This is a genomic window from Sphingomonas sp. Leaf33, from assembly GCF_001421785.1.
In the GTDB taxonomy this organism is placed as follows: Bacteria; Pseudomonadota; Alphaproteobacteria; order Sphingomonadales; family Sphingomonadaceae; genus Sphingomonas.
The window spans coordinates 2,172,281-2,225,680 of record NZ_LMLB01000001.1 but is presented as its reverse complement, the minus strand read 5'-3'; the positions used below and the strand labels follow the sequence as shown (position 1 = coordinate 2,225,680).

Here is a 53,400-nt window from a genome sequence, read left to right as displayed (position 1 = left end):
CAGGGCATAAAGCAGTTCAGCGACTGGCCGACGATCCCGCAGCTTTACGTGAAGGGCGAATTCGTCGGCGGTTCGGACATCATGATGGAGATGTACGAGAGCGGCGAGCTGAAGGGGCTGCTCGAAGACAAGGGCGTCGCGCACGCCGCGTAAGTCGGCGCGAATCGTAGCGTTTCGGGCGGGCTCGGCATCTTTCCGGATGTCGGGCCCGCTGTCGTTTCCGGGGGCCTTCACCTGTTTGCCCTTAAGCTGGTCGAACGGCTGCCATTCTTCGTACGGAACGGTTCGCGGTTCGAAGAAAGACAGTGCTTCGACAAGCTCGGCACGTATGGGTGGCGCGGGGGGATTTGAAGAGCCGGGTGCGGGCGGGTCGTCGCGGTGGAGACCGTGGGGGAAGATGACGAACCCGCCCTGCTGAAGCGTCGAACGCTCGGCTGTCTTCCATGATGCAGAGCGTGTGCCAGAACGCCGCAACCCGGCTTTTCAGCGCCGCGCGATGGTTGGCAGCTCTTAACCACCTGTGCGGGCTGTAAGAAAAACCGACGCATTCAGAACTGATCGAGCTCTTTTCGCCTCGCCGACCATTCATCCGCCGTTCAGCCCCTTGACTACAGACGTAATCAAATCGATTACAGGCGTAGTCGGTTGAGGGAGCGACAGGTCGTGACAGAACGTATCAGCGATGCCGAACATGCCGTGATGGAAGTCCTGTGGGACGAATCGCCGCTCAGCGCTCAGGATGTCGCCGAACGCGTCGCGCCCGATCGCGGGTGGAGCGCGAATACGGTCAAGACCTTGCTCGGCCGCCTGCTCGCGAAGAACGTCGTCAGCCACCAGGAAGACGGCCGCCGCTACCTCTACCGCCCTGAAGTCGCGCGCGACGTCTACGTCACCGGCGAGTCGCGCCGGCTGATGGACCGGCTGTTCGGCGGCAAGCTGACCCCGCTGGTCGCGCATCTCGCCGACCAGGACGAACTGACCGCGCAGGACATCGCCGAGATCGAGGCTCTGCTGAAGGAGCTGAAGGCGTGATCGTCTGGGCCGTGGAGACGCTGGTCGCGACAACGCTCCTGATGGTGCTGGTTCTCGCAATCCGCACACCTGTGCGCCGCAGCGTCGGTCCGCAAGTGGCTTATGCGCTGTGGGCGATCCCCGTTTTGCGCATGATCCTGCCGCCACTGCCCGAAGCCTGGCGCGGCAGTGCGTTGCCGACGATGCCGGTGCCGGAGGATATCATCCTCTATCTCGGTACGCCCGTGGCGACGTTGCCGGCGGAACCGGCGAGCGGGATCGGCTGGCCGACAGTGATGCTCGGTCTGTGGATCGCCGGTGCGATCGGCTTCGCACTCTACCACCTGATCGCGCACAGCCGGTTTTGTGCCCGCGTGCAGCGAACCGCGCGCCGCAGCGCAATCGTCGCGGCAGGCAACGTCCGTGTGATCGAAACCGACGCTGCTGCGGGCCCGCTCGCGTTCGGGGTGTTGCGCAAGTTCGTCGCCTTCCCGCGTGATTTCGCCGAACGCTACGACCCGCTGGAGCGCGACCTCGCCCTGGCGCACGAGCTGGGCCATCACGCCCGCGGCGACCTGATCGCCAACTGGGTCGCGCTCGCCATGCTGGCGCTCCACTGGTTCAATCCGGTCGCCTGGCGGGCGTTCCGCGCCTTTCGCGCCGACCAGGAAATGGCGTGCGACGCGCTCGTCCTCGCCGGTCGCGCCCGCGAACTGCGCGCCGCCTATGGCCGCGCCATCGTCAAGTCCGCGCATGGCGGAGCGGTATCGGCCGCCTGCCACCTGCACACGATCAACGAACTCAAAGGGAGGTTGAAGATGTTGACCAGGCACGAGAAGATCACTGCCCGCAAGCGGCTGGCCGGGGGCAGCGCGATCGGCGCGATCCTGCTGACGGGGATGGCGATGACCGCATCGGGTACGCACGCGACCGAGACGGTGCGCACGAAGGTGGAGGATGCGACCGGCGTCGACCTCGCCAGCATCGAACTGCCGCCGCTGCCGGCACTGCCGACCCAGGCCGCTTCCCAGACGTCACCCGCACCGCAGGCTCTGCCGACGCCGCCGCTGCCGCCGGAAAAGCTCGACGGGACGAGCAGGAAGCGTGTCCACATCGTGACCCGCGACAAGGACGGCGCCGTGCGCGAATATAGCGGCGAGGGTGACGACGCGTCGCTGCTCGCCGATCGTGGCGAACCGCGGGGCGTTTTCACGATCCGCACCAAGGACGGCAAGCCGTTCGTGTGGACCGGCAAGGACGGCGACATGCCGCCCGAGATGCGCGCGCAGATGGAACGGATGCGCGCCGAGCTGAAGAATATGCCTCAGGTCACCTCGCGCAATTGTAGCGACGGCGAAGGGCCGGGCTCGACCGTCATCAACCGCAAGGACGGCGACAAGCAGGTCACGATCATCTGCACCAATCGGATCGAGCGCATGGCCAGCGTCGCCCAGAGCGGCGCGATGAAGGCGCAGCGCGAGGCGATGGCGGCCAACCGTGCCGCGATGCGCGCCAATGGCGAGGCGATGCGCATCCACGGCAATACGCTCTTCATCCAGCGCTCGGCCGAGGCGTCGGCACTCGCCAGTCTGCAGATGGCGAAGCGCACTATCGAAGGTAACGCGTCGATGTCCCCCGATGCGAAGGCCAAGGCGCTCGACGGAATCAACGACGCGATCCGCGAACTCGACGCCAAGAAGGACTGACCGCGAGCACACGCTGCCGTCGGGCTGGATCAGGCCCCTGATCGGGACACGCAGCTTGGGAGGGTTGCTCCCGGCGGTAGCTACGCGGACAGGGCGGGGCCGGCGTATCGCGTACGTCGGCCCCGTTTTCGCATCCATTACGCATCGCGCCGATTGCCAGAGCTTGCCCCGACCGCCGGCAACCGCCATCTGCACCGGCATGACCGCAGCGCCCGACGAGCTCGAATCCGGCATCGTGCGCCTGACCGCGAACAATCCATCGGCGTTCACCAAGGACGGCACGCAGAGCTACATCGTCGGCACGACCGACGTCGCTGTGATCGACCCCGGCTCGGCGGGCGACGGCGAGCACCTGGCGTCGCTGCTGGCCGCGATCGGTGCGCGACCGCTCCGGGCGATCCTGGTCACCCACACCCACCGCGACCACAGCCCGCTTGCGCGCGACCTGAAGGCGGCGACCGGTGCGCCGATCGTCGGCTGCGCGCCGCTGGCGCTTGCCGACGACGGCGCCCCGCGCGCGGATGCGTCGTTCGACCACGACTATGTCCCCGACCGCGTGCTGGCGGACGGAGAGGATGTGTCGGGCGACGGCTGGACGCTTCGCGCGGTTGCGACGCCGGGCCACACTTCCAACCACCTCTGCTTCGCGCTGGCTGAAACGAAGGCGCTGTTCAGCGGCGATCATGTGATGGGCTGGTCGACCAGCATCGTCTCGCCGCCCGATGGCGACATGGGCGATTACATGGCGAGCCTCGACAAACTGCTCGGTCGCGACGATCGGATCTACTACCCCGGCCACGGCGATCCGGTGACGAACCCGCAGCGGCTGGTCCGCGGGATGATGGGCCACCGCAAGAGCCGCGAGGGCGCGATCCTGCGGCTGCTGGGGCGTGCGCCGAGCGACACGGTCGCGATGGTTCAGGCGATGTATTCGGGCATCGATCCGCGCTTGCATCCGGCCGCCGAGCGATCGGTGCTCGCGCATCTGTTCGACCTGCGCCGCCGCGGGCTCGTGACCGGCAAGGAGGGCGGCCGATGGGCGATCGCCTGAGCCCGAAGCAATTGATCGGGGCCGTGCTTGCGCTGGCCTTGATGATCGTTGCGGCGTTCGTCGGCAAGGCACTCTACGACCGGGTGTCCGACAGCTATGTCGTCGAGCGCAAGGACGACGGCAGTGCCGTGACGAAGGTCGTTCGCGCGACCTTTACCCCTGCGTCGAGCCTGAAGGTCGGGGCGCTGAGCGGCAACGTCCAGGCGACTGCATCCGATACGCGGCTGGCCGGGGTCCTGACCAGCGACCGGGTGGTGAAAGCGCCGTTCTCGGTCGATTATTTTGTCGACGTGTCGCGCCTGCGCGAGCGCGATTATCGCTACGATCCCGACACGCGCACGCTGGTGATCGACGCGCCCGACATCACGCTGGGTGCGGTGAACGTCGATGAGGCGCGCCGGACGCTCAGCGAGACGCGCGGCCTGTTCGTGACGCGCGGGGCGATGGACAAGCTCGACCAGCGCGTGTCCGCCGCCGCCCAGGCATCGGCCGAGGCGGAGGCGAAGAAGCCCGAACGCATCGCCCAGGCCCGCGACAACGCCCGCCGCGCACTGGCGCAATTGCTGACCGGCCCCCTGGAGGCAGCCGGCGTCGCCGATCCGCGGATCGTGGTGACGTTTCCCCATGAGCGTGTCGGTGCCCAGGACTGGGACCGCACGCGGACGGTCGAGCAGGTATTGGGCAACGCGCGCTGATCGTGATACCTTCCCCTCGTCAGTCATTCGGGGGGATGATCCATGGCCACGGTAGCTGAACGACCTGCGCGGAGGATGTCCGCGGACGATCGTTTTTTCCTCATCAGCGCGATCTTGATGTGCGCCGTCGTGTACGGCGGCTTTTCCTTCCAATTGGCGATGGGGCGATCCAGCTTCGCGGTGCCGCCGCTGGTCCATGCGCACGCGATCGTGTTCATGGGCTGGGTTACGATCTATCTGCTTCAGGCGGCGCTGGCGACCGTCGGGCCGATGCGGTGGCATCGCCTGCTGGGCTGGTTCGCGGCCGCCTGGATGGTGCCGATGATCGTGCTCGGCCCCTGGCTGACCGCCGAGCGCGTGCAGGCGGGGCGGACGCCGTTCTTCTTCGAGCCACAGTATTTCCTGATCGCCAATCCGGTGGGCGTCCTGACCTTTGCCGGCCTGACGATCGCGGCGATCGTGCTGCGCCGTCGATCCGACTGGCATCGCCGGCTGCATATGTGTGGCATGGCGGCACTGCTGGGGCCGGGATTCGGCCGGTTGCTGCCGATGCCGTTCATGATCCCGGTCGCGTTCCAGGCGGCGGTGATCGCCGGGCTGATCTTCCCTGCGGCCGGGATCGTCTATGATCTTCGCAAGCGCGGACGAGTACATCCGGCATGGTGGTGGGGTGTCGGCGCGATCGTGGCGACGTTGTTCCTGGCCGAAGTCATCGCGCGGTCGCCTGTGGGCGACGCCATCTACCGCGCGGTGACGGCGGGCACGCCGGGTGCCGATGTCGCCCCGATGGCGTTCGGAAAGCCGCCCTGGGCTTGATCCGCGTGCCCCATGCGTCCATCTGGCGGCCATGGACGCACGTAACGGCATCGGCGGCTCGCTCACGGGCCTGGACCTCCGCGCAGAGATCGATCGGCTGCGCAAGGAGCGCAACGCGGTCATCCTGGCGCATTATTACCAGAAGCCCGAGATTCAGGACATTGCGGACTTCGTCGGCGACAGTCTGGATCTGAGCCGCAAGGCCGCGGCAACGGATGCCGACGTCATCGCGTTTTGCGGCGTCAAGTTCATGGCCGAAACCGCCAAGATCCTGTCGCCGGACAAGATCGTCGTGCTGCCCGATCTGGCCGCCGGGTGCAGCCTGGAGGACAGCTGCCCGCCCGACCGCTTCGCCGCGTTTCGCGCCGAACACCCCGATCACATCGCGCTGACATACATAAACTGCTCGACCGAGGTGAAGGCGCTGAGCGACGTCATCGTCACGTCGTCGTCGGCGGAAAAAATTCTCGCGCAAATCCCGGCCGACCAGAAGATCATCTTCGGTCCCGACAAGCATCTGGGCGGCTACCTCAGCCGCAAGACCGGACGCGAAATGCTGCTATGGCCGGGCGTCTGCATCGTGCACGAGGCATTCAGCGAGACCGAGTTGCTGAAGCTGAAGGCCCAGCATCCGGACGCCCCCGTCGCCGCGCACCCGGAATGCCCGCCGCACGTTCTGGATCACGCCGACTACGTCGGTTCGACCAGCGGCATCCTGGAATTTGCCAAGACCTTTCCGGGCAACACGCTGATCGTGGCGACCGAACCGCACATCATCCACCAGATGGAAAAGGCGGTGCCGGAGAAAACCTTCATCGGCGCGCCGGGCGCGGACGGCAACTGCAACTGCAATATCTGTCCGTACATGGCACTGAACACGATGGAGAAGCTCTACATCGCGCTACGCGACTTGGAACCGAGGATCGAGATCGAGGAAGGGCTGCGGCTGCGTGCCAAAAAGAGCCTGGACGCGATGCTGTCGATGGCCGGCGCGACGGTCGGGCAGGGCGACCTGGGTCCGGCGGTGAAGGGGGACTGAGCGCTCAAATCGTCATCCCCGCAAAGGCGGGAATCAATTCTGGCTGACCTATCGGTTCCAGCCACACATTCAGCGACTATTGATCCCCGCCTGCGCGGGGATGACGGAGGATAGCATTGTGACGATCCCCGACTTCGACCTCGACGCCTTCGTCGCCGCCACCCTCGCCGAGGACCTCAGTGATGCCGGCGATATCACGTCCACCGCGGTCATCCCCGAAGGCGCCCGCTTCGAAGGCGTCATGGACAGCCGCGACGCGATCACCGTCGCGGGGCTGGAGATCGCCGAGGCGTTCTTCCGTCGCCTCGATGCCGATGTGCAGATCGAGCGCCTGGTCGAGGACGGCGCGCAGGTGTCCGCCGGCACCGACCTGATGCGGCTGTCGGGGAACGCCCGCGGGATGCTGACCGCCGAGCGGTCGGCACTCAACACCGCCCAGCATCTGTCGGGCATCGCTACCCTCACGCGCCAGTATGTCGACAAGATTGCCGGAACCAGCGCGACGTTGCTCGACACGCGCAAAACCATCCCGGGCCTGCGGGTGCTGGAGAAGTACGCGACCCGCATGGGCGGCGCGACCAACCACCGGATGGGGTTGTGGGACGCGGCGATGATCAAGGATAACCACGTCGCGGTCGCCGGGTCGATCGGGGCGGCGGTCGGTCGCGCGGTCGCAGCCGGCATCGCGCGGATCATCGTCGAGGTCGATCGCGTCGATCAGATCGAACCCGCCATCGCCGCGGGTGCGACGCACCTCTTGCTCGACAACATGGACGTGCCGACCCTGCGTGGTGCAGTGACGCTGGTCGGTGGACGCGTGCCGACCGAAGCCTCCGGGGGCGTCCGGCTCGACACCATCCGCGCGATCGCGGAAACCGGCGTGACCTATGTCAGCGTCGGGCGGCTGACCCAGTCGGCACCGGCGGCCGACATCGGCCTGGACTTCACGCCCCTCGACTGAAGCGGGATTGCGGCGCCGGAACGATCCGCTACGCTGACCGGCGAAATTGGGGAAGGGGACGGGGATGATCCGGCCGAAGTCGATTCAGCAGTTCGAGATTCTGTATCTGGTGGCGTTCCTGCTCGGCCTGGTGTCGACGTGGCAGAGTTGGTCGGCGCAGTCGACGATGCTGGCCAACAGCGTCGGTCGCGACAGTGGTCCGATGCTGTCCTACGCCGCGATCGCGTTGCGTGCGGCGGTCGCGCTCGCGCTGTGGTATTTCGTTGCGCGCAAACGCAGCGTGATCGCCAAGTGGATCGTCGCGGCCTGCGCGCTGTGGGGGGCGATCCTGCTCGTGATGGTCGTGCTGGGCCTGCTGAGCGGCGCCACCGCTCCGGCGATCGGCGTCGTCGCCATCCTCCAGAACCTGCTCTACATCGCTGCCGCCGGGATGCTGTTCCGCCCGGACGCCAGGGGCTGGTTCGGCGAGACCACGCGTGTGGAAATCGGCGAATGATCGGGCGCATCCTGCTGACGCTGGCCGCCGTCGCCGCACCCAGCGTCGCTGCCGCCCAGGCCTATGTCTGTCGGGTACCCGAACGGATCGAGGCGCCGCGCGCCGACCTGCCGACTTTGCAGCAGCCGCGCCGCGTGCTGCCGATCGGCGGCTATACGCTCGCCGTCACCTGGGCACCGCAATATTGCCGCGACAGTGGCGACCGGGCATCCTCGCAATTCCAGTGCGGCAGCGGCAACCGCTTCGGCTTCACGCTCCACGGCCTGTGGCCCGACGGCAAGGGCAAGGATTGGCCGCAATATTGCACGTCGGCGCCGATCCTCGATGCAGGCGAGATCCGCCGCAACCTGTGCGCGACGCCATCGGCGCAGCTGCTCCAGCACGAATACGCCAAGCACGGCACCTGCATGGGCGTGGCACCGCGCGAGTATTTCGGTCGGGCGACCGCGCTCTATGGACGCGTGCGCTATCCCGACATGATGGCGCTGTCGCGTCGACCGGGGCTGACCGCGGGGCAGCTCGCCACCGCGATCGCACGCGCGAACCGCGGCATGACCGCAAACATGATGCGGATCACCGCGACGCGGCAGGGCTGGCTGGACGAAGTGTGGATCTGCCTCAACACGCGCTTCGCCTATGCGCCATGCCCCGCGCACCAGGGCGGCCTAAAACCGTCGCAGCGGGTCAGGATCTGGCGCGGCGGGCGCGGATAGCGGAACGCGCGCCTATCCCTGCAGGGTCGCGCCGGCGGGGTGGTGCTTGTCGAGGTGCTTGCGGATTATCCGCAAGTTGCGGGTGTTCGAGCGGAAGAAGAAATCGGCCGCGTCGCCGACCAGCGGCACCGCGCCCAGCACAGTGTCGAAGCCGACGTTCGCGGCCATCCGCGCGAGTTGCCACTTGGACATACCGAGATTGCGGGCTTCCCACACGATCCACGCGCCCATCGCGGTCGCGACCAGATCGCCGGCGACCGGGATCAGCCCCAGGATGGCGTCGAGCCCGACGTGGCGGTTGATGCCCGGCACGACGAAACTGCGCTCCAGCAGCCGCTCCATTGCTTCGATCCGGGTACGCACGGCGGCGATGTCGGTGCCGAGCGACAGGCGGGGTGTGGCGGTCATCGGGGTGGGGCGGGTCATGCCCTTCACTTGGGATCGGTGCGCAGCCGGTTCAACGGGTGGAACGCGCGGGCGTTCGGTGTCCACTGGCGCAGTCGGGGCGCGACCAGCGACCAGCGCAGCGGCCGGGCGAGCGGGATGAAGGCGACATCGGCGGTCAGCGCCGAGTCGGCCTGCGCCAGCATCCGCGCCCGTGTCGCCACGTCCGGCGCCAGCCGGATTTCGGCGATCAGCCGCGCGATCGGCAACGCGCAGGGTTGGCACGCCGCGCGGAGATACCAGCGCGCGCTGTCGTAGGGCGCGACGCGGTCGATCAGGCGCAAGTGTGCGGTGGCATCGTCGATAGCCACACGTTCGGTGGTGATTCCCAGCCGTGCGATGGCGGCGGCGATCTGGCCATACAACAGCGTCGCGCCGGGTCCTTCGGGCAGGGCGATGCGCAGGACCAGCGGATCGGGACTGGTCCGGCGATAGGTGACGACCCGCGCCTGCGCCATCGCCAGCCGCTCGCTGTCGGGCACGCTCGACCAGTCCGGTTGCGCCGGTGGCGATGTGGAATCGAGCGCTTCGGGAAGGATGGTGTCGGTCGGTGCCCATCCGTCCGAGAACGCCGCGGTCAGCGCCGCGCGGTCGATCGCCAAGGCGATCGCGGAGCGATTGTCGCGCGTCGAGAGGAACCCGTCGCGGCGTGCAACCAGCAGGCCGAACAGGCCGGCCGCGGGATCGAGCCGGACGTTGGCGGGCGCGACATCGCTCAGGTCGATCATCGGCCAGTCGAGGAAGGTCCCGCCTTCGACCAAGTCCGATCGGCGCTGGGCGAAGCGCAGGATGGCAGTGGAGGCACGTTCGGCACGCAGCCGGACCAGATCCTGCGGCTTGGGTGCATCCGGGCGATCGTCCGCGACCTCGGTCGGGTCATCGATCGGGCGCAGCAGGACGCTTGCCGCGGATGCCTCGGCGATGCGGAACGGCCCGCTGCCCTCGCCGCCATCGGGCGCGGTGATGCCGAGTTCGGGCTGCGCGAACAGCTTCAGCAGGTCGGGGCGGGGGCGCGACAGGCGGACTTCGATGACCTGCGGCGTCATCGCGACGATCTCGTCGATCGCGGTGAGGTAGGGGAGCAGCGTGTTGCGCGACCCGCTGCCAAGCGCGCGCTTGAGCTGACGGACGACGTCGTCGGCGACGACCGGGCGGCCGTCGCTCCACGTCGCCTCCTTCAGGCGGAAGATGATGCTGCGGCCGTCGTCAATGACGATCCAGCGTTCGGCCAGCCCCGGTTCGATCCCGCCGGCCGCATCGAAGCGGACCAGCCCTTGCGCCACTGAATCGCGCAGGACACGGGCGCCGGTGGGCATCGGGCCGCGGCGCGGATCGGCGGCCAGCCGGTTAGCGCCGATGACGCTGACATCGACCGGAATGTCGTCGGGTCGCTTTTCGCACGCCGTCAGGGCAAGCGTGGCGGCCAGCCCCAGGATAATGGTGCGGACGGCGGGACTCGAACCCGCACACCCGTACGGGCGAGGGATTTTAAGTCCCGTGCGTCTACCAATTTCGCCACGTCCGCGCGCTGATCGAGCGAGGGACAAGCGCAGCTTGTTCCAGACTCGATCGAGCCGGCCGGCAGGCGACAGCCTGTCCGACGTCATGCGATTTAGCGCTGACGGAGCCAGACACAAGCGAAGCTTGTTCAGGACTTCGTCGAGCCGGCCGGCGGGCAACAGCCCGTCCGACGTCATGCGATTTACTCGCATGACGGCTCTGCGCGCTTTGATGTTCATTCAGGAACTCTTGGCTGAAATTCGCGCCGCGGCAAAGCCGCGTCGTTACGTCGGACGTCGCTAGGCGCGACGCCGGCCGGTGCTCGACGAGTCGGCAAGTAACTCCGTTACATGCCGCCGCCTCTCACACATTCAGCCTTCCCCGCATGTCCTTGCCGGGCTTGAAATACGGCACCCGCTTGGCGCCGACATCGACCGACTCGCCGGTGCGCGGGTTGCGGCCGGTGCGGGCGTCGCGGGCGCGGGTGGAGAAGGCGCCGAAGCCACGCAATTCCACGCGGCCGTCGGCGATCAGCCGCGACACGATCTGTTCGAAGAAGACCTCGACGATCTTTTCGATATCGCGCGTCGTCAGATCGGAATGATCGCGCGCTAGTAACTGGACCAATTCTGACCGGATCATTCCGCCCCCCCAAGAGCGTCCCCGTACGACGACAGCCACGATCGGCCCGCCTTGCGTGCACTCTCTTACGCCTTCGTTATGATCCTCATCAATCCTCAGGCACAAAAAAAGGCGGTGGATCGCTCCACCGCCCCGTTTTGATCCAATGACTTGGATTACTTCGTCTCGGAGTTCCGCGCCTTCAGCGCCTCGCCGAGGATGTCGCCCAGCGACGCACCCGAATCGGACGAGCCATACTGCTGCACGGCCTGCTTCTCTTCGGCGATCTGCATCGCCTTGATCGAGAAGGTCGGCTTCTTCGAACGATCGAAGCCGGTGACCATCGCGTCGAACTTCTGGCCGACCTGGAACCGCTCCGGACGCTGCTCGTCGCGGTCGCGGCCGAGGTCGGTGCGCTTGATGAAGCCGGTCGCGCCATCGTCGCCCTGCTGCACTTCGAGGCCCGCATCGCGGACTTCGAGCACGGTCACGGTCACGATCGCATTCTTGTTCAGCTTGTCGCCGGCGCCGGCCTGGACCGGACCACCACGCTCGAGCTGCTTCATGCCGAGCGAGATACGCTCCTTGTCCGGCTCGATCGCGAGCACGACGGCCTGAACCGTCTCGCCCTTGCGGTGCAGGTTGAGCGCGTCTTCACCCGAGATGCCCCAGGCGATGTCCGACATGTGGACCATGCCGTCGACATCGTTGTCCAGGCCGATGAACAGACCGAATTCGGTCGCGTTCTTGACTTCGCCCTCGACGGTCGAACCGACCGGGTGCGCTGCCTCGAAGGCTTCCCACGGGTTGTTCTGCGCCTGCTTGAGGCCGAGCGAGATGCGACGCTTCTCGGCATCGACTTCCAGGACGACGACTTCGACTTCCTGGCTGGTCGACACGATCTTGCCCGGATGGACGTTCTTCTTGGTCCAGGACATTTCGCTGACGTGGACCAGGCCCTCGATGCCGGCTTCCAGCTCGACGAACGCACCATATTCGGTGATGTTCGTGACGCGGCCCGACAGCTTGGCGCCGACCGGATACTTGGCGCTCGCGCCATCCCACGGATCGCTCTCGAGCTGCTTCATACCGAGCGAGATGCGCTGCGTGTCCTTGTTGATGCGGATGATCTGCACCTTCACGGTGTCGCCGATGTTCAGCACCTCGTTCGGGTGGCCGACACGCTTGTACGACAGGTCGGTGACGTGCAGCAGGCCATCGATGCCGCCCAGGTCGACGAACGCACCGTAATCGGTGATGTTCTTGACGACGCCGTCGATGATCTGACCTTCATGCAGCGACTGGATCAGGCCCGAACGCTGCTCGGCGCGGGTCTCTTCCAGCACCGCGCGGCGGCTGACGACGATGTTGCCACGCTTGCGGTCCATCTTCAGGATCTGGAACGGCTGCGGGATGTCCATCAGCGGGGTCACGTCGCGGACCGGGCGGATATCGACCTGCGAGCCCGGCAGGAACGCAACAGCGCCCGACAGGTCGACGGTGAAGCCACCCTTCACCCGGCCGAAGATCACGCCCTCGACGCGGTTGTTCTGGGCAAATTCGCCTTCCAGCTTGTCCCAGGCGGCTTCGCGGCGTGCGCGGTCGCGCGACAGCATCGCTTCGCCGTTCGCGTTCTCGACGCGGTCGACATAGACATGGACTTCGTCACCGACCTTCAGCTCGGCCTTCTGGCCCGGTGCGGCGAATTCGCGCAGCGGCACGCGGCCTTCGCTCTTCAGGCCGACGTCGATCACGGCCAGGTCGTTCTCGATCGCAGTGACGGTACCGACGACGACACGGCCTTCGAAGCTGTCGGCGGCGCCGAACGTCTCGTCGAGCAGCGCGGCGAAATCGTCGCGGGTGGGGTTGGCGGCAGTTGCCATATAAGGGTCAGTCCTCAGTCGTTTTTCCGGCCGGCCGGTTGTCTCCGGCGGTCTTCTAGCCGATCCGCCGCGGCGACCGAACGTCGAACGCGGCATCCGCGCAGGCGGCGCACTCGCGGGGGACAACTCAACGCGGGTAGCGAAAAGGGCGCGTCGGCCGGGACCGGCGCCGTCCTCCGCGAGCGCGGGACGCTCGTCGGACCGTGGCGCCCTTAGCGGGCAGGGAGCAAATTGGCAAGATGCGCAGGGGGCGGCCCGTCGCACAGGCACCGGGCGATCGGCCGATGTGATCCGGTGGTCGCGCCGTGCGTGGAAGATGTCGCACGACTGAGTGAGGTGCCGCGACCGAATTCGTTAGCGTAGCATGATATTGCTGGCGAAACAGCGCAAGACATAGTGCAAAGATACCAGGAAACTCGCAACCCCTCGCGAGTTTCGACGTACCTGATGATGGGAAGGTACGTAATCATGGCATTTCATGCGAAAACCGCAGGTCTGACGATCGTCTTCGGTGCAGCCGCATTGCTTGGCGGCTGCGTCAATCCGTCTGCCAAGATCGCAAGTTCGCTGGAGGGCTATGGTTTTCAGCCCGACCAGTCGCAGTGCGTCGGCGATCGGCTGGAGGCCAATCTGTCGATCGGTCAGTTGCAGCAGCTGGGCCGTGCGGCGCGCGCGTCGCGCGAGGGCGACACGACGCCGGGCCGCCTGACCATCGATGACTTCATCCGCGTGTCGACACAGGTCAAGGATCCGAAGGTTCCCCTGGAGGTCGCAAAGGCTGCCGCCGGCTGCGGCATCATCACCAATCCATCGGCTGCGATGTAGTCGGCGGCGTGACCGCGGGGCCGGCCACGCATCACCTGACATTTACAAGAAAACGACAGGGTTCGAACACTCATGAATGACGTCAATCTTGCGGGGGGCACGGTCGTGTCCAGTACCCGCGAATTCGGGGCGCAGCTGCTGCTGTATGTCGAGGAATGGGCGCCGCGGATCATCGCGGCGCTCGTCATCCTGCTAATCGGCTGGGGTATCGCGCGCGCGGCGAAATGGGGCGTTGCGCGGCTGGTCAACCGGACACCGCTCGGGCGCCACGCGAACGAACCCGGCATCGATGCGCGTCACCCCTCGAGCATCGGCGCACAAGTCGGCGATGCCGTCTATTGGGTCGTGCTGCTGATCGCGCTGTTTCTGGCGACCCAGCCGCTGGGGCTGACCGGGGCGACCGGGCCACTGGGCGATATGCTCCGCGGGTTCGGCCAGGCCGTGCCGCACATCATCGGCGCCGGCCTGATCTTCTTCCTGGGCTATGTCCTGGCGAAGGTCGCGCGCAAGGCCGTCGAAGCGGTGGTGACCGCCAGCAACCTCGAGCGGCTGTCGTCGCGGCTGGGTGGCGATACGCCGACCGACCCGACGATGCTGTCGCGCACGCTGGGCGCGATCGTCTTTGCGCTGATCATCATTCCCGTGGCGATCGCGGCGCTGGACACGCTGAACATCGCGGCCATCTCGCAGCCGGCGACCGCCATGCTGCGGATCATCCTCGACGCCATCCCGCACGTCATCGCTGCCGGCCTGATCCTGGCCGTTGCCTATGCCATCGGCCGCTTCGCATCGCGCCTGCTGACGCAGTTCCTGGCCACGACCGCCTTCGACCGGTCGGTCGGCGCGATCGGCATCCTGCGTCAGGACTCGCCGGTATCCGCTGCCAGCGACGGCAGTGTCACCGACAGCGACGGGTTCCGCCCATCGCGTCTGGCCGGGCAGGGCGTGTTCATCGCCGTGCTGATCTTCGGCCTGATGGAAGCGTTCCGCCAGCTGAACTTCACCTATGGCTCACGGATCATGGCCGAAATGCTGACGCTGTTCGGGCAGGTCGTATTCGGCGCGGTCATCATCTTTGCCGCGGTCGTCATCGCCCGTTTGATCGCGCAGGCGATCGAGCGTCATGGTGACGGCGGGACGCAGGTTGCGGCACCGGTCGTACGCGTCGCGATCATCATCCTGGGCACCGCGATCGGCCTGCGTTTCATGGGCCTGGCCGACGACATCATCAACATGGCGTTCGGCCTGCTGCTGGGTGCGGTCGCCGTCGCGTTCGCTCTCGCCTTTGGTCTCGGCGGTCGCGAGCCTGCCCGCCGTGCGGTCACCCGGATGCTGAACCGGGGCGAGGACCAGCCAGTCGCCCAGATGATGCAGCCATCTGACGCCTCGGCACGTTCCGACACCCCAACACACACCAACGACGGAGACTTCCGATGAATAGCGATACCCTGACCGGCACGGCAAACACCCTGGGGGGCAAGATCAAGGAAGGCGTCGGCGCGGCGCTTGGCGACAAGCAGATCGAGGCGGAAGGTCGCGCCGACCAGGCGACCGGAACGGTCCAGCAGACGATCGGCGACGCCCGCGATGCGGTCGAGGACACCATCCGTCCGGTGGTCGACTATGCCCGCCAGTTCATGCGCGAGCGTCCGTTCACGGCAGCGGCCCTTGGCGGAGTGCTCGGCATCGCCATAATCAACACCCTGCGCGGCAAGTAATCCGCGCGACGACGTGGGGCCGTCGCACGTGTGACGGGCCCACGTCGCTCTCCTCATCCGGAGCGAGCGACACCATGGCAATCCAACCAGTATCACGGCCGCGGCCGATTGCAGCGGCGCGGCGTCTGGCGGCAGAGGCGTTCGGCACCTTCTGGCTCGTGCTGGGCGGCTGCGGTGCCGCTGTCCTGGCCGCGGGTACGGCAGTCCCGGGATCGATCGGCCTGCTCGGCGTGTCGCTCGCCTTCGGCCTGACCGTCTTCACGATGGCATTTGCCGTCGGCTTCATTTCCGGCGGGCATTTCAACCCTGCGGTAAGCATCGGGCTGACCGTCGCCGGCCGCTTCTCGGCCCGCGACCTGCCCGGCTACATCGTTGCCCAACTCGTCGGCGCGATCCTTGCTGCCGCGATCCTTGCCACGCTCACTGGCGGCGTTCCCGGGTTTGATCTCGTCGCGAGCGGTTTCGCCGCGAACGGCTACGGCGCGCATTCGCCGGGCGGCTATTCGATGGCTGCCGCTTTCACTGCCGAGGCGGTGCTGACCGCCGGCTTCCTGATCGTCATCATCGGCGCAACCGACGAACGCTCGCCCGCGCCGTTTGCGCCGCTGGCGATCGGCCTTGCGCTGACGCTCATCCACCTCGTCTCGATCCCGATCGACAATACTTCGGTCAATCCCGCGCGCAGCACGGGCCAGGCGCTGTTCGTCGGCGGATGGGCGTTGTCGCAGTTGTGGCTGTTCTGGCTCGCCCCGATCGCGGGTGCCGCCGCGGCTGGTCTGATCGGCCGCTGGTTGTTCGCGCATAACGAGACTGACCAGTCGCCCGGACCGATCGGCGACACGCCCGTCGAGCTGATGGTCGAGAGCGGTCAGCCGCAGGACAATTCACGCTGACCTTCAAGTCGCCCGGCACCTGGTGCCGGGCGACCTACAGCCGGTGCCGCGCCACTGCCGTATCCACGATCGCCACCGCGCGCTGGATCGATGCCTCGATCGACAGAAAGCTGGTGTCGAGGACCACGGCATCCACAGCAGCCTTCAGCGGCGCCTGGCTGCGCGAGCTGTCGCGTTCGTCGCGGGCGCGGATATCTGCGAGCACGCGGTCGAGGCTGGCGTTGGACCCACGACTGCGCAGTTCGGCATGGCGACGCTGGGCACGGATCATCGGGGTCGCCTTCACGAACAGCTTGGCGACGGCATTCGGCGCAATGACGGTTCCGATGTCGCGGCCATCCAGCACGGCACCGCCGGGTTGCGCGGCAAAGCGCTTCTGCCGCTGGAGCAGTGCGGCACGGACCAGCGGATGCGCGGACACGACCGAGGCGGTCTTGCCGATCGCATCGTCCTTCAGCCGAACGTCGCCCAGCAACGCCTCGTCGAAGTCGCAACTGGCGACGGCGTCCGCCTCGATTTCCGGATCGAGCGCGTGGTCGAGCACCGTCGCGGCGACCGCGCGGTACAGCAGGCCGGTGTCAAGGTGCGGCAGCTTGTAATGCCGGGCCAGCGCCTTCGAAATCGTACCCTTGCCCGAGGCGGCGGGGCCATCAACCGCGATGATCATGCCGCCTGCTCGACCGGCGCCAGCGCGTCGAGCGTGGCGAAGAAGGTGGGATAGCTGGTCGCGACCGGGCCGGCATCGTCCAGCGTGATCGGCGCCCGCGCGTTCAGCGCTGCGACCGCCATGCTCATCGCGATGCGGTGGTCCAGATGCGTTTCGACGCGCCCGCCGCCCGGAACCGGATCACCACCGGTGCCGGTGACGGCCAGGCCGTCTTCATATTCGCGGCACGCGACCCCGCATGCCGTCAACGCGGTCGCCATCGCGGTGATGCGATCGGATTCCTTGACGCGCAGCTCCTCGGCTCCGCGCGCGATCGTCGTGCCCTGTGCATAGGCCGCCGCGGCGAACAGCGCGGGATATTCGTCGATCATGCTGGGCGCGAGGTCTGCGGGCACCTCGATAGCGGTCAGCGCGGCGTGGCGGACGCGCAGGTCGGCGACCGGCTCACCACCGACGATGCGGGCGTCCTGCTCGACGATGTCTGCCCCCATCATCCTCAACGCGGAGACAAGCCCTGCGCGGGTCGGGTTCAGCCCGACATTCTCGATGACGATGTCGGACCCCGGCACGATCGATGCGGCGACCATCCAGAAGGCGGCGGACGACGGGTCGCCAGGAACGGTGATCGCCTGCGGCTTCAGCTCCGCTTCGCCGTGGATCGAGATGACGCGGCCTTCGCCGCTGTCCTCGACCGTCAATTGCGCGCCGAACCCGGCCAGCATCCGCTCGCTATGGTCTCGGGTCGGGACGGGCTCGATCACGCGCGTGATGCCCGGCGTGTTGAGGCCGGCGAGCAGGATCGCCGACTTCACCTGCGCCGAGGCGACGGGCAGCGTGTAGGTGATCGGCACCGCCGGCACGATCCCGCGCACCATCAGCGGCAGGCGGCCGCCGGGACTCGCGGTAACGTCCGCGCCCATCGTCGACAGCGGGTCTATGACGCGTCCCATCGGCCGCTTGCTGAGCGAGGCGTCGCCGATGAAGGTCGCGGTGATCGCGTGGGAGGCGACCAGGCCCATCAGCAGCCGCGTCGACGTCCCCGAATTGCCCATGTCGAGCGCCGTGGCCGGCTGCAGCAGCCCGCCGACACCGACGCCGTCGATATGCCACACACCGTCCGCATCGCGCTCGATCGTCGCGCCCATCGCGCGCATCGCCGCGGCGGTGGCGAGCACGTCCTCACCCTCCAGCAGGCCTTCGACCCGGCTTGTCCCCACCGCCAGGGCCGAGAGCATCAGCGAACGGTGACTGATCGACTTGTCGCCGGGTACGCGGACGCGGCCGGTCAGGGCACCGCGCGGCGCCATCGTGCGCGGGGAGGGAGTGGCATGGCTCATTGCGGCGGGTCTTTGACAGTGCGCTTGCGCTATGGCAAGGCGCGCCCCACTTTGCGGCTCTTCGGTCGCCAAGACCCCTTTTCCCTATCCGCAAGAGTGCGAGAGCAGCCATGATCAAGCCCGAATGGGGCACGAAGCGTACGTGCCCGAAGTGCGGTACGCGTTTCTACGACCTCGGTAACGACGAGCCCGTCACCTGCATCGCGTGCGGCGTGAACTGGGAGCCGGAGCCGATCCTGAAGTCGAAGCAGCCGCTGCCGTTCGAACAGGTCAAGACCGAGAAGAAGGAAGAGGCCGACAGCGATCTGGGCGGCGACGATCTGGAACTGGACGTCGACGAGGAGGAAGAGCCCTCGGCCGACGACGACGTCGATCTGGGTGGTGACGACGATCTGGGCGTCAAGACCGCGGACGAAGACGACGAGAATTGATGCTTTCAGCGACCGGGTTTCGGGCTTTCGACAAAAACGCCAAGAACCCGGTTGCAATCGGCGCGCCACCCCTTTAGAGGCGCGCTTCCCACAGGGTTCGGGGCCGTAGCTCAGCTGGGAGAGCGCTGCAATGGCATTGCAGAGGTCAGGGGTTCGATCCCCCTCGGCTCCACCACCCCTGACAAAAAGCCCGCAGCGATGCGGGCTTTTTTGTTTTCGATCTTCACGTTTTTGGACCGCACCATCGGCTTGACGCGCTCCGGTGCCGCTTCTAGCGCCGCGCCGGTTTTCGGTGGCGTCGGTACGCCCGGGTAACGAGGGGCGGAACATGCGGGGCAAGATAATGGCGGGCGTCGCCGCGGCGGTGATGCCGCTGTTGGCGCAGGCGCAGGAAACGGTCGACGACGTCGTCGTGACCGCACAGCGTCGCGAGGAACGCGTGCAGACGGTACCGATCGCGATCACGGCGGTGTCCGGCGAGCGGATCGTCGAGGAGTCGATCGCGAACCTCGATCGCATCGGCGTGGACGTCCCCAATCTGTATCTCGCACGCAATTTCGGCACGAGTTCAGGCGCGCTCGTGTTCCTGCGCGGAGTGGGCGAAGGTGATTCGATCTTCACCAACGACCCGCCGGTCGGCATCTACATCGACGATGTCATCCTGCCGCGCTCGACCGGCGCTCTCGTTGACCTGATCGACATCGAACGGATCGAGGTGCTTCGCGGGCCGCAGGGGACGCTGTACGGCCGCAACACCAGCGGCGGAGCGATCAAGCTGGTAACGCAGCGCCCGACGTTCGACCGGGTGAGCGGGGCGGCGGATCTCGCGGTCGGCAGTTATCGTCGGATCGACACGCGGGGTACGATCAACCTGCCGTTGTCCCGGACGCTCGCGCTCAGGGTGTCTGGCCTGTCGCGCAACCAGCGCGGGTGGGGGCGCAACCTGACCGATGGCGCGTACGTCAACGGTCAGGGCGTTCAGGCTGGGCGGGTGGCGCTGCTGTGGGAGCCGGACGCACGCCTGAGCGTCTTTGCGACCGCCGACCTGACCCTCGACCGTTCGGGCCCACGGTTTCCGCAGCGGTTCCGCGCCGACCCGGATCGCGCCGGACGGTACCTCAACCGCTTCGTGCCACCGCAGGGGAGCATCGACCGGTTCGATTCCGCGGACACGATGCCGCTCGGGACGACCGATACGGGGGGCGCGTCGCTGCGCATCGATTATCGGCTGGGCGGCGGCACGACCCTGTCGTCGATCACCGGGTATCGCGCGTTGCGGTCGCGCATCGGCTTCGACCAGACCGCCAACCCGCCGGGCGTGGGCGCGAACATCATCCTGTTGCAGGATCAGCGCCAGCACAGCGTCAGCCAGGAACTGCAGCTTGCCGGGTCGGCGCTCAGCGGGCGACTCGACTGGCTGGCCGGCGGCTACGCCTTTTTCGAACATAACGACCAGTTGACCGCGGTCAGCTTCGCCACGCCGACCGGTACGAATGCGGCGCGGTTCCACACTGCGGATTTCTTCAACGCGCCCTCGCGCGCCGCGAGCATCGGCGGAAACTGGTCGCCGTACGAACCGGGGCTCGATACGCAAAGCTACTCGGCGTTCGGATCGGCGACCGCGGTGCTGGGGGCGCGGACCCGGCTGACCGCGGGGCTGCGCTACACCGACGAACGCAAGCGTTACGACGTCCGCTTCCTGACCGCGCCCGACACCGTCCTGGTCCTGCCCGATGGTCGCGTGGCACAGCGTCGCATCCGTGGGCGCTGGACCGATGTGTCGCCGCGGATCGCGCTCGATTACCGGGTGAGCGACGACGTGATGCTCTACGCCTCGCGCGCCAAGGGCTTCCGCAGCGGCAGCTTCGACGGGCGCGCACGAAACATCGGCTTCGCGCTCGACCGCCAGGGGGCGATCGCGCCGGAGACGGTGTGGAGCAGCGAGGCGGGGATCAAGTCCGAATGGCTCAGCCGACGGTTGCAGGTGAATGCCGACTACTTCGTCAATCGCTACACCGACATCGCGTTCTCCGCCGCGCGCGCCAATTCGACACCGCCCGAAATCTTCCGCCAGAACGTGGGCGACGCACGCATCCAAGGGCTGGAGGTCGAATGGACCGCACGGCCGGTGGCGGGCGTCGAAGTCGGCGGCTGGCTGGCGACGCTGGCCGATCGCTTCACGCGCCTGGCCTCCAGCCCCGGCTGCACGATCGTGCCGGAAGCCCAGCTCGACCTGCGCTTCACGCCTGCGCTGCGCTACCAGCTGCGCGGCAGCTATTCCCGGACCGTGCGCGGTGGCCGCGTGCGCATCGGCGGCGATTACAGCGCGGCGTCGCCCTACAACATCGCGCTGTGCAACGAACCCCAGCACCGCGTGACGAACAACGCCGCGATCAATGCGCAGTTAGGGTGGGAGCGCGGCGACTGGGCGGTGACGCTGGCTGCCACCAATCTCGCCGATCGGCGATACAACAGCGGCAGCGTGGGCACGATCGGCTACCCGGTCGCCCCGCGTGAGGTGACGCTGCGGCTGCGGCGGACGTTCTGACAGGGGATGGTGCCGGCTGCAGGAATCGAACCCGCGACATCCAGTTTACAAAACTGGCGCTCTACCAACTGAGCTAAGCCGGCATCCGTTGCCCCCATGCGTCAGACGACGCCGAAGGTCCAGCCTTCGGTGCGGGCAATTTGCTCCGTCAAGCCAAGCGGATGCCAGAAATTCGGCCGGTCCGCGACGATTCGCATCCAGGCGGCGGTCAGGATCGCGTCGCTGGCGTGGTCGCTGATCGGGCCGTCACCACCACCGGCCCGGCTGCCGAGCGCGACCAGCGCGGCGTCGAGCTCGGCGTGGCTGCGCATCTTGCTGCGCGACGGCGTGCGGCCGGCGGCGATGGCGGCGAGGGTGGTGTAGAGTTCGACCAGCACCGCACCGGTCTCCGGTACCGGATCGAACGGCCAGACCGCGACCTGCCCGTCCAGTCTGTGCAGCAGGCGCATCCCCGTCAGGCTGGACTTGCCGACCTGCGCCGCGCCAACGAGGTTGAGGTTGCTATAGGGGCTGAGCCCCATGCGCTGCTGCGCGCGCTCGGTTTCGCGCAGCCGCCCGCGGCCAGGCTCGAACAGGTCGCCGGTGCGCCCGCCATGACGGCGAAAGTGTCGCGCCGCTTCGGGGTGGTCGATAAAGCTCGATGCCGCAAAATGCGCGTCGTCGGTGCAGAGCTGTTCGACCAGTGCCCACAGGCCGCGGGCATCGGTGGGGCTTTCGCTCCATTCCGGAAAATATGCGCCGCGATCGACGAAGGGCAGCGCGGGCCCGAGATCGACGCCGATCAGCGTATCCCGTCCGGCGGCCCGGATCTGATCGAGGACTTCGGCGCGCGACCAGATGTGGCCGGGACGGACGAGTGCAGGTGCAGCGTCGCCGGCGGTACATTCGGCGACCGCGATGCCCTTCTGCCGCGGGCCGACCGCCCCGGACCAGTCGATCGCGACGAACTGCGCGAACCGCCGCCCGGGACTACTCACGCCCCTTGCGCCGTTCGTCCCACCACGCCAGCCGTTCCGACAGCCGCTTCTCGAACCCGCGGTCGGTCGGCTGGTAGAACGCCTGCGGCTCCATCTCGTCGGGCCAGTAATTCGCGCCCGAGAAGCCGTCCGCGGCGTCGTGGTCATAGGCATAGTCGGCGCCGTAGCCGATCTGCTTCATCAGCTTGGTTGGCGCGTTCAGGATGTTGGCAGGAGGCATCAGGCTGCCGGTTTCCTTGGCCGCCCGCCACGCCGCCTTCTGCGCCTTGTACGCCGCGTTCGATTTGGGTGCGGTCGCGAGGTAGAGGCACGCCTGGACAATCGCCAGCTCGCCCTCCGGCGACCCGAGGAAGTCGTAGGTGTCTTTCGCCGCGACACACTGCACGACCGCGTTCGGGTCGGCCAGGCCGATGTCCTCCACCGCCGCACGGATCAGGCGGCGCAGCACGAACAGCGGGTCCTCGCCCGCGGTCAGCATCCGCGCGAGATAATAGAGCGCGGCCTGCGGGTCGCTGCCGCGGATCGATTTATGAAGCGCGCTGATGAGATTGTAATGCCCCTCGCGGTCCTTGTCGTAGACCGCCACGCGGCGCTGGAGGAACGCGCCGAGCCCTGCTGGATCGAGTGGCTCGGCGATATCGACCGACCAGAGCGTTTCCGCCTGGTTGAGCAGGAAGCGGCCGTCGCCGTCGGCGCTGGCGACCAATGCATCGCGCGCCGCCGGGGTGACGGGCAAGGCACGCTCCATCAGCGCCTCCGCGCGGTCGAGCAGCTTGTTCAGCGCCGTTGCACCGAGCCGGTGGAGGATCAGCACCTGGGCGCGGCTGAGCAAAGCCGCGTTGAGTTCGAACGACGGGTTCTCGGTCGTCGCACCCACCAGCGTGACGGTGCCGTCCTCCACGTAAGGCAGGAAGCCGTCCTGCTGCGCGCGGTTGAAGCGGTGGATCTCGTCCACGAACAGCAACGTGCGCTGGCCGGTGCGCGCGGCGAGCTTGGCCTCCGCAAACACCTTCTTCAGGTCGGCGACGCCGGAAAACACCGCGCTGATCGGCGCGAAGCGCAACCCCACCGCATCGGCGAGCAGCCGCGCGATCGTCGTCTTGCCGGTACCCGGCGGCCCCCAGAGGATCAGCGAGGACAGCCGCCCGGCCGCGACCATCCGCCCAATCGCGCCCTCGGCGCCCGTCACATGCTCCTGCCCGACCACTTCGTCCAATGCTTGCGGTCGCAGGCGGTCAGCGAGCGGAGCGGAGTCCGGGAGGGGGTCGGCGGGCGGTTCGAGCCCGGCGAGGAGGTCAGCCATCGCGTCTATATAGGGGCGGGCGAACTTCACGAAAGTCACGCTAATGGCGATATTGACAATCATCGATCAAGATATATCTTAGAGCTATCGAAGAGAGGTAAGAGTTTTTATGTTTGGACCTCATCACGCGCACCGCCACGGCGGTCCGGGTCGCGGCCATCGCGGCGGCTGGGAGCAGTTTGCCGCCGACTGGGCGGAGCGGGCGGACCGCCCCGGTCGCGGCGGGGGCGGGCGGATGCGCATGTTTTCGGGGGACGAGTTGCGCCTCGTGCTGCTGAAGCTGATCGCCGAAGCCCCGCGCCACGGCTACGACCTGATCCGCGAGATCGAGGCACGCACCGGCGGTGGCTATGCGCCGAGCCCCGGCGTTGTCTATCCGACGCTGACCATGCTCGCCGACATGGACCTGATCGCCGAACAACCCGGTGAGGGTGCCAAGAAGGTCTTCGCGGTCACCGCCGCGGGCGAGGCGCATCTGGAGGAGCGTGCGGGCGAGGTCGCGGCGCTGTTCGAGCGGCTGGCCGCGGTCGGTGCCGAGCGCAGCCGATCGGACCGCGCCCCCATCCGCCGCGCGATGCGCAACCTGCGCGCGGTGCTGCAGGAGCGGCTGGGCGCGGGCGATCTGTCGGACGAGGACGCGCACCGGGTCGCGGCGATCCTGGACGAGGCCGTTCAGCGGATCGAGCGGCTGTGAGCGTGTCGGCGACGGCGCGCACGCCGACGACCCACGCCAGCAAATATCTTCAGCAACTGTGCAAGCACTGGCAGCATAATCTGGCGGTCGACTTCGACGCACAGCAGGGGCGGGTCACGTTCCCGAAGGATGCGCGCGGGGCGGACTGGCCGGGCGATGCGGTGGTGACCTTTACCGCCGAGCCCGACACGCTCGTGACGCGGATCGATGCGAGCGTCGAAGGGCAACTCGACGGGCTGAAGGGCGCGGTCGCGCGACACCTCGACCGATTTGCCTTCCGGGAAGCGCCGCTGGCGTTCGACTGGGAATAGCGGTCCAGTGTTCCCGCGCGGGCGGGAGCCCAGGGTTGCGGACGACGTCGCTGGTTGGCCTCAGGCTCCGGCCTTCGCGGGAGCGCAGGGCCCCAGCAGCCCCAGATACGTATCCAGCACGGCCTGGTTCGCCGTTTCCCAGCGGTAGCCGAGCGCCGCGGCGTGCCCCGCATCGCCCATCGTTCGCCTGAGCGCAGGGTCGGTGACGATCCGCGCGATCGCGTCGGCATAGGCGCCGACATCGCGCGGCGGCACCAGATATCCGGTGCGGCCTTCCTCGACGAGATCGACCGCGCCCGTCGCGCGCGCGGCGACGACGGGAACGGCACTCGCCATCGCCTCGGTCGTGACGTTGCCGAACGTCTCGGTGACGCTCGGGTTGAAGAACACGTCCATCGACGCGACCGCGCGACCAAGCGCCTCGCCCGACTGGAAACCGGTGAAGATCGCGCCGGGCACACGTTCGGCGAACCAGTCGCGGGCCGGGCCGTCCCCGACGACCAGGATCTTGTGCGGCACGCCGCGCCGCGTCAGTTCGCGCGCGACGTCGGCAAAGACGTCGAGTCCCTTTTCCTTCACCAGTCGACCGAGGAAGCCGATCGCCATGTCGTCGTCGGCGATCCCCAGCCCGCGCCGCCACGCCGGATCGCGGCGGTCGGGGCGGAAGCGGTCGTGGTCGATCCCGCGCGACCAGATGCCGATCGGCGTCGCGACACCCCAGTCCTTCAGGATCGCGGCGATGCTCGGGCTCGGCACGACGACACGGTCGGCGCGGTCGTAGAAGCGCTTCAGCATCCAGACCAGCGCAGGCTCGATGAAACCCAGGCCGTAATAGCGCGGGTAGGTCTCGAACCGGGTGTGGAGCGATGCCACGGTGCGGATGTCGTGTTTGCGCGCCCAAGTCAGCGCCGCATGGCCGAGCAGGTCGGGTGCGGAGACATGGACGATGTTGGGCGCGAACGCTTCCAGATCGGCGCGCGGGGCGGCGGGCAGGCTGCGCGCGATCTTGTACTCGCTGCGGCCGCCGAACGGGACGGGGATCGCGGGCACGCTGACCAGGTCCCCGGTCGGCGGAAACGCGGGATTGGCCACGGTCGGCGAATAGACGCGCACGGCGACACCGGCGGCGAGCAGATGCCCGACCAGCCGGTTGAGCGCCTGGTTCGCCCCGTCGCGAACGTAATTATAGTTGCCGCTGAACAAGGCGACGCGAAGGTCGCGCGGAGATCTGGGCGGCTGCATGGGCGTGAGCCCATAGCGGGGGTGGGGCGCTTTGCCTATCTCACTTCGCCCCATAGCAACGGGTAGTTTTGCCATTGCTGCCGGGCGTTACGACCTGCTTCGACACGGTCTTCACAAATCATGTTCCCCAATCGTTCCGTATCGACTAGAGGTCGTTCCCATGGCGAAACCCCAGAAACGCTATGTCTGCCAATCCTGCGGTTCGGTGTCGCATCGTTGGGCAGGGCAATGCGCCGACTGCCAGGAATGGAACACGCTGGTCGAGGATGCGCCGACCAACGTCACGCCGTTTTCGGCCAAGCATAACCTGCAATCGGGCGGGCGGGCGATCCTGCTGTCCGGGCTCGATACCGACATCGCGCTGCCCGACCGGATGGAAACGGGCATCGCCGAGCTCGACCGCGCGCTGGGCGGCGGGTTCGTCGAGGGATCGGCGACGCTGATCGGCGGCGATCCCGGGATCGGCAAGTCGACATTGCTGCTCCAGGCCGCGGCGAAGCTGGCGCTGGCGGGGAAGTCGGTCGCCTATGTCTCGGGCGAGGAAGCGGCGGATCAGGTGCGGCTACGGGCGCGGCGGCTGGGTCTCGGCAACGCGCCGGTGCAACTCGCGGCGGCCACCAGCGTGCGCGACATCCTAACGACGGTGGGGCAGGGCGGCGTACCAGACCTGCTCATCATAGATTCGATCCAGACGATGCACTCCGACCTGATCGAGGGCGCGCCCGGCACGGTCAGCCAGGTCCGCGCGTCGTCGGGCGAGCTGATCCGCTTCGCCAAGGAACGCGGGACCGCGGTGGTGCTCGTCGGGCACGTGACGAAGGACGGCGCGATCGCCGGCCCGCGCGTGCTGGAGCATATGGTCGACACTGTGCTCGCGTTCGAGGGCGAGCGTAGCCACCTGTATCGCATCCTGCGCGCGACAAAGAACCGGTTCGGCGGCACCGATGAAATCGGTGTGTTCGCGATGGACACCGCGGGCCTAAGCGAAGTCAGCAATCCGTCGTCGCTGTTCCTGACCAGTCGCGACGAGAATGTGACGGGCACCGTCGTTTTCCCCGCGCTGGAGGGGACGCGGCCCGTGCTGGTCGAGGTGCAGGCGCTGACCGTGCGGCTGGCGTCGGGCGCCACGCCCCGGCGGGCGGTGGTCGGCTGGGACAGCGGGCGGCTGGCGATGATCCTGGCGGTGCTGGAGGCGCGGTGTGGGCTCAGCTTTTCGTCGGCCGAGGTCTATCTCAACATCGCCGGCGGGTACCGCGTGCAGGACCCGGCCGCCGACCTGGCGGTGGCGGCGGCGCTGGTGTCGGCGTTGAGCGAACGGCCGGTGCCTGCGGATGCGGTCGCGTTCGGAGAGATCGCATTGTCGGGTGAGGTTCGCCCGGTGGCGCACGGTCCGCTCAGGCTGAAGGAAGCGGCAAAGCTCGGCTTCGGTCGCGCGCTGGTGCCGGCCAAGCAGGGCGGCGAGGGGGCCGCGATGACGCTTGCAAGCTTTGCCAACCTGACGCGGTTCGTTGACCATATGCTGGGGCGCGGCTAGCCAACACGAAACTTGTGGCGTGAGTAAACAATGGGCCTGACGGCGCTCGACATATTGGTGCTCATCACGGTCGGCGGGGCGGCGATCCTGGGGCTGATGCGCGGTTTCGTGACCGAAGTGCTGAGCCTGATGGCGTGGATCTTCGTCGTGTTCGCGCTGAAGCTGTTTCACACGCCGCTGACCGCGCTGCTGACGGATACCGTGGGTACCGCCGCCGGCGCGGCGACGCTGGCGTTCGCGGTGATCGGCGGCATAACGTGGTTTGGCGGGCGGCTGGTCGCCAATGCGATCGGCGCGCGGACGCGGACGTCGATCCTGGGGCCGGTCGATCGCGCGCTGGGCTTCGGCTTCGGTGCGCTGAAAGGGCTGATCCTGGCGAGCCTCGCCTTTCTGCTGATCGTGCTGGTCATCGATACGCTGGGCGGTGGACCCCGCCAGCGGCCACTGTGGATCAAGTCGTCACGCACCTATCCGTTGCTCAATTCGACCAGTGCCTCGATCGCCGATTTCGTCGACCGGCGGCGCCGCGGACAGCCGGTATTCGGCGAGGACAACGCGGTGACACCGGCATCGCGCGCCGCGGCGGAGAAGTGAGATCTCCGTCGCGATCTTCCTGATGCGCCGCGCGGGCAAGTCGCCTAAAGGAGCCCGGTGACCGCGCCCCTCTACAATGCCACGATCCTGCGCCTCGCCGCGTCGATCCCCCATCACGACCGCCTGCCCGCGCCGATGGCGACGGTCGAGAAACGCTCGCCGATCTGCGGCAGTCGCGTGACCGTCGACGTCTCGGTCGATGCGGATGGCCGGATCGAGACGTTGGGGATGCTGGTCCGCGCGTGCGCGCTGGGACAGGCGTCCGCGTCGCTGTTCGGGGCGGAAGCGATCGGCAAGTCGCCGGCCGACCTTGCCGCGGCGCGCGATGCGCTGACGGCGTGGCTGGCGGGTGCGCGGGATACGCCGCCCGACTGGCCGGGGCTCGATATCTTTACCCCGGCACTGCCGTACAGCGCGCGGCATCCGTCGATCCGCCTGGCCTTCGAAGCCGCGGCGGAAGCGGCCGAGCAGGCGGCAAAGGCGAACGCGCAGTGACCGAAGCAGCCCCCGCCACCGGCAGCCTGCTGCACGATGCCGTTCCGCTGCTCGGCTTCGCACTCATCTTCGTCCTGCTCTTTCGTCGCCTCGGCCTGGGTGCCACGCTCGGCTACCTCGTCGCCGGTGCGGTCGTCGGACCGCAGCTGCTCGGCCTGGTCGGCGGTGCCGAATCGAAGATGCACATCGCCGAACTGGGCATCGTGCTGCTGCTGTTCCTGGTCGGGCTGGAGCTCAACCCGTCGCGACTGTGGCGGATGCGGCAGGACATCTTCGCGGTCGGTGGGTTGCAGGTCGTGTTGTGTGGCGCGGCGATCGGCGCGATCCTACTGGTAATTGCGCGCTTCAGCCCGGAGGCGGCGCTCGCGCTCGGCCTGCCGCTGGCGTTGTCGTCGACCGCGCAGGTGCTGCCGATGCTGCAATCGGCCGGACGGCTGCGCACGCCGTTCGGCGAACGCGCCTTTGCCATCCTGCTGTTCCAGGACCTGTCGATCGTTCCGATGATCACGATCATCGCCGCGATGAGCCGCAATCCGGCCGATGCCGCAGGTCCGCCGGGGTGGATGCTGGCGGTCTATACCGTCGTCGCGATCGTCGGGCTGATCGCTGCGGGGCGCTATCTGCTGCGTCCGCTGTTCCGCCTGATCGGCAATCTGGGCGAGCGCGAGATGTTCGTCTTCGCCGGCCTGTTCACCGTCATCGCCAGTGCCGCGGTGATGGAGGCGCTGGGGCTGTCGGCGGCGCTGGGCGCGTTCATCGCCGGCATGATGCTGGCCGATTCACCATATCGGCATGAACTGGAAGCCGATGTCGAGCCGTTCCGCTCGATCCTGCTCGGGCTCTTCTTCCTTGCGGTCGGCATGATGCTCGACCTGAGCGCGATCCTGCAGCGGCCGGTCTTCGTGCTGGCGATGGCGGCGACGCTGGTGGTGGTGAAGGCGGCGCTGATCATGGGCATCGGCCTGCTTTTCAAGATGAGATGGCGCCAGGCGCTCGCGCTCGGTCTGTTGCTCAGCCAGGGCGGCGAATTCGGCTTCGTGCTGCTCGCGCAGGCGCAGAACGCCTTCCTGATCGCGCCCGAAGCAGCGAGCCTGTTCGGCGCGATCGTGACGATCAGCATGGCGACGACGCCGTTCCTGATGATGGCGACGCGCCGCTTCCGCACCGAGCCGATCGACCAGCAGGAGCGCGACGGGCCGAGCGCCGATGGGTCCAACGCGATCATCGTCGGCTATGGCCGGTTTGGCCAGACCGTCGGCCAGATGCTGACCGCGCAAGGCATCGCGGTGACGCTGATCGACACCGACATCGAGATGATCGACATTGCCGGCCAGCTTGGCGCGAAGGTCTATTACGGCGACGGCCTGCGGCTCGACATGCTGCGTCAGGCGGGCGCGGCGGATGCGGAGCTGATCCTGTTCTGCAACGACGGCGACGGGGTGGAGGCGGAATTCGTCGAATCGGTGCATCAGGCCTTTCCCGCCGGGGCGATCTTCGTGCGTGCCTACGACCGCCGCGCGTTGGTGAAGCTGAAGGGCGCGCCCGTTGCCGGCGTGGTCCGCGAGGTGCTCGATTCGGCCGTCCACATGGCGCGCGACGCGATGGCGGCGGTCGGCGTCGATGCGGGGGAAATCGACCGTACCGAGGACTTCTACCGTGGCCGCGACCGCGAACGGCTGAAGATCCAGTTCGAAGCCGGCGACCTGCGCGCTGCCCGCGAGGCGGTGATCGCCGATGGCGGCTGGGCGCCCGAAAGCCGCCGGGATCGCGAACGCCCCGAGCCGCTGCCGGGACCACAGGCTACCTGAGGAGAGTGCGGATGAACTGGCTGGCTGTCCTTGCCGCGCTGTCGGGCGCGATGGCCGTCGCGGCCGGGGCGTTCGGCGCGCACGGCGCCGCGGACATGAAGGCCGCCGAGTGGTTGCGGACGGGCGGACAGTATCAGCTGATCCACGCCGTCGCCGCGCTGGTGGCGCTGCGGATGGAGGCGAAGGGGCCGGCCGCATTGTTCGTCGCGGGCGGGGCGGTGTTTGCGCTGACGCTCTACGCGATGGCGTTCGGTGCCCCACGGTGGCTTGGCGCAGTGACGCCGATCGGCGGCACGGTGCTGATCGTCGGGTGGCTGTGGCTGGCGTGGCAGGTGCGCCACTGACGACCGAGAGGCGCTGAGCTACCGTTTCTTCCGGCAGGCATCCGAGCAATAGACGACGTTTTCCCAGTCCCGCGCCCATTTCTTGCGCCAGGTGAACGGCCGGTCGCACGCCGGGCAGACCTTTGTCGGCAGGTCGGCCTTCTTAACCCCGTTGGGCATCGAGGAACTCGCGGACGGTGGAAAGATCGACGGTCTTGTCGAGATACGTCCGGCCGATCCCGCGGGCGAGCAGGAAGGGCAGGGTGCCCGCATTCATCTTCTTGTCGTGCAGCATATGCCCGACCAACGTCTCGCCGTCCGCAGTGATCCCGGCGCTGGCGAGGTCGTGGGGCAGGCCGAGGGCCCGAAGGTGCGCAATGACGCGTTCGGCGTCGGCCTTTGGAGCGAGCCCGCGCGCGGCTGAATAGCCATAGGCCAGCGCCATGCCGGCGGCGACGCCTTCGCCGTGGAGCAGCCTGTCGGAAAACCCCGCTTCCGCCTCCAGCGCGTGGCCGAAGGTGTGGCCGAGGTTGAGTAAAGCGCGGCGGCCGGTGGTTTCGCGTTCGTCCTCGCCGACGATCCGCGCCTTGGCGGCGACGGAGGTGGCGATCGCGTGTTCGCGGGCAGAGGCGTCGCCGGCGAGCAGGTTCGCCGCATTCGCCTCGCACCATTCGAAAAAGTCGGGGTCGTCGATCAGGCCGTACTTCACGACCTCGGCATAGCCGGCACGCAGGTCGCGCTGGGGGAGCGTATCGAGCACTTGCGGATCGATCAGCACGAGTGCGGGCTGGTGGAACGCGCCGACCAGGTTCTTGCCGGCGGGCGTGTTGATCGCGGTCTTGCCGCCGACCGACGAATCGACCTGCGCAAGCAACGTCGTCGGCACCTGCACGAAGCCGCACCCACGCTTCACGATCGAGCAGGCGAAGCCGACGAGATCGCCGATCACGCCGCCGCCCAGCGCGATGACATGGTCGCCCCGTTCGACGCCCAGTTCGATCAGGCGATCGGTGAGCGACGCCAGCTGCGCCCAGCCTTTTGTGCTTTCGCCCGACGGCAGCACGATCGCTTCGCTGGCGACTCGTTCGGCGGCCAAAGCGGCCTGCAGCGTCGCGAGGTGTGGCGCGACGTTCTCGTCCGCGACGATCACCATCGTCCGCCCACGCGACAGCGGCTTCAGCAAGGTGCCCGCCCGCGCAAGCAGGCCGTGTTCGATCACCACGTCGTAACTGCGGTCGCCAAGCGCCACGCGGACGGTCGTCATTTCCTCAATTCCTTCAGGATCGCCGAGACCGTGACGTCGTGGGGCGCATTGGCGCTGGGCACGCGGATGTGGGCGAGCGCGTAGAGCGGGTTGCGGACGGCGGCGAGGTCGCGAAGCACCGGCAGCGGATCGCGCCCCTTCAGCAGGGGGCGGGTGTCGCGGCGCTTCACCCGCTCCGCCAGCACCCGCGGATCGGCATCGAGCCAGATCGCGGTCGCCTGGGTCAGGATCAGCGCGCGGGTGTCGTCGTTGACGAAGGCGCCGCCGCCGGTCGCGATGACCTTTGGTCGCCCGTCGATCAGCCGCGCGATCACGCGCCGCTCGCCATCGCGGAAATAGGGTTCGCCGAATTTGGCAAAGATTTCCGACACGGTCATGCCGGCCGCCGTCTCGATTTCCGAATCGGCATCGACGAAGGGCAGCGCAAGCCGTCCGGCCAGCCGCCGCCCGACCGTGGATTTGCCTGCGCCCATCAATCCGACCAGCACGATGGGGCGTCGCGATCGGTTGGGTGGAGGCGGATCGGCGGCGGGCATGGCGCGGGGGCTATACATGGCCCTATGCCCTCGGGCAAAAGGCCGCGAACCCAAGTTTTGTTTCGGTGTTTGAAAGGCGCGTGATGTCCCGTCCGCTCGTGATTCTGGTCGTTCTGCTGGTCGTCGTGGTCGGGGGGCTGTTCTTCCTGTCCGGACGCGACACGGCAAAGGCCCCGACCCGCGTCGAGAAGGCGGTCGCCCTTGAAAATCTTTCGTGACGGCGCCGCGGTCGGTGCGCTTGCGCTCCTGATCGCCGCCGCAGCGACCGCGCAGGACCGGCCCGAATCGATCCTTCCCCCGGGTTTCGGCGATCCGGCGCCGACGCCTGCGCCCAGCCCCGCGCCGTCGTCCGCGCCGCGTGACTCCACGCCCGGCGCGCCCGCGACGGTCCAGCCGCTGCCGCCGGGCTATACGGCCGCACCGCTGCCGACACCCAGCCCGACGCCGACTGCCACGCCGACGCCGGTTGACCTGACCGCCTATGAACTGCCCGATTTCGCCCGGCGGTCGCTGGCGCAGGTCGGCACGGTCGGTCCCGAAGCAGGCGGACTGACGGCGCGCGCCTTTGCCGGCAGCGACGGACAGATGGTCGAGAAACTGATGCGTCGTCTCGATGCGCCGATCCCGTCGCGCTGGCTGTCGATCGCGCTGCGCCGTGCGCTGGTGTCGCGGGTCGATACGCCCGCCGGCGTGAACGGCGCCGATTTCGCTGCGGAACGCGCCTGGCTGTTGCTGCGGATGGGGGAGGCGGATGCCGCGCGGGCAGTCGTCCAGGCGGTGGATGTCGCGGACTATACGCCCAAGCTGTTCCAGGTCGCGATGCAGGCGATGCTCGCGACGGGCGACCCGGCGGGGCTGTGCCCGCTGGTCGAGCCCGCATTGACCGTCGCCAACGATACCGGCTGGCTGTTCGCGCGCGCGATGTGCGCGGCGTTCGCCGGCAAGGGGCCGCAGGCGAACACGCTGCTGCGCACCGCCAGCCGCCGCACCGGGCGAAGCATCGACGCGCTGCTGGCCGAAAAGGTTGTCGGCGCGGCGGCACAGGGGCGCGCGGTCACGATCGAATGGGATGGCGTCGACCGGCTGAGCGCCTGGCGCCTGGGCCTTGCCACCGCGACCGGGGTCGCCGTGCCCGACGAACTGCTGGCGCAGGGAAGGCCGCAGGTCGCGCTGTGGCGCGCGACCGCACCGATGATCGCGCCCGAGGTGCGCGCGGGTCTCGCCGATCGCGCGGCGGCGCAGGGCGTGCTGTCGAACCTGGCGCTGGTCGATCTCTATTCGGAGGTCGAGGCAGCCGACAGCGGCAGTGGCCCCGTGGTGACTGCCGCTCGCGACCTGCGCGGGGCCTTCACCGAGCGGACGACGGCGGCGCGGCTGAAATTGCTGGGCCAATTGTGGGGCGGGGACGCCGATCGCCGGTTTCGCTACGGCCGTCTGGTGTTGACCGCGCGGGCGGCGGCGCAGATTCCGGTGTCGCGCGATCATGCCGATGCCGCACCGATGCTGATCGCCTCGATGCTGAGCGCGGGCCTCGACCGCCGGGCGACCCGGTGGGAATCGGTCGCGACGACGGGCGACGGCTGGGCGATGCTGGCGCTGGCCGATCCGCGCGGGCGTGATGTCGATAGCGACATGATCGACAGCTACCGCGGCAGCGACGGTAGCAAGGGGCAGGCGAAGGCGCGAATGCTGCTGGCGGGGCTGACCGGGCTGGGGCGCGTATCGGCGGCGAACGCCGAAGAGCTGGCCAAGCCGTTCGACGTGAAGTTCGGGGCCGAGAACGCCTGGACCCGCGCGATCGACGCCGCGGCCGCGCGCGGCGATGCGGGGACCGTCATCCTGCTCTATGCGGTGGGGATGCAGACCAGCGACTGGCGCGGCGTGCCCCCGGAAGTGCTCTACCACGGCACCGCGGCGCTGCGGCGCGTCGGCCTGGGTGGTGAAGCGCGGATGATCGCCGCCGAGGCGATCGCGCGGTCGTGACCGGCGTGAGCGAGGATGCGATCCTGATCGATCGCTTCCTCGAAATGATGATGGCGGAGGCAGGGGCGGCGAAGAACACGATCGCTGCCTATCGCACCGATCTGACGCTGGCGTCCGAGGCGCTGGGTGGGCGGCTGTCGGTGGCGCAGGGCGACGATCTGATCGCGCTGGCGGAAACCTGGGCCGATCTTGCCGGCACGACGGTCGCGCGAAAGGCCGCGGCGTTGCGGCGATTCTACGGCTTCCTGGTCGATGATGGACTGCGCGCCGACGACCCTTCCCCTGCGCTGCCGCGGCCCGGGCGGGGTCGGCCACTGCCCAAGACGCTGTCGGTGGCGGAGGTCGATGCGATCTTTGCCGTCATCGCCGACCGGCGGGGGCGGGTGCCTGCGGACCCCCTCGACCTACGGCTCTCGGCGCTGATCGAACTGCTGTATGGCTCGGGCCTGCGGGCAAGCGAACTCGTGTCGCTGCCCCGCGCGGCGGTGGCTTCGGACCGGCCGTACCTGATCCTGAAGGGCAAGGGCGGGCGCGAGCGGCTGGTGCCGATTTCCGATCGTGCGCGCGCCGCAGTCGCCGCGTGGCGGCTGCATGTTCCCAAGGACTCGGCCTGGCTGTTCCCGTCGGGCACGTCGCACCTGTCGCGCATCCGGCTGTATCAACTGGTGAAGGCGCTTGCCGCGATGGCGGGAATCGCGCCCGAACGCGTCAGCCCGCACGTCCTGCGCCATGCCTTTGCGACGCATCTGCTGGCCGGCGGCGCCGACCTGCGCGCGCTGCAGTCGATGCTGGGCCATGCCGACATCGCGACGACTGAAATCTACACCCATGTCGATGCCAGCCGGCTGGTCGAACTGGTGAATACCCGCCACCCGCTCGTTGACGCGGGCAAACGCCGCGCTTAGCGCGTGCGGCATGGCAAGCTTCCTCGACTTCGAGAAACCGATCGCCGAGCTGCAAGGGCGGATCGACGAACTGCGCGAGACCGCGTCCTCTCCCGAACTGGACATCGATGCGGAGGTGTCGCGCCTCCAGGCCAAGTCCGACAAGATGCTGCGCGATACCTATGCCCGGCTGACGCCGTGGCAGAAGACGCAGGTCGCCCGGCACCCCGAACGCCCGCATCTGAAGGATTACATCGCGGCGCTGATCGACGATTTCATGCCGCTGGGCGGCGACCGCGCGTTCGCCGACGACCAGGCGATCATTGGCGGGCTCGGCACCTTCCGCGGGCGCAAGGTCATGGTCATCGGCCATGAAAAGGGCGACGACACCGCCAGCCGGCTGCGTCACAATTTCGGCATGGGCAAGCCCGAGGGCTATCGCAAGGCGATCCGGCTGATGAAGCTGGCCGACCGCTTCGGCCTGCCGGTGCTGACGCTGGTCGACACTTCGGGAGCGTTCCCGGGCGTGCAGGCCGAGGAGCGCGGGCAGGCCGAGGCCATCGCGCGCTCGACCGAGGCGTGTCTGGAAATCGGCGTGCCGTTGATCGCCGCGATCGTCGGTGAAGGCGGCTCCGGCGGGGCCGTGGCGCTCGCGACCGGTAACGTCGTGCTGATGTTCGAGCATGCGGTCTATTCGGTGATCTCGCCGGAGGGCTGTGCCTCGATCCTGTGGCGTACCGCCGACAAGGCGCCCGAAGCGGCCGAGGCGATGAAGGTGACCGCGCAGCATCTGAAGGACCTGCGGGTCATCGACGGCATCGTGCCCGAACCGCTGGGGGGCGCGCACCGTGATCCGGCGGCAGCGATCGCGTCGCTGGGCACTGCGCTGGAGTCGGCACTGAAGGATTTCGACGGGCGCGAGCCGACCGCGATTCGCACCGCCCGCCGGCAGAAATTCCTGGCGATCGGTCGCGCCTGACGTCCGTCCAAAACGCTGGCTGACGCAACGGCAAACGAAAAGGGCGGCGAACCGTGGTGGTTCGCCGCCCTTTTGCGTCAACTCGATACCGAAGTCTTATGCAGACTTCATGTTCGACGCGACGTTGTTGAACGTCGCTTTCAGGTTGTTGCCCAGGCCCTGCATCGCGGCGATCGCGGCAACCGCGATCAGAGCGGCGATCAGGCCGTACTCGATGGCGGTCGCGCCCTTCGAGTTCTTCAGGAACGTGCGAATCTTCTGCATGTCGGTCTCCACTGTTCGAAACTTCAATCACCCGGCTGGCCGGGTCTTCCCCCCGAACAGCGAAATCAGGTGTAGAGCCGCGCAGGTTTAGAAATGTTTAAAGCCACAGACGTCTAACGACCGGTCGCAACGGAAATGCGATTGTACAGGCCGTTCCACGTTTCGGACGTCTGCGTGCCCAGGCTGCCGACACCGGCGATGAGCACGATGACCATCAGCGCCAGGATCAGGCCATATTCGACCGCGGTCGCGGCCTTGCAGTCGCGGGCCAGTCCGGCGAGGACGCGCGTGACGATGCTGATCGAAAAAGACGCCATGGCCGCCATCATAGATCGAAAAGGGTTAATCAAATGCGTTCGTCCGATGGCTGCCACCGCCCCCTTTTGCACGTGGTTGCCGCAGCGCTGATCGACGGCGATGGCCGCGTGCTGGTCCAGCAGCGCCCGGCGGGCACGCACATGGCCGGGCTCTGGGAATTTCCGGGCGGCAAGATCGACGCCGGCGAAACACCGGAAGCCGCGCTGATCCGCGAACTGGACGAGGAACTGGGCATCGCCGTCGCGCAGGCCTGCCTGGCACCGGCGGCCTTCGCCAGCGAGCCGCTGGACGACCGCCACTTGCTGCTGCTGCTCTACGTCTGCCGCAAGTGGGACGGCATCGTCGAAGCGCGCCACGCCGCGGCGCTGCGCTGGGTCTACCCGGCGCAATTGCACGGGCTGGACATGCCGCCGGCCGACCGGCCGCTAATCGGGCTGCTCGAGGCCCTTCTGTAGCGCCGCGGTCAGGCTGGCGGTCGCGCTGCCGCGCCTGGCCGGTTGCGGCTGGCCGGGGGCGGGGGCCCAGCCGGTCAGGAAGACGATGTCGAACCGCTCGGCGACGCGCCCGTCGGCGTCGGCACGCGCGGCAAAGGCGTCGGAGATGCGTGCCAGCGTGTCGCGGCGCAGCGGCCGGCGATCGACCAGCAGGTTGCTCGCCCCCATGCCGCGCAGGTCGCCGATCAGGCCGAAGACGCTGGCGTAGCGCACGGTCACCGTCTCGACATCGGCCACCGGCAGGGCGAATCCCGCGCGGACCAGCAGGTCGCCGGCCGAGCGCACGTCGATCATCGGATGCGCCCGAGCGACGCCGGGGTCGGCCTCGCGCAGCGCGGCGCGCAACGTCGACAGGCTGTTGCCACCAAGGAACGCACCCAGGAACACGCCGTCGGGCTTCAGCGCGCGTCGGGCGAGGGTGAGTGCGCCGGGGACGTCGTTGACGGTGTCGAGCACGCCGGCGGAGATGACCAGATCGTAGCTGGCCGGCGGCACGTCGAAGCGATCCTCGTCCGCCAGGACAGCGCCTGCGGCAAAGCGGGCGCCTGCGTCGATCCGCGTGATGACGGCACCCGGCAGCCCAAAGGCGCCATCCGCCGATCCCAGATCGAGCACCGCGCGAAACTCCCGTTTCACGCTCGCCAACCGCTCGGCGATGCCATCCAGCATCATGTCGCGCAGGAACGCGTGGCTGGCCCAGTCGCGGGCGGCGCGGTCGCGGCGCAGGCGACGGGCGGCGCGATCAAAGATTTCGGGTGTCGTGGTCACGGCCGCGGCTTGTGCGCTGCGCCCGCGCTCGCGACAAGAGGGGGTGCGCGCCATCCTGTCCTCGCTCGTCTCGCTCGCGCTGCCGCCGCGCTGTCCGGGATGCGCGGCGGTGGTGGCGGCGGATCACCGCTTCTGCGCCGACTGCTGGTCGGACCTCACCTTTCTCGGGCCGCCATGGTGCGCGGGCTGTGCGCGGCCGTTCGAGCATGACCGCGGGGCCGCTGCGCTGTGCGGGACGTGCCTCGCCGATCCGCCGCGGCACGACGGCGCGCGAGCGGCGGTGGCCTATGGTCCGGTCGCCAAGGCGCTGGCGCTACGACTGAAGTACGGCCGGCGCACCGCCTTTGCCGAGACGGCGGCGCGGCTGATGCAGCGCGTGCTGCCGGACGGGGTCGACCTGCTCGTGTCCGTACCGCTCCACCCCTGGCGCTTGTGGGGGCGCGGCTACAACCAGGCGGCGCTGATCGCCGATGCGCTGGGCCGGCGGGCAGGGGTGGCGGTGCGGCACGACCTGCTGCGGCGGGCAAAGGCGACGCCGTCGCTGCGCGGGCTCGGCCGGCGGGCGCGGGCGAAGGCGGTTCGCGGCGCCTTTGCCGTCGATGCGTCCGGCCGTGCCGCGCTTGCCGGCGCGACGGTGGTGCTGGTCGACGACGTGTTCACCAGCGGCGCGACCGCCAGCGCCTGCGCTGCCGCGCTCAAGCGGGCCGGGGCGGCGCGGGTCGTCATCCTGTGCTGGGCGCGCGTCGTCGAGGATACCGACGCCGACGATTGACATTGCCAGCGCGCGACCACACTTCGAGCGGCATGGCACGGGTCGAAATCTACACGAAGGCGTTCTGCCCCTATTGCAGTCGCGCGATGCGATTGCTCGACGGCAAGGGCGTCACTCCCGAGGAATACGACATCACGCTGGGCGGGCCGAAGCGCGCCGAGATGATCGAGCGCGCCAGCGGCCGCACGACCGTGCCGCAGGTGTTCATCGACGGACGCCACATCGGCGGGTCGGACGATCTGGCGGCGCTCGACCGGGCGGGGAAGCTCGACCCGCTGCTGGAGGCATGAGGGCCGCCCTTCTTCAGATGACGAGCGGGATCGACCCGCGAGAGAATGCCGCGACGCTGACCGACGCTATCGTCCGGTCGGCCGGCGAGGGCGCGGCGATGCTGTTCACGCCGGAAATGTCGAACATCCTGGATCGCGATCGCGCGCGAGCGGCCCGGTCGATCGTGCCGGAGGATGACGACCGCGTGCTCGCTGCCGTTCGCGAGGCGGCGGCGAAGGCGGGCCTGTGGGTCCATCTCGGCTCGCTGGCGGTGCGCGGGCGTGACGGGCGATATGCCAACCGCGGCTTCGTCATCGACGACACCGGGGCGATCCGCGCGCGCTACGACAAGCTGCACCTGTTCGATGTCGACCTGCCGACCGGCGAAAGCTGGCGCGAATCGGCCGCCTATGCGCCCGGGACCCGTGCGGTGGTGGTCGATACGCCGCTCGGGCGACTGGGCCTGTCGATCTGCTACGACCTGCGCTTCCCCGACCTGTTCCGCGCGCTGAGCGACGCGGGCGCGACGATCTTCGCCATTCCCGCCGCCTTCACCGTGCCGACCGGCACGGCGCACTGGCACGTCCTGATGCGCGCCCGCGCGATCGAGGCGGGCGCCCATGTCGTCGCGGCGGCGCAGGCGGGGACGCATGCCGACGGGCGCGTCACCTACGGCCACTCGCTCGCGGTCGATCCATGGGGCGAGGTGCTGTGCGATCTGGGGCCGGAGCCTGCGCTGGGCTTTGCCGAGATCGACCCGGCCCGCGTCGCCGACGTCCGCGCCCGCATCCCGGTGCTCGCCCATCGCCGCGCAATCCCGCCGGTCGAGGTGGCGTCGTGATCCTCTTCGACCTGAAATGCGGCGGCGGCCATGTGTTCGAGGCGTGGTTCAAGTCGAGCAGCGCCTATGACGAGCAACGCGCGGGCGGCCTCATCGCGTGCCCGGTATGCGGCGACAGCGATGTCGGCAAGGCGCTGATGGCCCCCAACGTCGCGCCCAAGGGCAACCGCGCCAGCCCGCCCGCGCCCGCCGCGATGAAGGCCGCGCTTGCCGCGATCGCCAGCGCTCAGGCCGAGGCGATCAAGCAATCGACCTGGGTCGGCACCGCCTTTGCCGACACCGCGCGCGCGATGCACAGCGGCGAGAAGACGGTGACCGCGATCCACGGCCAGGCGACCCGCGAGGAAGCGAAGGCGCTGGTGGAGGAGGGCGTGCCGGTGGCGCCGCTGCTGGTCCCGGTCGTGCCGCCTGAGGCATTGAACTAGGTCGTCGATCCGTAAAAGCGGCCTGTCCGCGATTGCTCGGTTGCGGGCATTGGCACGTCTCACCGGCGTAACGTGGCTGGATCGATCATGCTCGATATGAGTGGGCGTGGCTAAGGTCACACTAAGGTCACGCTATGCCGATCGCACATCCCTTTGGTGCAGCCCGCCGGTGAAGTGGCCTGAGAGCGGCAAAGAATGAAAAGCCAGCGATGGGAAAGAGCTTGTCGTCGGACTCGTATCGGATGTTTTCCAACATTGCTTGCACAAACGACTGAACGAGTGTCTGCCATCGCACATTAACAGACATCCGGGACGGTCGCTCCGCTTTCTGATTGCGGACGTTCGACGGCGGGATTAGCTGGTGCTTATGCGAACCGCTCTAGACGCACCGATTGAGGCTCTCGACGATACCGAAAGAGCATTTGTGGCTAAGGTCAGAGAACACGGGTGGGTCGACACGGCGGTCTTTGGCGATGACGAAGGGCCGGGCTTTTCATTCACCACCGGCTTGTGGGTGAACACGGGTCAGCCCGAGTTGATCATGTTTGGCATGAAGCGCGAGATAACCCATGATGTATTCTGGGACCTTTTCCGTGAAGCCAAGGCAGGAGCGCCGTTGCCGATAGGCGAGCCGACCAACAGAGCGTTTGAAAACCTTTTCGCTTACGCCTTTCCCGTGGCGAAGCGGTTCTACCCGGATCACATCGGCTGGAGCCGGTGGTTCTATGGTAGCGATGAGTTTCCATGTCTTCAGATTGTTTGGCCGGATCGAAGCGGCATCTTTCCATGGGAGCCGGGGTTCGACACCTCCTTCGTCAATGATCAGATCGATCTGACTGAACATGGGTGGAAGTCAGCCGTCACGGGGTAAGTCTGCTTTCCTTCCAAACCATCCCCATAGCTGTCATTCCACTTTCCTCCCAGAAGACGACGGTCAGCCCCCGCCCATCACCGGCCATTCAAAGCTTGTGGCTAAGCGGTCGTGCAATAGGCGCAGGCGATCGAGCTGCCTCCAAGCGCGGTGAGGCTTGGTGCGTTGGCGGGCGTGAGAGCTCCGGATGTTGAGGCTCGGCCCTTGCCGGAGCACGATAGGGTGTGCTGCGTGTGGCGCCGCGGGCGGAGCCCGCGTCGTCGGACGGCGCTTTTGGCGCCGCCGGCCGCACCGCCGCGGTATCCGCGCGGCTTCGCCGCGTTGGGCGGCGGTGGTGGTGCCCCCGGCGGGATTCGAACCCACGGCCTGCGGTTTAGGAAACCGTCGCTCTATCCTGCTGAGCTACGGAGGCACACGCGCACCTGTTAGGCAGCGGGGGCGCAAATGAAAAGGGGCGCCGACACCTGTGTGCCGACGCCCCTTTTCGTAATCGGGTCGAGCCGATCAGCCGTTGGCCGGCATCTCGATCGCGCTTGGCTGCTGCGGGGCGCGGCCCGAGGCCATCTGCTTGGCGAACACGTCGCGCATCAGGCTGAGCGAGAACAGGTGCGCGTAGACGAGCGGGAGCATGCCCGACTGCGCCATCTTGCGCAGCTGGTCGCCGCGCAGTTCGCTGAGCTTCTTTTCGTCAACCATCTGGAAACCCCGATAGACGAACGGCTGTGCGGCACCTTCCGGCTGGATCGAGACTTCACCGTCGATCAGCAGGTCGTATTCCTTCAGTTCCTTGACGAACTGCGCGGTCTTCTGGCCGGCCTGCTCGAACTGTTCGTTGAACGCCAGGATCGCCTTGGTCAGCTCGGTCGGCTGGCCGCCCTCGAACAGCTTCTCGCCGTCCTCGAACGCGCCGATCGTCTCCGACGACGGGTCGAAGCACAGGCTCAGCTCGTTGGCGTCGGGCGTCAGGCGGGCGAGCATGTAGGGATAGCGGCGGATGTAGGCCGGGACATAGACGTCGTCGTCGGTCAGCTTGCCTTCGGCGTCGACGAACACGTTCACGCCCTCGTTCAGGCCCATCAGCGCCAGCGGCACGGGATCGTCACCGATCGCGAACACGACCGGCATCCGGCGGGCGACCAGCGGGAATTCCTCGACCGTCACCGGCACGGCGTGCTGGTTGGCGAGGAACGGGGCGGCCTGCGCGGGCTTGATGCGCCAGTCGGCGTGCGTTTCGCTCGAAAGCGGCACCAGGTCGTTGTAGAACAGCGGCAGCGAAGCGTCGGGCGCAGAGGCCATCGGTAGTCTCCGAAAGACGGTAAGGGAACAAAATCGACAGTCAGGCGTGCGCCGGACGATGGTCGCGGTGTGTAGGCGACGGGCGCGCGCCGTGCAACATAGGACAGGGCGGTCACGGCACTGATTTTGCGCCGGTTTGCCGCATAAAAAAGCCGGCCGCAGGCGCCATGCCCGCGGCCGGTCTTTTCTGTCGGCAATCCGCCGCCTGCGTGCGGGCGATCAGCCCTTCACGTGGCCGCTGATGTGCTTGTTCATCTCGAACATCGTGACCTTGTCCTTGCCGAAGACCTTCTTCAGCTTGTCGTCGGCCAGGATTTCGCGCTTGTTCTCCGGGTTCTGGAGATTGTTCTTCTTGATGTGTTCCCACATCTTGCTGACGATCTCGCTGCGCGGCAGCGGGCCCTTGCCGACGACGGCGGCGAGTTCTTCCGAGGGGGTCACCGGCTTGGAGATGCCGCCACGGGCCGCGCCCGGCTTCTTCGCTTCTGCCACTTGTCTTCTCCTGTCGTTGCAGTCCCCGTCACCGGGGCTGGCTGGTTATTCCTTGGTGAGCGCCGACGGCTTGTGCGCCGCCTTGCCCCCATTGTCGCTCTTGACGATGTATTGCGGGTCGTCCGGCGTGGCGCTGACCTTGTGGCCCTTGATCGAGGTGCTCGACGTCACCTTCTTCTCGACAGTGCCGTGCGCCGTTCCGCCGGGCGAGTTCCACTTGACCTCGTCGCCCTTCTTCAACTGCTTTGTCACCAGAACGTCTCCTCATCGGGAATCGATACAGGAGACAATCTCGCGACGCGCTGATGGTTGCATGGCCGAAAGGACCGCCCCTGTCGAGAGGGGCGGCCCCGGGGGCCCCGGCGCCTAGAATCCGAACCGGGCGGTCACGCCGTAGAAGCGCGGCTGGCTGGGATAGCCGGCGTAGGTCCCGGTCTGCTCGGGCACGGCGAAGCCCGTCACGTTGTAATACTGGTTCGTCAGGTTCTCGACCCAGAATTCCAGCCGCTTGGTGCGGTCCTGGCTCTGGATGCCGATGCGCGCGTTGATGATCGGATAGCCGGGGTTGTAGACCGGCGTGCGCCCGGTGATCGGGTTGGGCGCGGCCGACGGGATGTTCACTTCCGAATTGTAGCGCATGTCGGCGTGGATCAGGCCGCGCCAGTCGTCGCTCAGGCGCGGCGTCCACGTCGTCGCGACGGTCACGACATTGGCGGGCTGGTTGTTGATCCGCTGCCCCTCCGACCCGGCGAACGGCGAATTGGCGAAGTTGTTCGATGCGTCGTAGCGCGCGTCGAGATAGGTGTAGCCCAGGCGGACGTTGAAGTCGCGGATCGGCTGGATGACCGCTTCGGCCTCGATCCCCTTGCTGGTCGTGCGGGGGATGTTGAACACGACGAAGCTGTTGCCGCTGAACAGCAGGTTCTGGAGGTTCTGGAACTTCTGGTAGAAGCCCGCCAGGTTCAGCGTGAAGGCGCGCGACGGGTTGAGCTTCACGCCGACTTCATACGCATCGACCGTTTCCGCGCCGAAACGCAGGTCGCTCGCCTGCGGACCGTTGCCGCCCAGGACGACCGAGTCGAAGCTCGCCTGGTCCATGTTGTACCCGCCCGACTTGTAGCCGCGATCGTAGCTGAGGTAGCCGAGCGCGCGCTCGTTCAGCTTGTAGGCGAGCTTGGCGGTGCCGGTCAGCTTGTTCTCGGTCCGCTTGTCGGCATAGCTGCCGTTGAATTCGGTCGAGACCGCCGGATTGCACGACAAAAGGAACAGGTTGTTGAACAGCGTCTGGTTGGCGGCGCGGATCGCGGTGCGATAGGTCACTGCGCGCGGATCGGTGCTGGAGAAGAAGCCGCACGCCGCGGTGTCGTTGCGGATCGTCGAGGTGAAGTCCTTCGTTTCGCGATTGTAGCGCAGGCCCAGCGTCAGCGACAGCTGGTCGGTCAGCCGGACGATGTTGTGGGTGAAGGCGGCAAAGGCGTTGGTCTTCGTGCGGTAGTTGTTGCTGTTGCCCTGACCCGGTGCATTGCCGGTCAGCGGGGTATTCAGATAGGCGGCTAGCGCCGGGCTGGCCGCCGCGGCCGCGCGCAGCTGTGCGCTCTGGGCCAGCAGGACCTGGCTGAACAGCGGCACGCCGCCCGCCTGGCCGGCCGCGGGAAACGATCCGTAGAATTGCGCACCGGTCGGCAGCGCCGCGCTGGCGGTCGCGCCGCGCAGCAGGAAGTCGACATAGCGGTTGGCGTCGTTGCCCAGCCGCACCGTGTCGAACAGGCGGTTGTCCTCGTTCAGGTAGAAGCCGCCGACCAGGAAATCGAGCTTTCCGTCGAGCAGCGAGCCCTGGAGGCGGATTTCCTGCGTGAAGTCCTTGATCCCGACCGTGTAGTTGTCGCGGTAGGCCCGGTCGATGCCGCTGAAATCGATGTCCTGGTCGCGCAGCACGCTCCAGTCGCGATACGCGGTGATCGAGGTGAGTTTCAGGTCGCCGATGTCGGCGTTCAGCTCGCCCGAGACGCCCCAGTCGCGGACCTTCTCGGCATAGTTGCGGTTGGGCGAGATCGCCATCGTGCGGTCCTGCGGCGGGCCGTCGTAGATGCCGTCGCGGCCCGACAGGGCAGCGATGGCGTCGATCGCCGCGGCCGTCTGTCCGCGCACGACGGTGACCGCGCCGCAGCACTGCTCGTCAGTGCGGTAATAGTCGCCGATCAGGCGGAAGCTGAACGTCGAGGTGTCGTACAGCGCCTGGCCCCGGACGTACCAGCGGTCGAGATCGTTGATCGCCGGGCCGCCGTTCGAATCCTTGATATACCCGTCGCGCTGGCGCCAGCCGCCGTCGACGCGCAGCGCCAGTTTCTCGCTGACCGGGCCGGTCACGCCGCCCTTGACCGAATAGGCGTCGTAGTTGCCGTAGGTGCCCTCGACATAGCCGCCGAAGTCGAACTTGGGCTGCGCGGTGAAGATGCTGAGCGCGCCGGCCGAGGTGTTGCGGCCGAACAGCGTGCCCTGTGGCCCGCGCAGGATCTCGACGCGGTCAACCTCGGGCAGTTCGGCGACGGCGATGCCGGCGCGGCTGCGGAACACGCCGTCGATGAAGATGCCGACCGCCGGTTCGAACCCGGGATTGTCGCCCGACGTGCCGATGCCGCGGATCGAGATGTTGGTGTTGTTGGCGTTCGACTGGCCGGTGACGGTCTGGAGCGACGGCGCCAGCTGCTCCAGCCCGCGCACGTCGGTGACGTTGGCGTTCTGCAACAGGTCGCCGGCGACCGCGGTGATGGCGATCGGCACGTCCTGCACCGTTTCGTCGCGGCGGGTTGCGGTGACGACGATGTCGTTGGCCGACTGGTAATCCTGTTCGCTGGCGGGCGCGCCGCCTGTGGTGCCGCCGGTGGGCGCGGTCTGCGCGAACGCAGGCGTCGCGGCGATCATCGCCAGCACCGACGCGGTGAACAGACTGGTCTTCATGGCAGGCATCCCCTCTTCGAAACCGACCGCCCTTGGCGTGCCGGCTGAAACTCTTGTCGGGCAAGCGTACCGAATACGCTTTCACCGCGTCAACAAAACAGGACTTGGAATCCGCGGATTTGCGCCGATGTTGCCCGAAGGAAACGATCTACCGTAAGCGCCGGGCCGAAAACGCGCCTGACGCACGCGGCAGGCGGATCGCACGCGCGAAGGAACAGAATGACCGATCACCTTGCAGCCGATGCCCCCGATGGCGATCTCGTCGCGCCGACGCCGAAGATTCCGGTGCCCGACGAGGTGGCCGACGCCATCGCCACGTTGATTCGCTGGGCCGGTGACGATCCCTCGCGCGAAGGGCTGCTCGACACGCCGAAGCGCGTCGCGCGGGCCTGGCGGGAATATTGCCAGGGCTATGCCGAGGACCCGAAGGTCCATCTGTCGCGGGTGTTCGAGGAAGTCGGCGGCTACGACGACATCGTGCTGCTGAAGGACATTCCGTTCCAGTCGCACTGCGAACACCACATGGCGCCGATCATCGGCCATGCCCACATCGCGTACCTGCCGCAGGACCGCGTCGTCGGCATTTCCAAGCTGGCGCGCGTGCTCCATGGCTATGCCCGGCGGTTGCAGGTGCAGGAGCGGCTGACCGCGGAAGTCGCCGACTGCATCTGGGACGGTCTGAAGCCGCGCGGCGTCGCGGTCGTGATCGAAGCGACCCACGCCTGCATGACAGCGCGCGGCGTCCGCACGCCGGGCGTCGGCATGGTCACCAGCCGGATGATGGGCGTGTTCCGCGACGACGAGCGCAGCCGCAAGGAAGTGCTGGCGCTAATGGGGATGCGGTGACGGTATCCGGCACGCCTTGTGTAGAACCGAAAAAGGACTAAATTCAGTCCGGCCAGGAGGGCGTGATGCGATATTCGACACAGATCAAGCCGATCAGCTACGTCAAGGCGAACGCGGCAGAAGTGCTCGAACGGCTGGCCGAAACCGGCGACCCGCTGATCATCACGCAGAACGGCGAGGCGAAAGCGGTGCTGCAGGATGTGCGGAGCTACGAACAGACGCAGGAAACGCTGGCGTTGCTTACGATGATCGCACTGGCGGAGGAGGATATCGCCGCGGGACGCGTCGTTCCCGCCGACGAGGTTTATGCGCGTGTCCGCGCACGTCGCACCGATGATCGATGAATCGGCGATATCGGATTTTCTTCACGCCGGCCGCCCGCCGGGATCTTGAGGCGCTCGACGACTATCTGGTCGTCACGGAATCTGTCGAGGTCGCCGAACGCATTCTGAGCGAGATCGCCCGACGGATCGCGGCGCTCGAAGAATTTCCGGAGCGCGGCTCGATCCCGGACGACCTGCGCACCATCGGCCGCCAATCGACCCGTCAGATCGTCGCCGGGCGCAACCGCATCCTCTACCGCGTGATCGACGACACCGTGATCGTAACGTTGATCGCCGACGGCCGCCGGGACATGCAGACGCTTCTCCGACAGCGCCTGCTCACCCCGCCCGGTTCGCTGCGCTGAGGACTGCGCGGACGCTGGCGGTGGCGACGTCGGCGTCGATGCCCACGCCCCACACCGTCCCGCCGTCCGCCGTCCGGCATTCGACATAGGCCGCGGCCTGCGCATCGGCGCCGTGGCCGATCGCGTGTTCCGAATAATCGACCACGTCGAGCACCGGGCCGGTCGTGTCGGCGAGCGCGGCGACGACGCCGGAGATCAGGCCGTTGCCGCGACCGGAGATCGAGCGTTCCTCGCCGTCCACCGCGACGCGGCCGACGAAGATGCGATCGCCCACGGCACCGCTTTCCTCGTAATCGACCAGCGCGAAGCGGTCGGCGGCCTGCGCCAGATAGGTCCGTTCGAACCGCGACCAGATGTCGGCAGCGCCCAGTTCGCGGCTGGTTTCGTCCGCCATCGCCTGGACATGGCGGCTGAAATCGGCCTGGAGGCGCTTGGGCAGTTTCAGTCCCTTGTCCTGTTCCAGCACCCAGGCGACGCCGCCCTTGCCCGACTGCGAATTGACGCGGATGACCGCTTCGTAGTCGCGGCCGACATCCTTCGGGTCGATCGGCAGATACGGGACTTCCCAATAGTCGTCGTTGCGTGCGTCGTGCGCGGCGAAGCCCTTCTTGATCGCGTCCTGGTGGCTGCCCGAAAACGCAGTGAAGACCAGGTCCCCGCCATAGGGGTGACGCGGGTGGACGGGCAGCTGCGTGCAATATTCGACCGTCTTGATGACGCGGTCGATGTCCGAGAAATCCAGGCCCGGATCAATGCCTTGCGTGTACATGTTGAGCGCGACCGTCACCAGGCAGACGTTGCCGGTCCGCTCGCCGTTCCCGAACAGGCAGCCCTCGACGCGGTCGGCGCCGGCCATCAGCCCGAGTTCGGTCGCGGCGACGCCGGTGCCGCGGTCGTTGTGGGTGTGGAGCGAGATCACTACGCTGTCGCGGTTGCGGATATTGCGGCCGAACCATTCGACCTGATCGGCATAGACGTTGGGCGTCGCGCATTCGACGGTGGCCGGCAGGTTGAAGATGATCGGCCGTTCCGGTGTCGGCTGGATTACGTCCATCACCGCCTCGCACACGTCCAGGCTGACCTCCAGCTCGGCGGTCGAGAAGGTTTCGGGCGAATATTCGAAGCGCCAGTCTGTGGCAGGGTATTTCGCCGCCTGGTCGCGCATGACCTTTGCGCCTTCGATCGCGACGTCGCGCACCTGTGCGGGCGTCATGCCGAACACGATACGGCGCCACGCCGGGCTGACCGCGTTGTAGAGGTGGACGATCGCGGTCTTCGCACCCTTAAGGCTCGCGAAGCTCGCCTCGATCAGGTCGCGGCGCGACTGGGTCAGCACCTGCACCGTCACGTCGTCGGGGATGCGACCGTTGCGGACAAGGCCCGAAATAAAGTCGAACTCGGTCGCGCCGGCGCTCGGGAAGCCGACTTCGATCTCCTTCAGCCCCACCGCGACGAGCAGATCGAACAACCGGCCCTTCTTCTCGGCATCCATCGGGTCGATCAGTGCCTGATTCCCGTCGCGCATGTCGGTCGACAGCCAGCGCGGGGCACGGGTGATCGTCCGCGATGGCCACTGGCGGTCGGGCAGGGCGATCGTCGGGAAGGGGCGGTATTTTGTGGCGGGATTGCGCAACATGGGGACGGCTCTCGAAGGCTGGCGTTTCGTCGTTCGGGTCGGTCGTGGCCCTTAGGCGGATCGCCGCGCGGCATTCGCGCGCAGCCGTCGTCGCGCCTAAGGGCGCGTAAGTCGAAGCAGCGAGAGGCGAACCGTCGTCGTCATTGCGGTCCCCGCCTATCGCGCATCGGGCCATGAAGTCCAGCGTAACAAATGCAACCAGTTTGCCACTATAAAAATTGGGTCCTGCTGATGTCGATCAAGCGCCTGTTTTCAGGGATTTAAGATTTTGCGTCCACAAGCCGTCGCACGGGCGGGGGCCCTTAACGGATCGACTGCCATATGCGCCAGATACTCTACATCAGCACTGCGGCCGGCAAGGTCGCCGGCGACCACGCCGACGACATCCTGGCCACGTCGCGCCGCAACAACGGCGCCGACAAGGTGACCGGGCTGTTGTATTTCGACGGCAAGCGCTTCCTGCAAGCACTTGAGGGCGACGAGATCGCGGTTTCGCGGGCGCTGGCGCGAATCGAAAAGGACGCGCGTCACCGCGCGATCGTCATCCTGTCCGACCGGACGGTGGAGGCGCGCGAATTCGGCGACTGGTCGATGGCGTATCGTGTGGCGGGCCAGGAAACCGACCAGTTCATCGCGCGCGTGTCCGACCTGGTCGCAGGCGCATCGCCCAACGTCCGGGCGACCTTCACCAGCTTTGCCGAGGCGCGCCGCGCCGCCTGAGCGGGCGCGCCCCGGGCGTCGCCGTTACTTCTCGAACGCCGCCGTGATGTCCAGGCGCACGGCATCCGACACCATCGGGATGGCGAACGCGACGCCGAAATCGCTACGCTTGATCGTGGTCGTCGCGTGGAAGCCGACGGTTTCCTTGCCGCCCATCTGCGCCGGCATCTTGCCCGCGCCGGAGAAGTTGGCATCGAGCGTCACCGGCTTCGTAACGCCGTTCAGCGTCAGGTTGCCGGTGATCTTCGCGCGCTGACCGGTCGCAACGACGCTGGTCGACACGAACCGCGCGTCCGCCGGGCTGGCGCCGAAGAAGTCGGGCTTGCCGCCGTCCTTGGGCGCGCGCAGCAGGTGCGCGGTAAGGCCGGCGCTGGCAGTCGTCACCTTCGACACCGGGATAGTCACATCGACCTTCGCCGCATTCGGCCGCTTCGGATCGAGCGTCAGCGTGCCCGTCACGCTGCCGAAGATCCCGAAATAGTCGTTGAAGCCCAGATGATCGACCCGCCAGCCGACCAGCGTGTGGTTGGGATCGACGGTGTAGGTCCCGCCGGTGACGGCGGCCGGATTCTTGGACCCCGGTGCCTGCATCGCCTGCTGGGCGACGATGGGCGTGGCGATCGCGGCGGTGGCGGCGATCAGGATAAGCGGCAGGCGCATGGAAACTCTCTCCCTGTTGGACGGGCGCGAGAGTGAGCGCGCAGGGGCAGGTCCGTCAAACGCCGATTGCGAAACGCACCGTTCCGAAACAGCGAAGCGGCCTATCGTTCAGTCCACGATGCCGCGGGTCAGGTCGAAGCGGATGCGGACCCAGGCGCCCATCTGCGGCTTGCCGTCGATAGACGGGGGGACGACCATGAACTGCCACGCCGCCCGCCGCAGCCCGCGCGCGATGCCCGAACCCGGTGTCTCGCCCAGCTCGCGGCAGTTTTCGACACGGTAGCGGTCGGTCGTCTGGCACGCGATCATGCCCCAGCCCTCGGTCGCGCTGGCGGGCATGAACGGCGCCATTTCCGCGCGCGTCGGTTCGCGATACCAGTCCGCGGCGTAGATCGTACGGCCGCCCGGTGTATCGGTGGGGCCATAGACCGGGCGACCGCCGCCGGCGCTGGCCGACGCCTGGCCTTCGGCGGCGGGCGCGGCCTTGGATTTCACGCGCCCGATGTCGGACGCGGCGAAATCGTCGCGGCTCATGACGATCATACCGGGGTCGCGCGGTACGGGGACCGGGACGGGTGGGGGCGGCGGCGCGCGCTCCGCGGGCGGAGGTGGCACAACCTCGCGCTCGGGCTGCTGCTCGGTCGGACGGGGTGCGGAGCGCGTCTGGCTCTTTTGCGGGGTCGGCGAGCTGACATCGAACGTCGACAGCGCATCGCCGCGGTCGCCCATGTCGACGAACTGGATCGCGGTCGCCCACAGCAGCGCCAGCACGATCCCGCCGATGATCGCCAGCGACAGGCCCGATGCGGCGAGGCGTTCGCTGAGCGGCGGACGGGCGTCGTAGGCGGAGATACGGTACGACGCGGCCATTGCCGAGCGCGGTTAGCGTACCGGGCGGGGGACGGCAATTGGTCCCTTGGACTCACCAAAATATCCCGTTCGTGCCGAGCTTGTCGAAGCACCGGACGTCATGCCGCGAGCGATCCGCGGGCTAATAGGAGTACGGCCCTTCGGCCAAGGTCCCATCGAAGTACTACTTCGATGGGTGCCCGACAGGCTCAGGGTGAACGGGGAAAGAGCTTAGTTCCTCTCCTTGTCCACGAGCTGGTTGGCAGAAATCCACGGCATCATCGCGCGCAACTCACTGCCCACCTTCTCGATCGGATGCGCTTGCGCTTGCTTGCGCGCGGCCTTCAGCTCGGGCTGACCGGCGCGGTTGTCGAGCACGAAGTTCTTCACGAAGCGGCCCGACTGGATGTCGGCCAGCACGCGCTTCATTTCCTTCTTGGTCTCGTCGGTGATGATCCGCGGGCCGGTCGTGATGTCGCCATATTCGGCGGTGTTGCTGATCGAATAGCGCATGTTGGCGATGCCGCCTTCGTACAGCAGGTCGACGATCAGCTTGGTTTCGTGGAGGCATTCGAAATAGGCCATTTCGGGGGCGTAGCCCGCCTCGACCAGCGTCTCGAACCCGGCCTGGATCAGGTGGGTGATGCCGCCGCACAGCACGGCCTGCTCGCCGAACAGGTCGGTTTCGCATTCCTCGCGGAAGTTCGTCTCGATGATGCCCGACCGGCCGCCGCCGACGCCGCTGGCATAGGCGAGCGCGATGTCGTGGGCGTTGCCCGACGTGTCCTGATGGATCGCGACCAGGCAGGGCACGCCGCCGCCGCGGACGTACTCGCTGCGCACGGTGTGGCCGGGGCCCTTCGGCGCGATCATGATGACGTCGATGTCGTCGCGCGGCTCGATCAGGCCGAAGTGGACGTTCAGGCCGTGGGCAAACGCGATCGTGCTGCCGGGCTTCAGGTTGGCGTGCAGGTCGTCGGCATAGATCGCCGCCTGATGTTCGTCGGGCGCCAGGATCATCAGGATGTCGGCCCAGGCGGCGGCATCCTTGTTGTTCATGACCTTGAAGCCGGCGCCTTCGGCCTTCTTCGCGGTGGCCGAGCCGTCGCGCAGCGCGATCGCGACCTCCTTCACGCCCGAATCGCGCAGGTTCTGCGCGTGTGCATGGCCCTGCGAGCCATAGCCCAGGATGACGATCTTCTTGTCCGAGATCAGGTTCAGATCGGCGTCGCGATCGTAATAGACACGCATTGGATAACTCCCTTTCTAGTCCTTCGCGTGCTCCCGCGGAGGCGGGAGCCCAGGGCCGCAGGCCGGTACGCTCGTGGCTCTAGGCTCCCGCCTTCGGGGTCCCCACAAAGTATTACTTTGTAAGGTGCCCCTGTGCGGGAGCACGATCTGTTGAAACCTACGCTCCTTCGCGACCGCGCGCGATGGCGACGATGCCGGTGCGGGCGACTTCGACCAAGCCGACTTCGCTCATCAGCTCGACGAACTTGTCGATTTTCTCGCGCCCGCCTGTGACTTCGAACACGAAGCTCGACGTCGTCGCATCAACCACGCGGGCCCGGTACACGTCGGCCAGGCGCAGCGCCTCGATCCGGTGATCGCCCGAGCCCGCGACCTTTACCAGCGCCAGCTCGCGCTCGACGTGCTGCCCCTCGGCGGTCAGGTCGCGGACCTTGTGGACGGGGACCAGGCGGTCGAGCTGCGCCACGATCTGTTCGAGGACGTGGGCGCTGGCCGAGGTCACGATGGTGATGCGGCTGACTGACTTGTCCTCGGTCACTTCGGACACCGTCAGGCTCTCGATATTATAGCCGCGCGCGGTAAACAGCCCCGCGATCCGCGCGAGGATGCCGGGTTCGTTGTCGACGATCACCGCCAAAGTGTGGCGTTCGGTGGCTTCGGATTTGATGTGCACTTCTAAAATTCCTCCCCGGCACGGGG

Annotated in this window: 61 protein-coding genes and 4 tRNA genes (1 of these 65 running past the window's edge); 38 read left to right on the top strand and 27 right to left on the bottom strand. The window is 67.5% G+C overall.

Going from position 1 to position 53,400, the window contains the following annotated elements; genetic code table 11:
* The 10 genes from grxD to ASE86_RS10860 form a co-directional block, all read left to right on the top strand.
* Positions 1-153, top strand: the end of a protein-coding gene (grxD, locus tag ASE86_RS10905; RefSeq protein WP_056425853.1) for a Grx4 family monothiol glutaredoxin. Its footprint begins 180 nt before the window's first position; only the last 153 of its 333 coding nucleotides appear in the window; its start codon lies off the left edge, out of view; its stop codon occupies positions 151-153.
* Between the two features lie 510 nt (positions 154-663).
* Positions 664-1,032 carry a BlaI/MecI/CopY family transcriptional regulator gene (locus ASE86_RS10900; protein ID WP_056425851.1) on the top strand — a complete coding sequence of 123 codons (369 nt, stop codon included), beginning with the start codon at positions 664-666 and terminating at the stop codon, positions 1,030-1,032.
* Positions 1,029-2,717, top strand: coding sequence for a M56 family metallopeptidase (locus ASE86_RS10895; RefSeq protein WP_056425848.1), 1,689 nt, complete (start codon positions 1,029-1,031; stop codon positions 2,715-2,717). Before ASE86_RS10900 ends, ASE86_RS10895 begins: the two co-directional genes overlap by 4 nt.
* Before the next feature lie 199 nt (positions 2,718-2,916).
* Positions 2,917-3,768 carry an MBL fold metallo-hydrolase gene (locus ASE86_RS10890; protein WP_056425844.1) on the top strand — a complete coding sequence of 284 codons (852 nt, stop codon included), beginning with the start codon at positions 2,917-2,919 and terminating at the stop codon, positions 3,766-3,768.
* Positions 3,753-4,463: a DUF4230 domain-containing protein gene (locus tag ASE86_RS10885; protein WP_056425841.1), complete on the top strand. Its 711-nt coding sequence runs from the start codon at positions 3,753-3,755 to the stop codon at positions 4,461-4,463. Before ASE86_RS10890 ends, ASE86_RS10885 begins: the two co-directional genes overlap by 16 nt.
* A gap of 75 nt (positions 4,464-4,538) precedes the next feature.
* On the top strand, positions 4,539-5,279 hold the full coding sequence (locus tag ASE86_RS10880) for a hypothetical protein (RefSeq protein WP_056425839.1): 741 nt from the start codon (positions 4,539-4,541) through the stop codon (positions 5,277-5,279).
* 31 nt (positions 5,280-5,310) lie between these two features.
* Complete coding sequence (gene nadA, locus ASE86_RS10875; protein ID WP_056425837.1) at positions 5,311-6,318, top strand: quinolinate synthase NadA; 1,008 nt, start codon at positions 5,311-5,313, stop codon at positions 6,316-6,318.
* A 118-nt stretch (positions 6,319-6,436) separates the two neighbouring features.
* Positions 6,437-7,279, top strand: coding sequence for a carboxylating nicotinate-nucleotide diphosphorylase (gene nadC / locus ASE86_RS10870; protein ID WP_235524044.1), 843 nt, complete (start codon positions 6,437-6,439; stop codon positions 7,277-7,279).
* 64 nt (positions 7,280-7,343) lie between these two features.
* Positions 7,344-7,775 carry a hypothetical protein gene (locus ASE86_RS10865; RefSeq protein ID WP_056425832.1) on the top strand — a complete coding sequence of 144 codons (432 nt, stop codon included), beginning with the start codon at positions 7,344-7,346 and terminating at the stop codon, positions 7,773-7,775.
* On the top strand, positions 7,772-8,488 hold the full coding sequence (locus ASE86_RS10860) for a ribonuclease T2 family protein (protein ID WP_056425827.1): 717 nt from the start codon (positions 7,772-7,774) through the stop codon (positions 8,486-8,488). The genes ASE86_RS10865 and ASE86_RS10860 overlap by 4 nt, the downstream gene beginning before the upstream one ends.
* Positions 8,489-8,500: 12 nt before the next feature.
* Here the strand turns inward: ASE86_RS10860 and ASE86_RS10855 are convergent, their stop codons facing one another.
* The 5 genes from ASE86_RS10855 to rpsA all read right to left on the bottom strand — a co-directional run bounded on the left by ASE86_RS10855 (position 8,501) and on the right by rpsA (position 12,936).
* Positions 8,501-8,914: a DUF4112 domain-containing protein gene (locus tag ASE86_RS10855; protein ID WP_056427033.1), complete on the bottom strand. Its 414-nt coding sequence runs from the start codon at positions 8,912-8,914 to the stop codon at positions 8,501-8,503.
* 5 nt (positions 8,915-8,919) lie between these two features.
* Positions 8,920-10,248, bottom strand: coding sequence for an ABC transporter substrate-binding protein (locus tag ASE86_RS10850; RefSeq protein ID WP_235524043.1), 1,329 nt, complete (start codon positions 10,246-10,248; stop codon positions 8,920-8,922).
* Positions 10,249-10,370: 122 nt separating this feature from the next.
* Positions 10,371-10,457: transfer RNA gene (locus tag ASE86_RS10845), tRNA-Leu, on the bottom strand.
* A 338-nt stretch (positions 10,458-10,795) separates the two neighbouring features.
* Positions 10,796-11,074, bottom strand: a complete 279-nt coding sequence (locus ASE86_RS10840) for an integration host factor subunit beta (RefSeq protein WP_056425824.1) — start codon at positions 11,072-11,074, stop codon at positions 10,796-10,798.
* A gap of 155 nt (positions 11,075-11,229) precedes the next feature.
* Positions 11,230-12,936 carry a 30S ribosomal protein S1 gene (gene rpsA, locus ASE86_RS10835; RefSeq protein WP_056425821.1) on the bottom strand — a complete coding sequence of 569 codons (1,707 nt, stop codon included), beginning with the start codon at positions 12,934-12,936 and terminating at the stop codon, positions 11,230-11,232.
* A gap of 468 nt (positions 12,937-13,404) precedes the next feature.
* On the opposite strand from rpsA, the gene ASE86_RS10830 reads away from it, so the two are divergent.
* The 4 genes from ASE86_RS10830 (at position 13,405) to aqpZ (ending at position 16,372) form a co-directional block, all read left to right on the top strand.
* Positions 13,405-13,761: a hypothetical protein gene (locus tag ASE86_RS10830; protein WP_056425818.1), complete on the top strand. Its 357-nt coding sequence runs from the start codon at positions 13,405-13,407 to the stop codon at positions 13,759-13,761.
* 105 nt (positions 13,762-13,866) lie between these two features.
* On the top strand, positions 13,867-15,198 hold the full coding sequence (locus ASE86_RS10825; protein WP_162233327.1) for a mechanosensitive ion channel: 1,332 nt from the start codon (positions 13,867-13,869) through the stop codon (positions 15,196-15,198).
* A complete protein-coding gene (locus tag ASE86_RS10820) occupies positions 15,195-15,479 on the top strand; it encodes a CsbD family protein (RefSeq protein WP_056425812.1) in 285 nt (94 codons plus the stop codon). The genes ASE86_RS10825 and ASE86_RS10820 overlap by 4 nt, the downstream gene beginning before the upstream one ends.
* Positions 15,480-15,553: 74 nt before the next feature.
* Complete coding sequence (aqpZ, locus tag ASE86_RS10815; protein ID WP_056425809.1) at positions 15,554-16,372, top strand: aquaporin Z; 819 nt, start codon at positions 15,554-15,556, stop codon at positions 16,370-16,372.
* A 34-nt stretch (positions 16,373-16,406) separates the two neighbouring features.
* Here aqpZ and ASE86_RS10810 read toward each other — a convergent pair whose 3' ends face one another.
* Both ASE86_RS10810 and aroA read right to left on the bottom strand, forming a co-directional pair.
* On the bottom strand, positions 16,407-17,039 hold the full coding sequence (locus ASE86_RS10810; RefSeq protein WP_056425805.1) for a (d)CMP kinase: 633 nt from the start codon (positions 17,037-17,039) through the stop codon (positions 16,407-16,409).
* The gene (gene aroA, locus ASE86_RS10805; protein ID WP_056425802.1) at positions 17,036-18,376 is read right to left on the bottom strand and encodes a 3-phosphoshikimate 1-carboxyvinyltransferase; all 1,341 of its coding nucleotides are present in this window, start codon (positions 18,374-18,376) and stop codon (positions 17,036-17,038) included. Before aroA ends, ASE86_RS10810 begins: the two co-directional genes overlap by 4 nt.
* A 110-nt stretch (positions 18,377-18,486) precedes the next feature.
* Between aroA and ASE86_RS10800 the strand changes: the two genes are divergently transcribed.
* From ASE86_RS10800 to ASE86_RS10790, 3 genes are all read left to right on the top strand, one after another.
* Entirely contained in the window at positions 18,487-18,807 is a 321-nt protein-coding gene (locus ASE86_RS10800; RefSeq protein ID WP_056425800.1) for a TIGR02300 family protein, read from the top strand.
* 99 nt (positions 18,808-18,906) lie between these two features.
* A tRNA-Ala gene (locus tag ASE86_RS10795) sits at positions 18,907-18,982 on the top strand.
* Positions 18,983-19,135: 153 nt separating this feature from the next.
* Entirely contained in the window at positions 19,136-21,355 is a 2,220-nt protein-coding gene (locus ASE86_RS10790; protein ID WP_056425797.1) for a TonB-dependent receptor, read from the top strand.
* 7 nt (positions 21,356-21,362) lie between these two features.
* On the opposite strand, the gene ASE86_RS10785 is transcribed toward ASE86_RS10790, so the two are convergent.
* The 3 genes from ASE86_RS10785 to ASE86_RS10775 all read right to left on the bottom strand — a co-directional run bounded on the left by ASE86_RS10785 (position 21,363) and on the right by ASE86_RS10775 (position 23,635).
* A tRNA-Thr gene (locus ASE86_RS10785) sits at positions 21,363-21,438 on the bottom strand.
* 18 nt (positions 21,439-21,456) lie between these two features.
* The gene (locus ASE86_RS10780) at positions 21,457-22,332 is read right to left on the bottom strand and encodes a hypothetical protein (protein ID WP_056425794.1); all 876 of its coding nucleotides are present in this window, start codon (positions 22,330-22,332) and stop codon (positions 21,457-21,459) included.
* Positions 22,325-23,635, bottom strand: a complete 1,311-nt coding sequence (locus ASE86_RS10775; RefSeq protein ID WP_056427028.1) for a replication-associated recombination protein A — start codon at positions 23,633-23,635, stop codon at positions 22,325-22,327. Before ASE86_RS10775 ends, ASE86_RS10780 begins: the two co-directional genes overlap by 8 nt.
* 109 nt (positions 23,636-23,744) lie before the next feature.
* Here ASE86_RS10775 and ASE86_RS10770 point away from each other — a divergent pair, with 109 nt between their 5' ends.
* Both ASE86_RS10770 and ASE86_RS10765 read left to right on the top strand, forming a co-directional pair.
* Positions 23,745-24,329: a PadR family transcriptional regulator gene (locus ASE86_RS10770; RefSeq protein ID WP_056425791.1), complete on the top strand. Its 585-nt coding sequence runs from the start codon at positions 23,745-23,747 to the stop codon at positions 24,327-24,329.
* Entirely contained in the window at positions 24,326-24,640 is a 315-nt protein-coding gene (locus ASE86_RS10765) for a DUF2218 domain-containing protein (RefSeq protein WP_056425788.1), read from the top strand. The genes ASE86_RS10770 and ASE86_RS10765 overlap by 4 nt, the downstream gene beginning before the upstream one ends.
* 60 nt (positions 24,641-24,700) lie before the next feature.
* On the opposite strand, the gene ASE86_RS10760 is transcribed toward ASE86_RS10765, so the two are convergent.
* The gene (locus tag ASE86_RS10760) at positions 24,701-25,882 is read right to left on the bottom strand and encodes a glycosyltransferase family 4 protein (protein ID WP_056425785.1); all 1,182 of its coding nucleotides are present in this window, start codon (positions 25,880-25,882) and stop codon (positions 24,701-24,703) included.
* 160 nt (positions 25,883-26,042) lie between these two features.
* On the opposite strand from ASE86_RS10760, the gene radA reads away from it, so the two are divergent.
* The 5 genes from radA to ASE86_RS10735 are packed head-to-tail and all read left to right on the top strand — an operon-like array spanning position 26,043 to position 30,657.
* Positions 26,043-27,416, top strand: coding sequence for a DNA repair protein RadA (gene radA / locus ASE86_RS10755; RefSeq protein WP_056425782.1), 1,374 nt, complete (start codon positions 26,043-26,045; stop codon positions 27,414-27,416).
* 30 nt (positions 27,417-27,446) lie between these two features.
* A complete protein-coding gene (locus ASE86_RS10750) occupies positions 27,447-28,010 on the top strand; it encodes a CvpA family protein (RefSeq protein WP_056425779.1) in 564 nt (187 codons plus the stop codon).
* A gap of 57 nt (positions 28,011-28,067) precedes the next feature.
* A complete protein-coding gene (locus tag ASE86_RS10745) occupies positions 28,068-28,505 on the top strand; it encodes an iron-sulfur cluster assembly scaffold protein (RefSeq protein ID WP_056425777.1) in 438 nt (145 codons plus the stop codon).
* Positions 28,502-30,313 carry a monovalent cation:proton antiporter-2 (CPA2) family protein gene (locus ASE86_RS10740; RefSeq protein WP_056425774.1) on the top strand — a complete coding sequence of 604 codons (1,812 nt, stop codon included), beginning with the start codon at positions 28,502-28,504 and terminating at the stop codon, positions 30,311-30,313. The genes ASE86_RS10745 and ASE86_RS10740 overlap by 4 nt, the downstream gene beginning before the upstream one ends.
* Positions 30,314-30,324: 11 nt before the next feature.
* Complete coding sequence (locus tag ASE86_RS10735; protein ID WP_056425771.1) at positions 30,325-30,657, top strand: DUF423 domain-containing protein; 333 nt, start codon at positions 30,325-30,327, stop codon at positions 30,655-30,657.
* 18 nt (positions 30,658-30,675) lie between these two features.
* Here the strand turns inward: ASE86_RS10735 and ASE86_RS15710 are convergent, their stop codons facing one another.
* Genes ASE86_RS15710 through ASE86_RS10725 form a run of 3 tightly spaced genes read right to left on the bottom strand, consistent with a single transcriptional unit; the run spans position 30,676 to position 32,436 of the window.
* Positions 30,676-30,816: a DUF2256 domain-containing protein gene (locus tag ASE86_RS15710; protein WP_082441789.1), complete on the bottom strand. Its 141-nt coding sequence runs from the start codon at positions 30,814-30,816 to the stop codon at positions 30,676-30,678.
* On the bottom strand, positions 30,800-31,900 hold the full coding sequence (gene aroB, locus ASE86_RS10730) for a 3-dehydroquinate synthase (protein WP_056425768.1): 1,101 nt from the start codon (positions 31,898-31,900) through the stop codon (positions 30,800-30,802). Before aroB ends, ASE86_RS15710 begins: the two co-directional genes overlap by 17 nt.
* Positions 31,897-32,436 (bottom strand): shikimate kinase, encoded by a 540-nt coding sequence (locus ASE86_RS10725; RefSeq protein ID WP_056425764.1) that lies wholly within the window; start codon positions 32,434-32,436, stop codon positions 31,897-31,899. The genes aroB and ASE86_RS10725 overlap by 4 nt, the downstream gene beginning before the upstream one ends.
* Before the next feature lie 83 nt (positions 32,437-32,519).
* Here ASE86_RS10725 and ASE86_RS16630 point away from each other — a divergent pair, with 83 nt between their 5' ends.
* The 4 genes from ASE86_RS16630 to ASE86_RS10710 are packed head-to-tail and all read left to right on the top strand — an operon-like array spanning position 32,520 to position 36,282.
* Positions 32,520-32,654 (top strand): hypothetical protein, encoded by a 135-nt coding sequence (locus ASE86_RS16630; RefSeq protein ID WP_268795316.1) that lies wholly within the window; start codon positions 32,520-32,522, stop codon positions 32,652-32,654.
* Complete coding sequence (locus tag ASE86_RS10720; RefSeq protein WP_056425761.1) at positions 32,638-34,419, top strand: hypothetical protein; 1,782 nt, start codon at positions 32,638-32,640, stop codon at positions 34,417-34,419. Before ASE86_RS16630 ends, ASE86_RS10720 begins: the two co-directional genes overlap by 17 nt.
* A 5-nt stretch (positions 34,420-34,424) precedes the next feature.
* A complete protein-coding gene (locus tag ASE86_RS10715) occupies positions 34,425-35,324 on the top strand; it encodes a tyrosine recombinase (protein ID WP_056427025.1) in 900 nt (299 codons plus the stop codon).
* Between the two features lie 10 nt (positions 35,325-35,334).
* Entirely contained in the window at positions 35,335-36,282 is a 948-nt protein-coding gene (locus ASE86_RS10710) for an acetyl-CoA carboxylase carboxyltransferase subunit alpha (protein ID WP_056425759.1), read from the top strand.
* A 96-nt stretch (positions 36,283-36,378) separates the two neighbouring features.
* On the opposite strand, the gene ASE86_RS10705 is transcribed toward ASE86_RS10710, so the two are convergent.
* Together ASE86_RS10705 and ASE86_RS10700 are read right to left on the bottom strand one after the other, a co-directional pair.
* A complete protein-coding gene (locus tag ASE86_RS10705; RefSeq protein ID WP_056427022.1) occupies positions 36,379-36,546 on the bottom strand; it encodes a Flp family type IVb pilin in 168 nt (55 codons plus the stop codon).
* Positions 36,547-36,659: 113 nt separating this feature from the next.
* Entirely contained in the window at positions 36,660-36,863 is a 204-nt protein-coding gene (locus ASE86_RS10700; RefSeq protein WP_056427020.1) for a Flp family type IVb pilin, read from the bottom strand.
* A 33-nt stretch (positions 36,864-36,896) separates the two neighbouring features.
* Here ASE86_RS10700 and ASE86_RS10695 point away from each other — a divergent pair, with 33 nt between their 5' ends.
* A complete protein-coding gene (locus ASE86_RS10695) occupies positions 36,897-37,319 on the top strand; it encodes a (deoxy)nucleoside triphosphate pyrophosphohydrolase (protein ID WP_056425756.1) in 423 nt (140 codons plus the stop codon).
* Here ASE86_RS10695 and ASE86_RS10690 read toward each other — a convergent pair.
* A complete protein-coding gene (locus tag ASE86_RS10690) occupies positions 37,290-38,180 on the bottom strand; it encodes a methyltransferase domain-containing protein (protein ID WP_056425753.1) in 891 nt (296 codons plus the stop codon). The two genes, ASE86_RS10695 and ASE86_RS10690, sit on opposite strands and share 30 nt — an antisense overlap.
* Between ASE86_RS10690 and ASE86_RS10685 the strand changes: the two genes are divergently transcribed.
* From ASE86_RS10685 to ASE86_RS10665, 5 genes are all read left to right on the top strand, one after another.
* Positions 38,170-38,898, top strand: coding sequence for a ComF family protein (locus ASE86_RS10685; RefSeq protein ID WP_082441873.1), 729 nt, complete (start codon positions 38,170-38,172; stop codon positions 38,896-38,898). The genes ASE86_RS10690 and ASE86_RS10685 overlap by 11 nt on opposite strands.
* Before the next feature lie 32 nt (positions 38,899-38,930).
* The gene (gene grxC / locus ASE86_RS10680; protein WP_056425751.1) at positions 38,931-39,188 is read left to right on the top strand and encodes a glutaredoxin 3; all 258 of its coding nucleotides are present in this window, start codon (positions 38,931-38,933) and stop codon (positions 39,186-39,188) included.
* On the top strand, positions 39,185-40,009 hold the full coding sequence (locus ASE86_RS10675) for a carbon-nitrogen hydrolase family protein (protein WP_056425748.1): 825 nt from the start codon (positions 39,185-39,187) through the stop codon (positions 40,007-40,009). The genes grxC and ASE86_RS10675 overlap by 4 nt, the downstream gene beginning before the upstream one ends.
* Entirely contained in the window at positions 40,006-40,434 is a 429-nt protein-coding gene (locus ASE86_RS10670) for a DUF1178 family protein (protein WP_056425744.1), read from the top strand. Before ASE86_RS10675 ends, ASE86_RS10670 begins: the two co-directional genes overlap by 4 nt.
* Positions 40,435-40,858: 424 nt before the next feature.
* Positions 40,859-41,305: a DUF4262 domain-containing protein gene (locus tag ASE86_RS10665; RefSeq protein WP_235524042.1), complete on the top strand. Its 447-nt coding sequence runs from the start codon at positions 40,859-40,861 to the stop codon at positions 41,303-41,305.
* Between the two features lie 335 nt (positions 41,306-41,640).
* Here ASE86_RS10665 and ASE86_RS10660 read toward each other — a convergent pair.
* The 5 genes from ASE86_RS10660 to ASE86_RS10640 all read right to left on the bottom strand — a co-directional run bounded on the left by ASE86_RS10660 (position 41,641) and on the right by ASE86_RS10640 (position 46,051).
* A tRNA-Arg gene (locus ASE86_RS10660) sits at positions 41,641-41,717 on the bottom strand.
* Positions 41,718-41,809: 92 nt separating this feature from the next.
* Entirely contained in the window at positions 41,810-42,601 is a 792-nt protein-coding gene (locus tag ASE86_RS10655) for a SapC family protein (protein WP_056425736.1), read from the bottom strand.
* 219 nt (positions 42,602-42,820) lie between these two features.
* The gene (locus ASE86_RS10650; protein ID WP_056425733.1) at positions 42,821-43,093 is read right to left on the bottom strand and encodes an SWIB/MDM2 domain-containing protein; all 273 of its coding nucleotides are present in this window, start codon (positions 43,091-43,093) and stop codon (positions 42,821-42,823) included.
* A gap of 45 nt (positions 43,094-43,138) precedes the next feature.
* On the bottom strand, positions 43,139-43,345 hold the full coding sequence (locus ASE86_RS10645) for a DUF2945 domain-containing protein (protein ID WP_056425730.1): 207 nt from the start codon (positions 43,343-43,345) through the stop codon (positions 43,139-43,141).
* Between the two features lie 114 nt (positions 43,346-43,459).
* Positions 43,460-46,051, bottom strand: a complete 2,592-nt coding sequence (locus tag ASE86_RS10640) for a TonB-dependent receptor (RefSeq protein WP_056425727.1) — start codon at positions 46,049-46,051, stop codon at positions 43,460-43,462.
* Positions 46,052-46,270: 219 nt separating this feature from the next.
* On the opposite strand from ASE86_RS10640, the gene folE reads away from it, so the two are divergent.
* The 3 genes from folE (at position 46,271) to ASE86_RS10625 (ending at position 47,585) form a co-directional block, all read left to right on the top strand.
* Positions 46,271-46,897 (top strand): GTP cyclohydrolase I FolE, encoded by a 627-nt coding sequence (gene folE, locus ASE86_RS10635; protein ID WP_056425724.1) that lies wholly within the window; start codon positions 46,271-46,273, stop codon positions 46,895-46,897.
* 65 nt (positions 46,898-46,962) lie between these two features.
* Positions 46,963-47,241, top strand: coding sequence for a type II toxin-antitoxin system Phd/YefM family antitoxin (locus tag ASE86_RS10630; protein ID WP_056425722.1), 279 nt, complete (start codon positions 46,963-46,965; stop codon positions 47,239-47,241).
* Positions 47,238-47,585 carry a type II toxin-antitoxin system RelE/ParE family toxin gene (locus ASE86_RS10625; protein ID WP_056425719.1) on the top strand — a complete coding sequence of 116 codons (348 nt, stop codon included), beginning with the start codon at positions 47,238-47,240 and terminating at the stop codon, positions 47,583-47,585. The genes ASE86_RS10630 and ASE86_RS10625 overlap by 4 nt, the downstream gene beginning before the upstream one ends.
* Here the strand turns inward: ASE86_RS10625 and leuA are convergent.
* Positions 47,560-49,221 (bottom strand): 2-isopropylmalate synthase, encoded by a 1,662-nt coding sequence (leuA, locus tag ASE86_RS10620; RefSeq protein ID WP_056425716.1) that lies wholly within the window; start codon positions 49,219-49,221, stop codon positions 47,560-47,562. The two genes, ASE86_RS10625 and leuA, sit on opposite strands and share 26 nt — an antisense overlap.
* Positions 49,222-49,542: 321 nt before the next feature.
* On the opposite strand from leuA, the gene ASE86_RS10615 reads away from it, so the two are divergent.
* Positions 49,543-49,941 (top strand): BLUF domain-containing protein, encoded by a 399-nt coding sequence (locus ASE86_RS10615; protein ID WP_056425713.1) that lies wholly within the window; start codon positions 49,543-49,545, stop codon positions 49,939-49,941.
* Positions 49,942-49,965: 24 nt separating this feature from the next.
* Here the strand turns inward: ASE86_RS10615 and ASE86_RS10610 are convergent, their stop codons facing one another.
* The 4 genes from ASE86_RS10610 to ilvN form a co-directional block, all read right to left on the bottom strand.
* Complete coding sequence (locus tag ASE86_RS10610; RefSeq protein WP_056425710.1) at positions 49,966-50,601, bottom strand: YceI family protein; 636 nt, start codon at positions 50,599-50,601, stop codon at positions 49,966-49,968.
* Between the two features lie 108 nt (positions 50,602-50,709).
* Positions 50,710-51,471: a hypothetical protein gene (locus ASE86_RS10605; protein WP_056425707.1), complete on the bottom strand. Its 762-nt coding sequence runs from the start codon at positions 51,469-51,471 to the stop codon at positions 50,710-50,712.
* A gap of 210 nt (positions 51,472-51,681) precedes the next feature.
* Positions 51,682-52,701, bottom strand: a complete 1,020-nt coding sequence (gene ilvC / locus ASE86_RS10600; protein ID WP_056425705.1) for a ketol-acid reductoisomerase — start codon at positions 52,699-52,701, stop codon at positions 51,682-51,684.
* 157 nt (positions 52,702-52,858) lie between these two features.
* Positions 52,859-53,374 carry an acetolactate synthase small subunit gene (gene ilvN / locus ASE86_RS10595; protein ID WP_056425702.1) on the bottom strand — a complete coding sequence of 172 codons (516 nt, stop codon included), beginning with the start codon at positions 53,372-53,374 and terminating at the stop codon, positions 52,859-52,861.
* Positions 53,375-53,400: the final 26 nt, after the last annotated feature.

What these genes read in the sequence shown, in the direction of transcription:
- ASE86_RS10890 (WP_056425844.1), top strand. Translation starts at nt 2,917, where the DNA reads ATGACCGCAGCGCCCGACGAGCTCGAATCCGGCATCGTGCGCCTGACC.
- ASE86_RS10885 (WP_056425841.1), top strand. Translation starts at nt 3,753, where the DNA reads ATGGGCGATCGCCTGAGCCCGAAGCAATTGATCGGGGCCGTGCTTGCG.
- ASE86_RS10880 (WP_056425839.1), top strand. Translation starts at nt 4,539, where the DNA reads ATGTCCGCGGACGATCGTTTTTTCCTCATCAGCGCGATCTTGATGTGC.
- nadA (WP_056425837.1), top strand. Translation starts at nt 5,311, where the DNA reads ATGGACGCACGTAACGGCATCGGCGGCTCGCTCACGGGCCTGGACCTC.
- ASE86_RS10865 (WP_056425832.1), top strand. Translation starts at nt 7,344, where the DNA reads ATGATCCGGCCGAAGTCGATTCAGCAGTTCGAGATTCTGTATCTGGTG.
- ASE86_RS10860 (WP_056425827.1), top strand. Translation starts at nt 7,772, where the DNA reads ATGATCGGGCGCATCCTGCTGACGCTGGCCGCCGTCGCCGCACCCAGC.
- ASE86_RS10855 (WP_056427033.1), bottom strand. Translation starts at nt 8,914, where the DNA reads ATGACCCGCCCCACCCCGATGACCGCCACACCCCGCCTGTCGCTCGGC.
- ASE86_RS10850 (WP_235524043.1), bottom strand. Translation starts at nt 10,248, where the DNA reads ATGCCCACCGGCGCCCGTGTCCTGCGCGATTCAGTGGCGCAAGGGCTG.
- ASE86_RS10840 (WP_056425824.1), bottom strand. Translation starts at nt 11,074, where the DNA reads ATGATCCGGTCAGAATTGGTCCAGTTACTAGCGCGCGATCATTCCGAT.
- rpsA (WP_056425821.1), bottom strand. Translation starts at nt 12,936, where the DNA reads ATGGCAACTGCCGCCAACCCCACCCGCGACGATTTCGCCGCGCTGCTC.
- ASE86_RS10830 (WP_056425818.1), top strand. Translation starts at nt 13,405, where the DNA reads ATGGCATTTCATGCGAAAACCGCAGGTCTGACGATCGTCTTCGGTGCA.
- ASE86_RS10820 (WP_056425812.1), top strand. Translation starts at nt 15,195, where the DNA reads ATGAATAGCGATACCCTGACCGGCACGGCAAACACCCTGGGGGGCAAG.
- aqpZ (WP_056425809.1), top strand. Translation starts at nt 15,554, where the DNA reads ATGGCAATCCAACCAGTATCACGGCCGCGGCCGATTGCAGCGGCGCGG.
- ASE86_RS10810 (WP_056425805.1), bottom strand. Translation starts at nt 17,039, where the DNA reads ATGATCATCGCGGTTGATGGCCCCGCCGCCTCGGGCAAGGGTACGATT.
- aroA (WP_056425802.1), bottom strand. Translation starts at nt 18,376, where the DNA reads ATGAGCCATGCCACTCCCTCCCCGCGCACGATGGCGCCGCGCGGTGCC.
- ASE86_RS10800 (WP_056425800.1), top strand. Translation starts at nt 18,487, where the DNA reads ATGATCAAGCCCGAATGGGGCACGAAGCGTACGTGCCCGAAGTGCGGT.
- ASE86_RS10790 (WP_056425797.1), top strand. Translation starts at nt 19,136, where the DNA reads ATGCGGGGCAAGATAATGGCGGGCGTCGCCGCGGCGGTGATGCCGCTG.
- ASE86_RS10775 (WP_056427028.1), bottom strand. Translation starts at nt 23,635, where the DNA reads ATGGCTGACCTCCTCGCCGGGCTCGAACCGCCCGCCGACCCCCTCCCG.
- ASE86_RS10770 (WP_056425791.1), top strand. Translation starts at nt 23,745, where the DNA reads ATGTTTGGACCTCATCACGCGCACCGCCACGGCGGTCCGGGTCGCGGC.
- ASE86_RS10760 (WP_056425785.1), bottom strand. Translation starts at nt 25,882, where the DNA reads ATGCAGCCGCCCAGATCTCCGCGCGACCTTCGCGTCGCCTTGTTCAGC.
- radA (WP_056425782.1), top strand. Translation starts at nt 26,043, where the DNA reads ATGGCGAAACCCCAGAAACGCTATGTCTGCCAATCCTGCGGTTCGGTG.
- ASE86_RS10750 (WP_056425779.1), top strand. Translation starts at nt 27,447, where the DNA reads ATGGGCCTGACGGCGCTCGACATATTGGTGCTCATCACGGTCGGCGGG.
- ASE86_RS10735 (WP_056425771.1), top strand. Translation starts at nt 30,325, where the DNA reads ATGAACTGGCTGGCTGTCCTTGCCGCGCTGTCGGGCGCGATGGCCGTC.
- ASE86_RS15710 (WP_082441789.1), bottom strand. Translation starts at nt 30,816, where the DNA reads ATGCCCAACGGGGTTAAGAAGGCCGACCTGCCGACAAAGGTCTGCCCG.
- aroB (WP_056425768.1), bottom strand. Translation starts at nt 31,900, where the DNA reads ATGACGACCGTCCGCGTGGCGCTTGGCGACCGCAGTTACGACGTGGTG.
- ASE86_RS10725 (WP_056425764.1), bottom strand. Translation starts at nt 32,436, where the DNA reads ATGCCCGCCGCCGATCCGCCTCCACCCAACCGATCGCGACGCCCCATC.
- ASE86_RS16630 (WP_268795316.1), top strand. Translation starts at nt 32,520, where the DNA reads ATGTCCCGTCCGCTCGTGATTCTGGTCGTTCTGCTGGTCGTCGTGGTC.
- ASE86_RS10710 (WP_056425759.1), top strand. Translation starts at nt 35,335, where the DNA reads ATGGCAAGCTTCCTCGACTTCGAGAAACCGATCGCCGAGCTGCAAGGG.
- ASE86_RS10705 (WP_056427022.1), bottom strand. Translation starts at nt 36,546, where the DNA reads ATGCAGAAGATTCGCACGTTCCTGAAGAACTCGAAGGGCGCGACCGCC.
- ASE86_RS10700 (WP_056427020.1), bottom strand. Translation starts at nt 36,863, where the DNA reads ATGGCGTCTTTTTCGATCAGCATCGTCACGCGCGTCCTCGCCGGACTG.
- ASE86_RS10695 (WP_056425756.1), top strand. Translation starts at nt 36,897, where the DNA reads ATGCGTTCGTCCGATGGCTGCCACCGCCCCCTTTTGCACGTGGTTGCC.
- ASE86_RS10690 (WP_056425753.1), bottom strand. Translation starts at nt 38,180, where the DNA reads ATGGCGCGCACCCCCTCTTGTCGCGAGCGCGGGCGCAGCGCACAAGCC.
- grxC (WP_056425751.1), top strand. Translation starts at nt 38,931, where the DNA reads ATGGCACGGGTCGAAATCTACACGAAGGCGTTCTGCCCCTATTGCAGT.
- ASE86_RS10675 (WP_056425748.1), top strand. Translation starts at nt 39,185, where the DNA reads ATGAGGGCCGCCCTTCTTCAGATGACGAGCGGGATCGACCCGCGAGAG.
- ASE86_RS10655 (WP_056425736.1), bottom strand. Translation starts at nt 42,601, where the DNA reads ATGGCCTCTGCGCCCGACGCTTCGCTGCCGCTGTTCTACAACGACCTG.
- ASE86_RS10640 (WP_056425727.1), bottom strand. Translation starts at nt 46,051, where the DNA reads ATGAAGACCAGTCTGTTCACCGCGTCGGTGCTGGCGATGATCGCCGCG.
- folE (WP_056425724.1), top strand. Translation starts at nt 46,271, where the DNA reads ATGACCGATCACCTTGCAGCCGATGCCCCCGATGGCGATCTCGTCGCG.
- ASE86_RS10630 (WP_056425722.1), top strand. Translation starts at nt 46,963, where the DNA reads ATGCGATATTCGACACAGATCAAGCCGATCAGCTACGTCAAGGCGAAC.
- ASE86_RS10625 (WP_056425719.1), top strand. Translation starts at nt 47,238, where the DNA reads ATGAATCGGCGATATCGGATTTTCTTCACGCCGGCCGCCCGCCGGGAT.
- leuA (WP_056425716.1), bottom strand. Translation starts at nt 49,221, where the DNA reads ATGTTGCGCAATCCCGCCACAAAATACCGCCCCTTCCCGACGATCGCC.
- ASE86_RS10615 (WP_056425713.1), top strand. Translation starts at nt 49,543, where the DNA reads ATGCGCCAGATACTCTACATCAGCACTGCGGCCGGCAAGGTCGCCGGC.
- ASE86_RS10610 (WP_056425710.1), bottom strand. Translation starts at nt 50,601, where the DNA reads ATGCGCCTGCCGCTTATCCTGATCGCCGCCACCGCCGCGATCGCCACG.
- ASE86_RS10605 (WP_056425707.1), bottom strand. Translation starts at nt 51,471, where the DNA reads ATGGCCGCGTCGTACCGTATCTCCGCCTACGACGCCCGTCCGCCGCTC.
- ilvC (WP_056425705.1), bottom strand. Translation starts at nt 52,701, where the DNA reads ATGCGTGTCTATTACGATCGCGACGCCGATCTGAACCTGATCTCGGAC.